The following is a 43,965-nucleotide window of genomic DNA, read 5'->3' as shown; positions in this document are numbered from 1 at the left end:
TTGAGACGTCAGACACCTCGATCAACAGCTCGGGGGCCTCGCTCGTTGCGCTTGTCGGCCCATCACCCGATCGGTGGCGACCTCGAAGAAGCTCACTGACGAGGCGGCTGTGCAACTGGGCCTCCATGTGTCCGAGTGTCTTGCCGTCCCGGAGCTTCAGCAGCCGGAGCGACCCCGCCATCCCCGCGTGATCCTCCCGGGCCGTCGGCATCACCTGGATCTCGACGTGCCTCGACTGCCCGATGTCCAGGAGGTGTTCGAGCTGCTGACGGAGCACCATTCTGCCGCCGAGCGGGCGCCGCAGTGTCACCTCTTCCTGGACAAAGGTGAGCTGGGCCCGGGGGACCCGGTCGAAGACCGCCTTCCGTGCCATGCGGGCGGAGACGTAGCGGTCGACCTCCTCCTCCGTGAACGCCGGGCGGCGCATCGCGTACAACGCCCGTGCGTACTCCGGCGTCTGCAACAGCCCGTGGATGTGATGACCGGCGTAGGCCCCCAGCTCGACCGCCTCGTCCTCCAGTCTGGCCAGGTCCCGCACCTTCTTCGGATACCGGGCCCGCTCCACGTCCACCTTCATGGTGGCGATCTTGCCGCCCGCGCCCAGGACCTCGTCGGCCTTGTCCAGGAAGTCCGGCTTGGGGATGCGCCGCCCGCGCTCGACCGACGAGACCAGGTCCTCGCCGTACCCGATCGCGGCGCCCAGCTCCGGCTGGGTCATCCCGGCCGACTCGCGCCACATCCTGACCTGCCGCCCGACCGTCTTGAGTACGGCCTCGGACTCCTCGTCCTCCATGTCACCCCTTCCCGGGCGCCCCGGGCGGTCACCCTCGGTGTCGAGATCGTCACCGTGCAGAGTAGGGGTGCGCGGCCACGGCGCTCCGGCCGAGCTCCGCGGCGCAGCGCGGCCGTCCGACCCGTGTCATGACGTGAACGTTTCCACACCGTTCCGCCCCTGAATCGACCGCCTGCCTTCGAATAGGGTGCTGGACGTCGTACGTACGGACAGCGGTGTGGGCAGTGCCGAGGGGAGTTCCAGGTGGGCGGGACAGCCGGCGCCGTCTGGGGGCGTGCCGAACAGCAGGACTTCCGCAGCCGGGTGCGCGGGACGCTGCTCGGTGCTGCCGTCGGCGACGCCCTCGGCGCGCCCGTCGCCGGCCTCGGCCTCGACGCGATCCGGGAGGCGCACGGCGCGGAGGGACTGACCGACCTCGCCACCGCCCACGGCCGGCGCGGTGCCGTCACCCACCTCACCCAGCTCACCCTGTTCTCCGTGGACGGGCTGATCCGCGCGCAGGTACGGCGGGACACCGGCGCCTGGCATCCGCCGACCGACCTGCACCGGGCCTACCGGCGCTGGGTCGCCACCCAGCGCGACTGGGGACCCGACCTGCGGCGCAAGGACGACGGCTGGCTGGCCCACGAGGAGTGGCTGTACGTCCGCCGGGGCGCGCCGCGCGCGCTGCTGCTCGGCCTCGGCGACGAGACGATGGGCACCCCCGAGTCGCCCAAGAACCCCGGCGAGCGCGGCCCCGAGGCCGCCGCCCGCTCGGCGCCGTTCGGGCTGCTGGTCGGCTGGGAGCCGCAGCTGGTCGCCCAACTGGCCGTGGAGTGCGCGGCCCAGACCCACGGTCACCCCACCGGCTACCTGGCGGCGGGCGCGTACGCCGTGATCGTGCACGGGCTGGCGCGCGGCGAGAGCCTGGACGCCGCCGTGCAGCGGGCCCTGGCGCTGCTCGCCGCCCGGCCGGGGCACGAGCCCGTCACGGACGCGCTCCAGCACGCCCTCGGCGCGGTGCGCCAGGGGCTGCCGGTCCCGTCCCGGGTGACCGGGCTGATCGGCGCGGGCACCGCGGAGGGCCTGGTCGCCGCCGCGGTGTACTGCGCCCTCGTCGGCGAGGACGTACGGCACGGGCTGCGGCTGGCCGTCAACCACGACGGTCCCTCGGCGGCGGCCGGCGCCCTCACCGGGGGCCTGCTCGGTGCCCTGCACGGCGAGACGGCGCTGCCCCCGGCCTGGCTGGCCGAACTGGAGGGCCGCCCGACCGTCCTGGAGCTGGCCGACGACTTCGCCATGGAGATGACCCAGGGCCCCGCCCTGCACGGCCCGGCGGACTCGTCCCCCGGGTGGCTGACGCGGTACCCCCGGGCGTAGGCCCGCCCGTGCGCGGACCCCGGCGCCAACGGTCAGCTTTCGAGAAGCGGTGGCCCGTGGGCCGCGGCTAGCGTGGCGGCCATGGACATTAGCATTCACACCACCGTGCTTCCGCACGACGACCCGGAGGCGTCCCTCGCCTTCTACCGGGACGTCCTCGGCTTCGAGGTCCGCAAGGACGTCGGGAACGGCAAGATGCGCTGGATCACGGTCGGCCCGGCCGGCCAGCCGGACGTCTCGCTGCTCCTGGCACCGCCCGCCGTGGACCCCGGCATCACCGACACCGAGCGCCGCACCATCGCCGAGATGATGGCCAAGGGCACCTACGGGTGGATCCTCCTGGCCACCGAGGACCTCGACGGCACCTTCGACAAGGTGCGCGCCCAGAACGCCGAGATCGTCCAGGAACCGACCGAGCAGCCGTACGGCATCCGGGACTGCGCCTTCCGGGACCCGGCGGGCAACCAGATCCGCATCCAGGAACTGCGCTGAGCCCGGCCGGTGCCCCCCGTGCGGGCACCGGCCGCTCCCGCCCGGCCGGGACGGATCCCCTAGTCGCCCACGGGGGTGCGTCCCACCGGCTTCTCCACCTCGCCGTCCTTCTGCTCCGGGATCGCGGCCGCCGCACCGGCGGCGCCGCCGTCCCCGTCCGTGTTGACGCGCTCGATGATCGCCAGCCGCTCCGGGGTGTCCTCCGGCTTCAGGCAGCCGACCAGGACGTACAGGACCAGCGAGACCGCCAGCGGGACGGAGACCTGGTACTCCAGCGGTACCCCGCCGTCCACGCTCCAGTTGATCGGGTAGTTGACCAGCCAGAACGCGACCAGGCCCAGACCCCAGCTGGTGAGCGCCGCCGTGGGACCCGAGCGGCGGAAGGGCCGCAGCAGACCGAGCATCATCGGGATCGCGATCGGGCCCATCAGCCCCGCGACCCACTTGATCACCACGGTGATGATGTCCTTGAACGTCGGCGAGTCGACCTGCGTCGCCACCGCCATCGACAGACCGAGGAAGACCACCGTCGTCAGCCGGGCCGCCAGCAGCCCGGACCGCTGCCCCCAGCCGCGCGCCCGCTTCGACAGCACCGGCGCCACGTCACGGGTGAACACGGCCGCGATGGCGTTGGCGTCCGAGGAGCACATGGCCATGGTGTGCGAGAAGAAGCCGACGATGACCAGTCCGAGCAGGCCGTGCGGCAGCAGCTGCTCGGTCATCAGGGCGTAGGAGTCGGACCCGTCCGGCTTCTGCGACTCCACCAGCAGCGGCGACATCCACATCGGGAAGAACAGCACCAGGGGCCAGACCAGCCACAGCACCGCCGACAGCCGCGCCGACCGGGTGGCCTCATGGGCGTTGCGCGTGGCCATGTAGCGCTGGGCCTGGTTGAGCATGCCGCCGTTGTACTCGAAGAGCTTGATGAACAGGAAGGCCAGCAGGAACACCGTCCCGTACGGGCCGACCAGCGGTTTTCCGTGGCCCTGGAGGGCGGGCTCGTCCCAGACGCCGAAGAAGCCGCCGTGGTCGCCGAGCTTCATGACGACGGCCACGAACATCGCGACACCGGCCAGCAGCTGGATGACGAACTGGCCCAGCTCCGTCAGCGCGTCCGCCCACAGGCCGCCGATCGTGCAGTAGACGCCCGTGATGACGCCGGTGATCAGGATGCCCTGGTTGAGGGTGATGCCGGTGAAGACCGACAGCAGCGTGGCGATGGCCGCCCACTTCGCGGCCACGTCCACGATCTTCAGCAGCATGCCGGACCAGGCCAGCGCCTGCTGGGTGGGCAGGTTGTACCGGCTCTTGAGGTACTCCAGCGGCGAGGCCACGTGCAGCCGGGAGCGCAGCCGGTTGATGCGCGGCGCGAACAGCTTGGAGCCGATGGCGATGCCGAGCGCGATGGGGAACGACCACGTCACGAAGGACGTGACGCCGTAGGTGTAGGCGATGCCGGCGTAGCCGGTGAACATCACCGCGCTGTAGCCCGACATGTGGTGCGAGATGCCGGACAGCCACCACGGCATCTTGCCGCCGGCCGTGAAGAAGTCGCTGACGTCGTCGACGCGTTTGTGCGACCAGACACCGATCGCCACCATGACGGCGAAGTAGCCGATGAGCACGGACCAGTCGAGACCGTTCATGTGCCCCCTTCCGGGGTCCGCCTTGTGAACTCCGCTCAGCTGGTTGGCACTTCGCACGAGCGGGGTAGGGGCGTGGCAGGCCGCGAAGTGCCCGCTCATCGTGGGTGCGTCGACGCGGGCACGACAAGGAAGGGGAAGGTCAAGAGGAGGTAAAAAGGTTCGCCTTACTGACCTGCGTTCACGGACATGAACGGCAGCGGGGGCGGCCCGACACGGCCGCCCGGCCCGCTACTTCAACTCGTCCGGGCACGGTGTGCCCCGCTTCAGCCCGTACGGCGCCGACAGCCGGTACGTACCCGCCTCGGGGGCCAGAAGCGTCGTCCAGACGTCGCCGTCGGCGGTCTCCTCGGTCTCCGCCAGACAGCCGTTGACGTTGTCGTACGTCTTCGGCGTGCCCTCCGGGGCGTTCTTGGAGGCCTCGGTCTCCTGGGGCGGCTCGAGCTTGTTGCCCTCGTCGTCGACGAGGCTCAGCCACGGCGAGTACGGCATCCGGACCAGGATGCGGCCGGGCCGCCGCACGTCGATCACCCACTCGTCCTGCTCGGCCCGCTGGACGACCGCGTCGGGCTCCGCCAGCGGCGTCGGATCGGTCACCTGGAACAGCTGCCAGTTGGCGTCGCCCCAGATCTGCTTCAGGTACGGCAGGCCCCGCTGGAGCAGCTCCCGCTCGCGCTTGCCGCCGTCGCCGTCCGGTTCGCCCTTGGGCAGCACCACGTAGTGCACCGCCCAGCGCTTCAGCCAGTCGTGGTAGTTCGCCGAGTTGAGGGTGTCGTCGTAGAAGATCGGGTTGCGCTCCATGTCCGCCTGCCGGGTCCAGCCGCGGGCCAGGTTCACGTACGGCGCGAGCGCCGAGGCCTCCCGGTGGGAGCGCGCCGGCACGGCCTCCACCCGGCCCTGCTCGGCGCCGACCTCCTGCAACTCGTTGACGAGCGGCGCCAGCTCCCGCGCCCAAGAGGCGGCGGGCGTGGTGTGGATGATGTCGTCGGCCGACTTGAAGCCGATCCAGCCCACGAAGCCGACGATCGAGACCACCAGCGCGTACCACCTGCGCGACTTCACCACCGTGAACGGCAGCGCCGCCACCAGCGCCACCCCGGCGAAGAGCATCGGCAGGCGCGTGATGTTGGAGCCGATCTGCGAGCTGATCAGCCAGACCAGCAGCACCGACAGGCCGTAGACCGCCGACGTGATCCGCACCGTCTTCCAGTCGCTCGGCACCAGCCAGTAGATCAGGCCCGCGTACACGATCGGCAGCAGCGCCGAGCCGAACCCCATCGGCTGCGTGCCGGAGAAGGGGAACAGCACCGCCGACAGCGCGACGACCACGCTCGGTGCCACGCCCAGCGCCCAGGCCCCCGGGCGGCGCTTCTGCAGGAACAGGGCCACCGCCACCAGACCCACGAACAGGCCCGAGACCGGCGAGGCCATCGTGGACAGCGCGGCCAGCGGCGCCGCGCACAGCCCCTTGGCCCAGCGCTCGTGCCGCCAGCGGTGGGGCCAGCAGAACACGGCGGCGACCGCGCCCAGCCCGAACATCATGCCGAGCCCGAACGTCACCCGCCCCGACACCGCGTTGCCCAGCAGCGCGAACAGGCCCGCCAGCGACGCCCACAGCGGGTTGCGGACCACCCGGCTGCGGATCAGGACCATCGTCAGCAGTCCGGCCGACACCGTCCCCGCGATCATCATCGTCGTGCGCACGCCGAGCACCGACATCAGGTACGGCGAGATCACGCTGTACGACACCGGGTGCATGCCGCCGTACCAGGCGAGGTTGTACGCCGAGGCCGGGTGCCGGCCGACGAACTCGGCCCACGCGTCCTGCGCCGCGAGGTCGCCGCCGCTGTTCGCGAACGTGAAGAACCATGCTATGTGGAGCACCCCGGCCAGGGCGGTCACGGACAGCACCGGATGGCGCAGCATGCGCTCGCGCAGGGCGAGGAAGGCGGCGTTCACCGCCGAGGGCGCCTTCGGCTCGGCCGGCGGCCGCTGCCCGGCGGGGCGGGGGTCACCGTCGTCCCTGCGGGGCGCGGGTACGCGGGCTCGCGGGCCGGCTCCCGAACCCGGATCGGCGTTGTCGGCGCGTGTCGGCTCCGCAGTGGCCACCTGAAGGCACTCCCCGTGTCCCGTCTTCTCCTTTGGGCCGTGTCCCGTTCCCGCGACCGGCGACTGCCCCGTCTCGTGACGCTAGCACGCGCCCGCGCACCGCTGCCTCCTGCCTTTCGCGGCACCGCCGGGGACGCGAACGCCCCCGCGGCCGGACGGCGGCGGGGGCGCGGGGCGTCACTGCGGCCCGGACGGGCCGTCCGTCAGCCCAGGCGGGTCAGCTTGGCCGACAGGCCCGGCTCGACCAGCTCGTCCCGCAGGGCCACCGGCACCTTCACCGCGCCGCTGGTCCCGCCGTCGCCGACCGTGAGGGTGCCGACCTTGGTCCCGGCAGGCGCCGTGTGCGGCACCTCGTCCGCGTCGAACGTCAGCTTCACGGTCAGTCCGGCCCAGCCGACGGCCTTGACGTCCCGCGTCGCGACGACCGGCGTACGGCCGCCGAGGCCGTCGTCGACGTACCCGACGACGGTCCCCTTCTTCAGGATCGTCGACGACTTCAGGATGTCCTGCGCGGCCCGGATCAGCTGGTCGCTGGAGTCCAGCGCGGCACCGAGGATGGTGTTGTCCGCGCCGCCCGCCGGCTGGCGCACCACGGCACCGACGATGGTCCGCGTCTCGCCGCCGACCTCCTTCTTCGCCGCGAAGACCAGATTGCCGAGGGCGGAGGTGGTGGTGCCGGTCTTGATGCCGACGACGTCGTTGTGGCCGACCAGGTGGTTCCAGTTGGAGTGGTTGACACCCTTGTAGTCGTCGTACGACATCATCGCGGCGACCTCGCGGAAGGCAGGCTCCTTCATCGCCTCCTTGGCCAGCTTCACCTGGTCCACGGCCGTGCTCACCGTCGTGTTGTTCAGCCCCGACGGGTCGGTGTACGTCGTGTTGGCCATGCCGAGGTCCTTCGCCGCGGCGTTCATCTTCTCCACGAACGCCTTCTCGGACCCCGCGTCCCAACGGGCCAGCAGTCGCGCCACGTTGTTCGCGGACGCGATCAGGATGCTCTCCAGGGCCTCGCGCTGGGAGACCGAGTCGCCCTCGGACACGTTGACCGTCGACTCCTGACCGGCCTGCGACTGGTCCTCCGCCGCCTGGTCGATCTTGATCTTCGGACCGTCGGCGCCGCTCTTGAGCGGGTGGTCGCGCAGGATGACGTACGCGGTCATGACCTTGGCCACGCTCGCGATCGGCACCGGCTTCTGGTCGCCGGACGAGCCGAAGCTGCCGATGCCCTGCACGTCGAGCGCGGCCTGCCCGCTGGACGGCCAGGGGATCTCCGGCTTGCCGCCGTCGAAGGTGAAGCTGTCCTGCGCCGTCAGGTCGAGGGTGGGCGCGGGCAGCGGGCGCATCGACTGCACGACCCCGAAGACGATCAGCAGCAGGATGACCAGCGGCGTCCAGATCTTCACCCGGCGCACCGTGGTGCGCAGCGGCGTCTCCGGCGGCGGCGGGGTGTTGGTCAGCTCCGCCAGCAGGTCCAGCGGAGGCTTGGGCGGCAGCGGCTGCTGGGTGGTCCGGTCGGGCCCGACGTGCGGTACGGCGGTGGTGGTGCCGGTACGGGGCGCCCGCGAGGGCGGGGAGGCGTCGCCGGGGGACGTCTGGGCCCGCGGGGCCTCGGGGGCACCCGGGGGCCTGCGGGTCGCCGGGTCGTCCGGATTCCGCAGCGCCACGAACTTGCTGGTCCGCTCGGCGTCGCCCGCCTCGCCCGCCTCGCCCGCCTTGCGGGCCTTGTCGGCCTTCTTGGCCGCCGCGGCGGCATCGCCCAGCTTCAGCATGGTCGTCGGCTGGTCCACGGCGGGCCGCGGCGCCTTGAACACGGCGGTGGGCTGATCGACCGGCTTGCGGCCACCGTCGCCCTCGTCATCGCCGCCCCGGCCCTCCGGGTCCGCTCCCGCGCCCCGCTCCGATCCCGAGGCCCCCGACGCACCGCCCGCACCGGCACCCGCGTCCGCCTCCGGGCGGGAGTCGGCGTCGGAAGCCGGGTCCGAGTCCCGGTCTGCGTCCGGGTCCGCGTCTGCGCGGGAGCCGGACGCCGGGCGCGTGGCGGCGCCGGAGCCGTTGCCTGCATCGTTGCCGGCGGCCGTATCGGCGCCGGGAGCCGAGCCGGAGCCGGAGGCCGCGTCCGCGCCGGTGCCTGCGTCGCTGCCGGCGGCCGTATCGGTGCCGGAGCCCGTGCCCGGGTCGGTGTCCGTGCCGACGGCGCTGCCCTCGCCGGAGGCCGCGTCCGAGTCCGGGGCTGCGTCCGTGTCCGCGGAGGAGTCCGCGTCCGCGCCGGAACCGGACGGCGGGCGCGTGGCGGTGCCTGCGTCGTTGCCGGCGGCCGTATCCGCGTCGGCAGCCGAGCCGGAGCCGACGGTCGTGTCGGTGCCGACGGTCGTGTCGGTGTCGGTGCCGGTGCCGGTGCCGGAGCCCGTGCCCGGGTCTGTGTCCGTGCCGGAGGCCGGAGCGGCTTCGGCACCGGGAGCCGAGTCGGAGCCCGTGTCCGCGTCGGAGTCGGCAGCCGAGCCGGAACCGGAAGCCGTGCCCGTGGCGGGATCGGTGGTCGAGCCCGCGCCCGCGCCCGAGCCCGTGTCCGCGTCGGTGTCGGAGGTCGGGACGCCGGCGGAGTCCGTGTCGGGGCCGGGGGCGGCGTCGTGGGCGGTCTCGGCGGTCTGCGGGCCGTCGGTCTCGGTGTCCGCGGCGGTCTGCTCGCCGTCGGCGCCGTCGCCGTCCCGCGGGTCCTCGAGCCGTGCGTTGGCGGCGGCCCGCTCGTCCGCGGTGGCCACCCAGGCCGCTACGGCGTCCCGCAGCCGGCCGTCGTTGCCCGCGGTGGGCTCCGCGCGGGCGCCCTCGGGCGCCTCCGGAGCCTCGGCCGTCCCGGCGGCGTCCTCGTCCTCGCCGGAGTCCTCCGCCTCCGTCTCGCGGACGGACAACACGCGGGTCGCCGTGTCGACGCCCCCGCGGGACCCGGCACCGGACCCCGCGGAGCGCTTCGCGTCCTCCCGTGCCACCGCCAGCCGCGGATCACGCCGCTCGCTCGCCTCGGTCCTGGCTTCGGGAACCGGACCCGCGCTCCCCGACGTCGGTTCTTCCGACGACTCGCGCTGCTTCGACCTGTCGGGGGACTCGCCCGCCACCGATGCCTCCTCCATGCGCCGCACGTCCTGTGCGCGCTACCGAACCCGTACCGAAACCATTTACCAGTGTCCTGTGTACGGGTGGAACCCACGCGGAAGACGAGAACGACATACCTACTGGTTCCACTACGAAGCGGTCACGCACCCTCGACAGACCAATGTGAGAGGGGTCACCCTGTCTGTCATCCACGCGGGGAGGCATGGATGGGCAGGAGCCGCAGAACACTTCCGGAAGAGCTTCTGCTGCTGGCGTTGGACCCGACCACGGGTACCACCGCACAGCCGCAGTCGCTCGACCTCGGTCTGGCCGGAGCACAGCTGGTGGAGCTGGCGCTGGCCGGACGGATAGCCCCAGACGGGGATCGTATCGCCGTGGTGGCCCCACGGCCGACAGGAGATCCAACACTGGACTGCGCGTTGGAGTTGCTGCGAAGGCGTGGCGCTCCCGTGCGGGCGGTCAACTGGATCGGCGGGCCCCGCCTGGGGCTGCGCCAGACCTACCTCTCGCATCTGGAGCGATGCGGCATGGTGCATGCCGTGGAGGGCCAGATGTGCGGGGTGCTGCCGACGACTCGCTACCAGGCGACGGACACGGCGATCAGCAGGGAGATCAAGGCCCGGCTCGACTCGGCGATCCGCACCGGCGTCCCGCCGGACCCGCGGACCGCGGCGCTCGCCGCGCTGGCCCACGCGGTCGGACTCGGCAAGCACCTCTATCCGGGCAACGAAGGACGCTCGTCGCGGTCCCGGCTGCGGGACCTCATCAGGCACGACCCCATGGGCGGTCTGGTGGCGCACGCGGTGATGGACGTCCAGAACGGCGCTGCGGCACAGCCACGCCGCAGTCCGGCCCCGGTCGGCCGCCAGGCCCCGGGACCGGGGGCCAGGACCGCCCCGGAACCCGCCCGCGGTGTTCCGGCGCAACCGCGCCACGGATCCATGGCGCGAGCGGTGGCCCACTAGCCCGACGGGCGCACCGCACCGCACCGCACCGCACGCAGCACCCGCACGACCGCACCACAGCACCGCCGCACCGCCAGTCCCCAAGCCCGGTCACGGGAGCCGCAGGTCCGCGCGGGGCGGCGGAACCGACCGTGTGTCCGGTCCACCCGGACCGCGGAAAGGTTCCGCCGCCCCGCGCGGCCGCATGTGGGGGTGGCGTTCCGAACTGGCGTGTACGCGGCGCATATCGACCGTTTCCCAGCGGTACGAAGCACCTTGGTGGCAGTCTGCTCAGCAGCAGATACACAAAGTGGCAAGTATGAGTCACGCAGCCGGAGGTGCACGTCCCGTGGCGTCGAGTGTCAATCCCACCGTAAGGCGGCGTCGGCTGGGCCAGGAGCTGCGCCGGCTCCGCGAGATCAAGGGCATGACGGCCGAGGAGGTCGCCGAGCGCCTGCTGGTCTCGCAGTCGAAGATCAGCCGCCTGGAGAACGGCCGGCGCAGCATCAGCCAGCGGGACGTCCGCGACCTGTGCGGGGTGTACGAGGTAGAGGACCAGCGGATCGTCGACTCGCTGATGCAGATGGCGAAGGACTCGCGCCAGCAGGGCTGGTGGCACGCCTTCGGGGACATCCCGTACAGCGTCTACATCGGTCTGGAGACCGACGCGGAGTCGCTGCGGACCTACGAACCCCAGATCATCACCGGCCTGTTGCAGACCCGGCCCTACGCCGAGGCCCTCATCCAGGGCGCGTTGCCCGAGACGTCGGTCGCCGACGTGGAGAAGCGGGTGCAGGTCCGCATACGGCGGCAGGAGCGCATCTCCGCCGAGCACAACCCGCTGCGGCTGTGGGTGGTGCTCGACGAGGCCTGCCTGCGCCGGGTGGTGGGCGGCAGGCAGGTGATGCGGGAGCAGTTGGAGCACGTCGCCGAGATGTCGCAGCTGCCGCACATCACCGTGCAGGTGCTGCCGTACGACGTGGGCGCGCACCCGGGCATCAACGGCCAGTACTCCATCCTGGAGTTCGCCGACACGGCCGACTCCAGCGTGGTGTACATCGAGGGAGTGACCAGCGACCTGTACCTGGAGAAGGCGCCGGACGTGCAGAAGTACACGGTGATGTACGAGCACCTGCGGGCCCAGGCCCTGAACGTGGAGCAGTCGCGGCAGCGCATCGAGGACGTGGCGAAGGAGTACGCGCGCTGAGCCGCTGAAGCCGCTGAAGCCGCTGAAGCCGCTGAAGCCCGGAAACCGGGCGAAGGCGGGATGGTACACCCCGGGTCCGAAGTACTGGAAGACTCGCCTGGAATATGCCATCCGGTCGAGTGAATGGCTGCTCCGCACGGAGAGGCCAGCGAGTAGCGTCGATCACGCCAAAGATCAAACGTCATTGGCGTAAACCACACCCGCGACTCGCCATCGGAGCAGACATGGCAATTCTTCAGGGCGCCCAGGAATCGTGGACCAAGTCCTCCTACTCCGGGGGGAACGGCGCGTGCGTCGAGGTCCGGTCACCGCTCGTGGCGGCGCTCGCCGTCCGCGACTCCAAGGTGACCGGCGGCCCGGTCCTCGCGTTCCCCGCCGACGCGTGGACCGCCTTCGTGACGTCGGTCAAGGAGTAACGCCGCCCCGCACCACCCGCCGTCACCACCGACGGAGCCCTCTCGACCAGTTCGCCGACCTTGCCGAGAGGGCGCCCGTCGGCCCCGGTCGGCTCAGCCCACCGGGAACGCCACCTCGCACACCGGGTCCTCGGGGCCACGGCCCCCAGTCGGCGAAGTACACCTCGCGGCAGGGCCCCGCGACCGTCAGTCCCCGCGCGGCGATCCACTCCTCCACCGCCCCGAAGGCGGCCAGGATCTGGGGGTACGCCGCCTGGGCCTTGGTGACCCGGGTGGAGGCCGGCCGGCCGGCTCCCGCCGCACCCGCGTCCGCCAGGGCCGCCTCGCTCCTCGCTCCTCGCCCGCGACGCTGCCTCGTCGGCGACCGGCCGTTCCACCCGGCGACGCGGACGTTCGGCCCTGCCCCAGGGGGAAGGTCAACCGGCGAGGCGTTCCTCTACGGCCGCCACGACCTCGGGCGCCTCCGGCTCGGTCTGCGGCGAGAAGCGGGCGGCGACCTTGCCGTCCCGCCCGATCAGGAACTTCTCGAAGTTCCAGCGGATGTCCCCGCTGTGTCCCTCGCCGTCCGCGAAGCCGGTCAGCCGGTCGTACAGCGGGTGCCGGTCCTCTCCGTTGACCTCGACCTTCTCGGTCATCGGGAAGGTGACCCCGTACGTCGCCGAGCAGAACTCGGCGATCTCGTCGGCGCTGCCGGGCTCCTGGCCCATGAACTGGTTGCAGGGCACGCCCAGCACGGTGAATCCCTGCTCCGCGTACCGCTCGTGCAGTCGCTCCAGGCCCGAGTACTGCGGGGTCAGCCCGCACTTGGAGGCCACGTTGACCACCAGTACGACCTGGCCGGCGTACTGGGAGAGGTCCGCGGACCCGCCCTGGAGGGCGCCGATCCCGACGTCGAGGGGGAGGCTGTCGTCGTTCCGCGTGTTCGCTGAGGTCGTCATGCACCGGATGCTAAGGGGTGGTGTCGGGTGGATCCTGCCGGGGTCGCGGGGTCCGGCACGCACATCTGCGGCGTTGTCGTCGGTGGCCGGGGCTCCGCCCTGTCGCCCTGCTCCGTCTTGCAGCCGCACGCACCGGACCCCGCCCGGGTCGGCCGCAAGGCGCCGTCGCCCGGAGCCGGCCCGATCCACACGACACCCCCCTAGCCCGGCGCCGTCCCGTTCCCGCCGCCCGCCTCGACGAGCACCTCCCCGGCCGGTGTGCGCGAGTACAGCACCGAGCGGCCCGCGCGCCGCCGCTCCACCAGACCCGCGTCGAGCAGCACCCGCAGATGCCGTCCGACCGACCCGAGGCCCTGCCCGGTCACGCCGACCAGTTGGCTGGTGCTCATGGGGGTGCCGAGCAGCGTCAGCACGCCCGCGCGGGCCGGACCGAGCAGGGCGCCGAGGGCGGCGGGCGCGCGCCGGGCACCGTCGCCGGCGAGGGCACCCGCGCACGGGTAGACCATCGCGTACCGCTCGGGCTCCTCCCACGCCACCCAGCCGTGCCGCTGCGCCGTGATCGGGACGAGGAGCAGCTCCGCCCCGGACAGCTCGCGCGGCGGGTACGGGTTCAGGTTGATCTGGAGCCGGTTGTCGCCCAGCCATCGGGTGCCGGGCCGCAGGGCGTCCAGCACCGTCGCCCAGCCGCCCCGGCTCACCTGCGCGGTCCGCGCGACGACGTCCGCCTCCAGGACCCGGCGGCGCCGGTCCCAGTCCGGCCCCACCGCCTCGGCCCAGACCTCCTCCAACAGCGCGGCGGCCCGCTCCGGCAGGTCGTCGCGGTCCAGGGCGGCCGGGAGCGTCCCGCCCAGGGAGACGGCCAGGTCGGCGCGCGCCACGTCGGGACGGGTCGCCCGGATCCGCGCGACGCCCTCCGCGAAGCTCTGGCCCTCGGCCGGGGTGGGGGTGAGGAAGTCGGCGTTCCACTCCCGGCCGAGGCCCGAGGCGACGAGGAGCGCGGTGACCGGGTCGGCCGCCATGCGGCGCAGATGGGCGGGCCGGTGGGTGGCGAGCCAGGCCCGCTCACCGGGATGCCCGGCCACTCCCGCGTGCAGCATCTTCAGACAGGCCAGGGTCTCGTCGAGCGGCGAGACGACGAAACGGCTGCGCGCGAGGGTGTCGGCGTTGATCTCCCACCAGCCCATACGGTCCCCCGCCCTCCGCACCTTTCGCCTCCGCGCGAAACACTAACGGCCGGTCCCGCGCCCCCCTCACACTCCCCGCATGCCGGACACCCCCCGCACGACCTACACGGACCTCTTCCGCACCCCCGAGTTCAGCCCCCTCTTCCTCTCCTCCTCCGCCAACATCGCCGCCCAGACGGTCAGCGGGCTCGCGCTAGGCACCCTGGTGTTCCGGGCGACGAACTCGCCGCTGCTGTCCGCGGTCAGCATGTTCGGCCCGGCGCTCGCCCAGGTGCTGGGCGCCACGTTCTTCCTCTCCGGCGCCGACCGGCTGCCGCCGCGCGCGACGCTGGCGGGCCTCTCGCTCTCCTTCGCCGCCGCCACCGCGGCCCTCGCGCTGCCCGGCCTGCCGGTGTGGGCGATGCTCGTCATCGTCCTCGTCGAGGGGCTGATCGCCTCGCTCGGCGGCGGGGTCCGCTGGGGCCTGCTGACCGAGATCCTCGCCAAGGACGGTTATCTGACGGGGCGTTCGCTCTTCAACATGATGAGCGGCCTCATGCAGATCGCCGGATACGCGACCGGGGGCGTCCTGGTGACCGTACTGTCGCCGCGCCTGTGCCTGCTGCTCGCGGCCGCCCTGTACGGCACGTCGGCGGCCCTCGCGCTCCGTCTGACCTGCCGCCCGCCCCGGGTCGCGGGCCGCCCCTCCGTCACGGCCACCTGGCGGGCCAACGCCCTGCTCTGGTCGGCCCGTCCGCGCCGCCACGTGTACCTGGCCCTGTGGATCCCCAACGGCCTCGTCGTCGGCTGCGAGTCGCTGTTCGTCTCCTACGACCCGCGCGCCGCGGGCACGCTGTTCGCGTGCGGCGCGCTGGGCATGCTCGCCGGGGACGTGGCGATCGGGCGGCTGCTGCCCGCCCGGCTGCGCCCGCGCCTCGGCATCCCGCTCCTGGCGCTGCTGGCGGCCCCGTACCTGGTCCTCTTCCTGCGCCCGCCGCTGCCGCTGACGGCCGTACTGGTGGCCCTGGCGTCGGTGGGCTTCGGGGCGAGCCTGGTGCAGCAGGAGCGCCTGGTCGCCCTGACCCCCGAGGAACTCTCCGGGCACGCCCTCGGTCTGCACTCCGCGGGGATGCTCACCCTCCAGGGCCTCTCCGCGACGCTGGCCGGCACGGTGGCCCAGTTCACCTCTCCGGCGACGGCCATGTCGGTGATGGCGCTCGCCTCGCTCACGGTGACGCTCACGCTGACGGTGGCGAGCCGGCGGGACGCGCCCGACGGCGGCCTGCTGCCGACGCGGGCGGCGGTTCGGCCGGCCTGAGCGCCGGGCGAGCGGGGCGGCTCCTCCCCGCTCGCCACGGCGACCCGGCGACCCGGCGATGCCGCGCCGCTGGGGCCGCCGGGGAGGGGACCCCGGCGCCGAGCGCCCGGGCCCGACGGTGCTCAGGTGTGGCGGTGCTCAGGCGTGGCGCGCGCCGGCCGAGGCCATGCCGAGCCAGGTGTGCGGGTTGCCCTCCCAGCACCAGCCGAGCTTCGGGGCGCGCTTGCTGATCCACAGTGCCGGCACCCGGCGGTCGCCGCACCGCGAACCGCCCAGTGAGAAGCACTTGTTCTTGACCAGGGTCTCCGGGACGAGGGTCAACAGGGCGACCCCCTCCTCGATGGTGAGGAGCGTGCGGCCCCGCTCGGCGACGGTGGCCATCGCGTCGCCCGGCACGACCCCGCAGAACTCCTCCCCGCGTTCGACGTCGAACAGCAGGTGGACGCCGCCCGCGCCGGGCGGCCGGGTCGGTCCGGTGGCGACGAACCGTTCCAGGGAGCCGGGTTCGAAGGTGCGGTCCACGAACCCGGGCAGCCGGCCGCCGTGCAGCGTGGTCAGCGGCAGGGTCCGCTCGATCGGGGCGAGTTCGCGTCCGACGACGAGGACGAAGGGCACGCGTCCGGTCGCGGCGGGGTCGTACTCCGCGTACGCCGCCGAGTCCGTGCGGGCCACGGCCTCGGCGCGCAGCGGCGCCACCAGCTCGGCGAACCCGTCGGGGGTGCGGCCGGACAGCGCCGGGTACCCGAGCGCGACCAGGGTGCGGACCTGCCGGTCGAACTCGGCGGCGGCGTCGAAGGCGGGGGAGTGCGTCATGCCGGTCAAGCGGGGACTTCCTCTCGTGGGACCTCGTGCGGGATCTCGATCCTGGCCAGCGAGCCGGTTTCCAGGGCGCACCACAGGGCGCCGCCGTGCGCGGCGATGCCGTGCGGCTCGCTGTCGGTACGGGAGAGGGCGTACGAGGTGATGCGGCCCTCGACGGTGATCCGGCCGACCCGGCCACTGCCCCACTCGGTGAACCACAGCGCCCCGTCGGGCCCCGCCGTCACCGCGTGCGGGCGGGCCGCCGGGTCGGGGAGCGGGTGCTCGGTGATGTCGCCGGCCATGGTGATCCGGCCGATCCGCCCGGCCCCGATCTCGGTGAACCACACGGCGCCGTCCGGCCCCGCGGCGATGCCCACGGGCGCGGCGCCCTCCGTGGGCAGCGGGTACGCGGTGCCGTGGCCGTCGGTGGTCAGCCGCCCGAGGGCGTTGCCCTGGTTGAGGGTGCACCACAGGGCGCCGTCCGGCCCGGCCGCGACGGCGGACGGGAAGGCGCCGGGCGCCGCGTACTCGGTGACCTCGCCGTCCGTGGTGATACGGCCGACGCGGTCGGCCGCGGAGAGCGTGAACCACATGGCCCCGTCCGGTCCGACGGTGATCCCGAACGGTCCGCCCTCGGGCGTGAGCGGCGCGAAGGAGGAGTAGTCGCCGTCCGGGGTGATCCGGCCGATGCGGTGCGTGCGGTACTCGGTGAACCACAGGGCGCCGTCGGGCCCGCACGCGATGACGGTCGGCCCCTCGCCGACCGGATGGACGGTGACCCGCCCGTCGTCCGGGTCCCTGCGGGCGACGGCGCCCCGGTGGACGAGGGTGAACCACAGGGCGCCGTCCGGTCCCTCGGCGAGCGCGTAGGGACCGGCGTCCGCGTCGCTCACGGGGAACTCGCGCACGGAGTCGGAGCCGTACCTTTCGCTGAATTCATTCATTGAGCGTAATTTTACTCAGAGGCTACTGACCGTCAATATAAAAATACCATCGGGGTAAGATTCGCTCATGGACCCGAACGACGCACCGGTGCTGGGCCTGCGCGAGACCAAGAAGCGCGAGACGCGGCAGCTGATCTCCGACCACGCCACCAGGCTCTTCATCGAGCACGGCTTCGAGCACACGACGATCGCCGAGATCGCCGACGCCGCCCGGGTCGCCAAGAAGACGGTGACGAACTACTTCCCGCACAAGGAAGACCTGGCCCTGGACCACCAGGACGAGTTCGTCGCCGCCCTGGCCGCCATCGTGACCTCGCGCGGACCGGGCGAGACCCCCCTGACGGCCCTGCGCCACGCCTTCCTGGCGGCCGTGGCGGCCCACGACCCCGTCGCGGGCTTCGCCGGACGGCCCTTCGCCCGCATGATCGCCGACAGCCCCACCCTCACCTCGTGCCTGCGCGGCCTCCACGACCGGCGGGAGGAGGCGCTGACCGCGGCCCTGGCCGAGTCGACGGACACCCCGCCCGACGACATCACCCCCCGCACGGCCGCGACCCTGCTGGGCGGCGTCCACCGCGTCCTGTTCACCCGCATCCAGGAGCTGACCCTGGCGGGGCGCACCCAAGCGCAGGTCGCCGAGGTGCTGGCACGGGAGGCACCCCGCGCCTTCGACCTGCTGACCCCGGCGCTCGCGGAGTACGGGCGCCGCGGTCCGGACCGTCCGCAGGCGGTCACCGGGGACGCGAGTTGAGGCGGGCGGCCTGGCGCGTGAGGTGGTCGCGTTCGGCGAGGTCGGGCGCCTTGTGGGCCGCCTCGGCGTACAGCCGCGCCGCCGTGTCCAGGTCGCCGTCGCGCTCGTGCAGGTACGCCGCCACCGCGGTGTGACGGGGCAGCGTGTCGTCCAGCGCGGCGAGCGCCGCCAGCCCGGCGCGCGGCCCGTCGGCCTCCCCGACGGCGACCGCGCGGTTGAGCCGGACGACGGGGCTGTCGGTCAGGCGCGCGAGCTCGTCGTACCACTCCACGATCTGCACCCAGTCGGTCTCCCCGGCGGTGGGCGCGTCGGCGTGCAGGGCGGCGACGGCGGCCTGCGCCTGGAACTCGCCCAACCGGTCCCGGGCGAGCGCCGCCTGCAGAATCCTCACCCCCTCGGCGATGGACGCGGTGTCCCACCGGCCGCGGTCCTGCTCGGCCAGCGGCACCAGTCTGCCGTCGGGTGCGGTACGGGCGGCGCGCCGCGCGTGGTGGAGCAGCATCAGCGCCAGCAGCCCCGCCACCTCCGGGTGGTCGACCGAGGCCGCGAGCTGCCGGGTGAGCCGGATGGCCTCGGCGGCGAGGTCGACGTCGCTGGAATAGCCCTCGTTGAAGACGAGGTAGAGGACGCGCAGCACGGTGGCGACGTCCCCGGGCCGGTCGAACCGGACGCCGGAGACGGTGCGCTTCGCCCGGCTGATCCGCTGCGCCATGGTCGCCTCGGGCACCAGGTAGGCCCGTGCGATCTGCCGGGTGGTCAGCCCGCCGACGGCGCGCAGCGTGAGCGCCACGGCCGAGGACGGCGTCAGCGAGGGGTGCGCGCACAGGAAGTAGAGCTGGAGCGTGTCGTCCACGTCGGGCGCCGGACCGGGCGCCGGCTCCTCCTCGACGCGGTCCTCGCGCCGACGGCGGGCGGTGTCGGCGCGCGCCGCGTCGAGGAACCGCCGCCAGGCCACGGTGACCAGCCACCCCTTCGGGTCCCGCGGCGGATCGTCCGGCCACCCGCGGACCGCCTCCACCAGCGCGTCCTGGACCGCGTCCTCGGCCGCCGCGAAGTCGGCTCCGCGACGGACGAGGGCGGTCAGCACGCCGGGCGTGAGGCTCCTGATCAGGGCCTCGTCCATCGGCGGCGTCACTCCGTGACGGTCGGGTGCACGCCCATGAACGGCCGCAGCTCCAGCCACTCGTGGATCGGCTTCCCGCCCGCGCCCGGGGCGGCGGACAGCTCCCCGGCCAGCTCGACGGCGCGCTCGTAGCTGTCGACGTCGATCACCATCCAGCCGGCGATGAGGTCCTTGGTCTCGGCGAACGGCCCGTCGGTGACCGGCGGTCTGCCCTCACCGTCGTACCTGACCCACGTCCCCTCGGGGGCGAGCGCCTGCCCGTCGACGAACTCACCCGTCTTCTCGAGCCGGTCCGCGAAGTCCTGCATGAACTGCATGTGGGCGGAGATCTCCTCCGGCGTCCACTGGTCCATCGGCGCTGCGTTGACCGGCTCGGGGGCGCCTCGGTAGTGCTTGAGCAGCAGGTACTTGGCCATGATGCGTCTCCTAGGTGCTGGTGCGGCCCATTGTGGCCTCGTTCACCCCTGGGACGGAGCCGGACGCGGGTTCTCGACACCGCGGGAGGGCCGGACGGAAACTCTTTCCGGAATTCCTCCTCAGCCCTCTTCCGGGGCCGCCGCCGACACCTCTCTCAGCAGCCCTTCCGCGCCTCCCGCCTCGCAGCGCTCATGCAAGACCGCATCGCGTGCCGCGTGCCGCGTGCCGCGTGCCGCGTGCTGCGTGCCGCGTGCCGCGTGCCGCGTGCTGCGTGCCGCACGTCTCCCGCTTCCCACCTTCCGCCTCACCGAAAGGCACTCCTGTGGCCACCGTCGTCGCCGCTCCGCCCGCCAGCGCCCCCGTCACCCTCCGGAAGCTGTACTTCCTCCGCTTCGCGTTCGCCGCCGTATGGGCCGCCCTGCTCTTCGCCACCGCCGACGCGCTGGGCCCGCTGAGCACGACCCTGCTGCTGGTCTACCCGCTGTTCGACGTGGTGGCCGCGGTCGTCGACGTCCGGTCGGCGCGGGCGGACGGCGGCCCGGTCGCGCCCCTGTACGCCAACATCGCGATCAGCTCCCTGACGGTCCTCGCCCTCGCCCTCGCCGCGACCTCCGGAATCCCGGCCGTCCTGCGCGTCTGGGGCGCCTGGGCCGTCACCGCCGGGATCGTCCAGCTCGTCGCGGGCGCCGTACGCCGTCACCTGGGCGGGCAGTGGCCGATGATCGTCAGCGGCGCCGTCTCGACACTCGCCGGCATCTCGTTCGTCACGCAGGCCGGCGCCGACGACCCGTCGCTGGGCAGCCTCGCGGGCTACGCCTTCCTCGGCGGCGTCTTCTTCCTGGTCTCCGCCCTCCGCCTGACCCGCGGGGCACGCCGCCCGGTCTGAGGGGCGGACGGAGTGGTCGGAACGGGGTTGTCCGGCACACGGTCGCCCCGGGAAGATCATCCTTCGTGCGCCTCAACGAACTCAACGTCCACGAACGCCGGTTGTGGGACGCCTTCCCGCAAGGCCGCCGGGTCGACGTATCCACCGAGCCCGCCCATCCGGCCCCACCTGCACAACCGGCCCCACCGGCCGGCTTGGCCGCACCAGCTCCCTCGGCCCCGGTGGTCCGAGCCGACGCCGTCGCGGCACTGCTGCTGGGCGCCCACGCCGAGCCCGCGCCCGGTGACCGCCCCGCGCTGCGTCTGACCGGGGCGCACATCACGGGCCGCCTGGACCTCGGCTTCACGGAGGTCGCGGTACCGGTCCTCCTGGCCGACTGCCGCTTCGACGAAGCACCGCTGTTGCAGGGCGCGAGGACCCGCCAGTTGGTCATGACGGACTGCACCCTGCCCGGACTGGTGGCCGACACGGCGCAGATCGACGGACGCCTGGTCGTCTCCCGCTGCCGTTTGACGGGCCCCCTGGTCCTCAACCGCACGCAGATCCACGGGGACCTGGACCTGCGCGACACGGTGATCGGCTTCCCCGGGGGCGAGGCCGTATCAGCCATCCACGCCCGGGTGGCCGGCGACGCCCTGTGCACGAACCTGGCCGTCGAGGGGACGTTCCGCCTCTCCGGCGCGTCCATAGAGGGCGAGTTCGATCTGGAGAGCGCCGCACTCCGCGCCCCCGGCGCGAACGCCCTGGACGCCTACCACGTGCGTATCGCACAGGACTTCACCTTCCACCCCGGGTTCAGCGCCGAGGGCCGGATCATCCTCTCCGGCGCCACCGTCGCGGCGGCCATCGGCTTCTGCGGGGCCCGGTTGAGCAACCCGGGGGACATCGCCCTGGAAGCGGTGGACGTCACGGTCGGCCGCAACTTCGACCTGGGCCTCGGCCTCACGGTCGACGGCGCGGTGAAACTCGACGGCACGCGCGTCGGCACGGAACTGAGCCTCCGCGACGCCGCACTGACCCACCAGGACGGCACCGCCCTGTCCCTACGGTCGACCCAGGCCCGCGAAACGGACCTCCGCACCCGTCGGCCGATCGACGGCGTGGTGGACGCGCGCAACGCCCGACTGGGCACGCTGCACGACGCCCAGGACACCTGGCCCACCGACCTCCGTCTGGCCGACGCGACGTACGACACCCTGGCGTTCCCGCTCCCCGCCGCGGAGCGCGTCCGCTGGATCCGCCGCACCACCGGCGACTACCTCCCCCAGCCGTACGAGCAACTGGCGGCCACCTACCGGCGTCTCGGCCACGAGGACGAGGCCCGCACGGTCCTCCTGGCCAAGCAGAGAGCCCGCCGGGCCACCCTCCCCGCGCACACCCGCCTCTGGGGCCACGTCCAGGACGCCGCCGTGGGCTACGGCTACCGGCCCCTCCGCGCCGGCCTGTGGCTCCTGGCCCTCCTGGCCTGCGGGGCCCTGTACTTCGCCCTGCACACCCCCGCCCCCCTCGATCCCGGCAAAGCCCCACCCTTCAACGCCGTCTTCTACACCCTCGACCTCCTCGTCCCGATCATCACCTTCGGCCAGGACAACGCCTTCGCCCCACGCGGCACCGGCCAGTGGCTGTCCTACGCCCTGATCGCCGCCGGCTGGATCCTGGCCACGACGGTCACCGCGGGGATATCCCGGGCGGTCAGCCGCCAGTGACCGCGCCCCGTGCCCTGCCGAGGGCAGGCCCCCGAGCCACCCCGGCCGCCGGCCGCCCGTTGACGACGGCCCCGGGGACGGCCTCGGGCACGGCCCCGGGCACGGCCTCGGGCACGGCCCCGGGCACGCCCCCGGGAGACGTCACCCGCCCACGCTCCCGGCCGTGATCTGCCGGCCGCGGACGGCGTCGACCACGATCGGGACGCCGTCGGGGACCTCCCCCTCCAGTTCGTTCAGCAGGCCCTTGATCGGCGGCAGTTCGCCGGGCCCGCGCACGTGGATGTACAGGGTCCTGGACTGCGCGTCGACGCTGGTGACCTCCGCGCCGGGACTGTGCGCCAGCCACCGCTCGGCGGCGCTCTTGGCCCTGAGGGTCCAGGTGTTGAGCAGCACGGTGGCGACCGTATGGGCGCCCAGGGGAAGCAGGACGGCCGTGAAGAGCAGCCCGAGCATGACGTGGGCGCGGCGGGGCCCGCGGTGGACGGGCCGGGCGGCGGCCCCCGCGTAGGCGAGGACGGTGAAGACGACCATGCCGGCGAAGACGAGGGCGAAGAGGTTGGACCGGAAGAGCACCAGGGCACCCAGCGCCGGCCACCACGCCGCCTGGCCGGCACAGACGCCGGTGACCACGAGGGGCGGCACGAGCGAGATCGCGATCGCCACCCCCGGCAGTACGGCGGCGACGTCCTTGCGGGCCAGCGCCACGGCACCGGCGAAGCCCGTGGCCAGGGCGGAGACCAGGTCGAGCAGCCCCGGGGAGGTCCGGCCGGAGATCTGGCCGTTGGTCAGCAGGTCGTAGGACTGCGGCACCACCAGCGAGGCCACCGCCCCGATCAGCATCACCAGCAGGCACCCCAGGCCCACGAAGGCGGCGGCGGTGCTGCGGCGGCGCTGTACGGCACCGAGGGCGATGCCCATGATCGGGGTGGAGAGCGGGGCGATGATCATCGCTCCGACGACCGTGGCCGTGGAGTCCGTCAGGATCCCGCACGCCGCGATGACGGCGGCCAACGTGAGCATGGTCCAGAAGGCCGACTGCTTCGACCGGCTCTCCCCGTACGAGAGGTCGAGGTCCTGCCGCAGGTCGTCCAGAGAGCGACGTTGCCGGTCCGGCAGGACCAGGGCACGGAGAGGGCCGGGCATGCCCTCAGTATCGTGAGGGGGCCCGCCGGCACCCGGCAGGAACACGACCCGGCGTCACGACGCCGCCCGGCAGCGGCAGCGGCAGCGGCAGCGGCAGCGGCACGGCGAGGCGGGCGCGAGGGGCGCCGTGATCGCCGCTCCCGCCCGTCGCCCGTCGCCCGTCGCCCGTCGCCCGTCGCCCGCTGGGCGCTCCGCCCGACGCGTGAACCAGCCTGTCGGCCGTCCCGCGACTCGGTCCTATCGCCGACGTTCCCCGGACAGGTCGTACGCGTTGCCGCCGCGCCCCGACACGCACAGGGCCCAGATGATGAAGCCCGAGATGGTGATCATGACGACGGACCACACGGGGTAGTACGGCAGGGAGAGGAAGTTGGCGATGATCACCAGCCCGGCGATGGCCACGCCGGTGACCCGCGCCCACAGCGACGCCTTGAGCAGCCCGACGCTGACGACCATGGCGACTGCGCCCAGCGCGAGGTGGACCCAGCCCCAGCCGGTGAGGTCGAACTGGAAGACGTAGTTGGGTGTGGTGACGAAGACGTCGTCCTCGGCGATGGCCATGATGCCCCGGAAGAGGGTGAGCAGGCCGGCGAGGAAGAGCATCACGGCGGCGAAGGCGGTCAGACCGGTCGCCCATTCCTGCCTTGCCGGGTGGGCCGGGCGGGTGTGTGTCGCGGTCATCTCGGACCTCGTTTCGTGGGATGAGGGGGTGCGGGGTGTGTCAGCGGTCGGAGCCGCCGGTGCCCGGGCGTTCGGCCGGGCCGTGACCGGACAGGACCAGCTCCTTCGCCCTGCGGAACTCGTCGTCCGTGATGGCGCCCCGGTCCCGGATCTCGGAGAGCCGGGCCAGCTCGTCGACGCTGCCGGACCCGCCGGCCGCGGTCTTCCTGATGTAGGCGTTGAACTCCTCCTGCTGTGCCCGGGCCCGGTTCGTCTCCCGGCGCCCCATGTTCTTGCCCCGGGCGATCACGTAGACGAACACGCCCAGGAACGGCAGGACGACGCAGAACACCAGCCAGCCGGTCTTCCCCCAGCCGCTCAGCCCGTCGTCGTGGAAGATGTCGGCGACGATGCGGAAGAGCAGGATGAACCACATGATCCACAGGAAGAGGATCAGCATGGTCCAGAAGGCACCCAGCAGCGGGTAGTCGTACGCCAGATAGGTCTGTGCGCTCATGTCCTTCCTCCGTTCCGGGCGTGGGCCCGGCCGTCCTTCCCCACTGATTTCAGGGTGGTCACGGGCTCACCGGGTGGCATCACCCGGCACGGGTGATTACGTTCCGACGTCGGGGCGGTGGGGTGGGGTTCGGGAACGATCCGCTTGTCGGTGCCGCCGCCCGGGTGCCGCCGCCCGGGTGCCGCCGCCCGGGTGCCGGCGAGCGCGGTGCCGGCGAGTGCGGTGCCGGCGGGCGCGATACCGGTCGGGCCGGCCCGAAAGCGCCGGGAACCGCGGCCGTGCCGCCCCTCGGTGCCGGTCCCGAGGACGAACCGGAGGCAGGACCATGACGCTACCCAGTGCCTTCCCCACCCCCCTGCCGCCGGCGGAGCGGGCGGCGTACGGAAGGAAGGCCCGCAAACGGGCCCCACGTTCCTGCCACGGCTGGTACGAGACGGGGCAACGGCGGGGCGACCCGATCGACCTGCTGGAATGCCAGTCCGGTGAGCGCGTTCCGGCCCTGGTGCCGATCCGCTACGGTCGCATGCTGGAATCTCCGTTCCGCTTCTACCGCGGCGCGGCGGCGCTCATGGCGGCGGACCTGGCGCCGCTGCCCGGCAGCGGACTCCAGGTGCAGCTGTGCGGGGACGCCCACCCGCTGAACTTCCGGCTCCTGGCCTCACCGGAGCGCCGGCTGGTCTTCGACATCAACGACTTCGACGAAACCCTGCCCGGCCCCTTCGAGTGGGACGTCAAACGCCTGGCGGCCGGCTTCGTGATCGCGGCCCGGGCGAACGGCTTCGCGCCCAAGGAGCAGAGCCGCACCGTGCGGACCTGCGTGCGGGCCTACCGGGAGCGCATGCGGGAGTTCGCCGGCATGCCGACCCTGGACATCTGGTACGCCCAGGACGACGCGGACCACGTACGGCAACTCCTGGCGACCCGGGCCGCGGGAGAAGCCGAGCACCGGCTCAGGGACGCGGCCGCGAAAGCCCGCACGCGCACCCACCTGAGGGCGTTCGCGAAACTCACCCGCGTCACGGCCGCCGGCCGGCGCATCACCCCCGACCCGCCGCTGATCACCCCGCTGGACGACCTGCTCACCGACCCGTCCGAGGCAGGCCGGCAGGAGGAACTGCGGTCCGTCGTGAAGGGCTACGCGCGGACGCTGGCACCCGAGAGGCGCCACCTGCTGCGCCACTACCGTCTCGTGGACATGGCCAGGAAGGTGGTCGGCGTCGGCAGCGTCGGCACCCGCTGCTGGGTACTGCTCCTGCTCGGCAGGGACGACGACGACCCCCTGCTGCTCCAGGCCAAGGAAGCCTCGGAGTCCGTACTGGCCCCCCACACGGGCGGCGAACGCCACGACAACCAGGGCCGCCGGGTCGTGACCGGCCAACGCCTGATCCAGACCACCAGCGACATCTTCCTCGGCTGGACCCACGTCACCGGACTCGACGGAAAGGGCCGGGACTTCTACGTGCGCCAGCTGTGGGACTGGAAGGGCATCGCGCGGCCGGAGACCATGGGGCCCGACCTGCTCTCCCTCTTCGCCCGGCTGTGCGGCGCCTGCCTGGCGCGGGCCCACGCCCGCTCGGGCGACCCCATCGCGCTCGCCGCCTATCTGGGCGGCAGCGACCGCTTCGACCGCGCGCTCACCGAGTTCGCCCACGCCTACGCCGATCAGAACGAACGCGACCACGAAGCTCTGAGGGCGGCCTGCCGGTCCGGTCGGATCACGGCCGCCCAGCCATGAGGCGCCCTCGGTCGTGAGGCGCCCTCGGTCGTGAGGCGGGCCCGGTCGTGAGGCGCCCTCGGTCGTGAGGCGGGCCCGGTCGTGAGGCGGGCCCGGTCGTGAGGCGGGCCCGGTCGTGAGGCGGGCCGGGCCGTGAGGCGGGCCGGGCCGTGAGGCGGGCCGGGCCGTGAGGCAGGCCCGGGAGCGACGCGCGAGCCGTCGGCACGGTCCGGGCGGCGGGCGGCGTCACTCCGGAACCTGCCGCATCTCCAGGACGCGCAGGCCCAGGGACTGGCAGCGAGTGAGCAGTCCGTACAGGTGGGCCTCGTCGATCACCGTTCCGAACAGGACGGTCTGGCCGGACATCATGACGTGTTCCAGCTCCGGGAACGCGTTGGCCAGCGTCTCCGACAGGTGTCCCTCGACTCGGATCTCGTAGCGCACGAGCGGTCCTTCCACCGGACGGGCTCGGGACACCGCCCGGGGCTGCGGGCCCGGGGCTGCGGGGCGGACGGTGCCCTCTGTGACGATCGTGCGCCCGGTCACCCCGCGGCGGCCTCACCCGGTAGAGGTGACTCCGGCCGCGGATCCCGACGCCCTCTCACAGCTGCCCGAGTTCGCGCGCGCGGTGCACCGCGTCGCTGCGCCGGTTCACCGCCAGTTTCCGGTACGCGCTCTTGAGATGGGTCTTGACCGTGTTGACCGACACGTACAGGTCGGCAGCGATCTCCTCGGTGGTCATCAGGCGCGCCAGCCGCCGCAGGACGTCCCGCTCGCGTGCGCTCAGCTCCACCGGCACCAGGGGACCCTGATCGGGTACGGCCCGAGCCGGCCGGCCCGGCCCCCGTGGCCGACCGGGCAGGAGCCAGCCCTCGGCGAGTTCGTGCAGTGAGGCCGTGGCCAGCAGCGGTTTGATCCAGTCTCCCGTCCGGAGGAAGGGGCGGCGCAGACGCTCGCGCCGGGCGTCGAGAAGAGCACGTGCGACGAGTCTGCGGGCGGTGGCGGCGTCTCCCGACTCCTGAGCCGTCCGAGCCCGCGCCAGCGCCGCCCCCACGCTCACCGCGGGACCCGTGCGTCCCTCGGCTCGAACGGTGCCGAGCAGTTCGGCCGCCGCACGGGGCCGCCCCGCGGCGACCTGGATCGCCGCCGCTTCCACGGCGCACACCGGCTGATCGCCCGGGACCCCGTCGAGAAGCCGCACGGCTTCGTCGGGTCGTGCGTCGGCGAGGCAGGCGGCGGAACGGACCACTGCCGCGTGACTCTCCGCCCAGGGCGAGGTCACGGCCGCGGACACGAACGCCCCCGCTGCCTCGGCGGCGGCATGCGTCTCACCGTCGTCGAGGAGCAGGCGTGAGAGGGCAAGGGCCCGCCCCGCCGTCGGCACCGGATCGTGCTCGCGCGCCGGGAGCAGGGCCGTCTCGTCGAGCAGGACCCGGGCCCGGTCCAGCTCCTGGCGGTCCACGGCCACCGCGGCCAGCACCAGCCGGCCGAGGCCCGCACCGGGAGGCCCGGGCAGACCCGCCCGCTCCGCCTCGCACACGGCGGCCAGAGCCCTGCGCTCCGCCTGGCCGAGCCAGCCGCTCAGGTAGTCGATCAGGGCCAGGTGCCCCATCGACTCCGCGCGGGGCAGGACGGTGGCGGACCCGCCGCGGGCCTCGGCCGCACGGGCCAGCACGGCACGCGCGTCGTCGAAGCGCCCCTCCCACAGAAGAGCCGAACCCACATGTGTCATCAGCAGACAGGTCAGTTCCGGATGCTCCTCCAGCAGGTGGTCCGGCAGGTCCCGGCGCAGTTCCTCGGCCGTCGCGGCGGCCTGCTCGGCCCTCGGCGGACATCCGGTGAGCCGGGCGGCGAGCGCCTCCAGCAGCGTGCAGCTCAGCCGGGCCGCCGCCAGCCCCGGGGAGTCCTCGGCGTCGGACAGCTGATCCTGAGCCCGCCGCAGCCGGTCCAGACCGTGGCGGAGATCCCGACGGGCCAGCGCCCCGGCCGCCCGCACGAGCTCGCTCGCCGGGCTTGAGGCCTCGGGTCCCATGCCGGTGAAGAGCTGGGCCAGCCCTTCCGAACGCAGGCCCGTGAAGAGCTGGCCGATCGCGAGGTCGTCCACGAGCGCGCCGGCGGCCAGATCGAAGTCGCCGCCCGCGGCACCATGGGCGAGTGTCTCCGGGAGGAAGCCGGAACGGCGCAGCCAACGCGCGGCCCACAGGTGCAGCTCCGGTTCCACACCGGGCAGGCGTTCGCGCAGGTGGGCCCGGAGTATCTCCCGGAAGAGCGGGTGCAGCCGGTACCAGGAGTGCCCCAGTCGCTCGATGAACGCGTTGTCCCGGTGCAGCCCGGCCAGGAGGGACCCGGCGTCGGTCCGCAGCGTGAGGGCGTCGGCCAGGTCCGGGCAGAAGCGGTCCAGCACGCTGACGCGCAGCAGCAGGTCCTGTTCCGCCTCCGTCCTCCCCTTCAGGACCTCCCCCAGCAGGAAGTCCGCGACCGTACTGTGGTCCGCCTCGAACCTCTTCAAGTACTGCTCGGGGTCGGTGCTCTCCCGGGCTGCCAGGGCGGACAGCCGCAACCCGGCGGCCCAGCCCCGGGTGCGGTCCACCAGGGCCGCCGTCGCGGGCTCGGGCAGGCGCAGCCCGTGCAGTCGCAGCAGCTCACCGGCTTCCTCCGGGGTGAAGGACAGCTCGGCGCCGCGGATCTCGGTCAGCTCGTCGGCGGCCCGGTAGCGGTGCAGGGGGAGCAGCGGCTCGGTCCGGGTCACCAGCACGAGACGCAGTCCCTGCCCGGCATGGTGCAGGACGAACTCCACCTGCTCGTGGACCTCGGCGCGGACCATCCGGTCCCACTCGTCGAGCACCAGCACCACGGGACGGTCGCGGGCGTTCAGTTCGGCGGCGAGCGAGGACAGCAGCCCGCGCCCCACGCCGCCCGAGTCCGCGGGAGCCCCGGCGGCGCCGCCCGCCCGTGCCTCGCACACGCGCAGGGACTCGAAGACGTAGGCCCAGAAGACCCCGGGACGCTGATCCCCGGCCTCGACGGTGAGCCAGGCGACCGGTAGCCGCAGCCCTGCGGCCCAGTCGGCCGCCAGCAACGTCTTCCCGGCCCCGGCCGCACCGTTGACCACGGTCAGCGGTGTGCGCAGAGCCTCGTTCAGATGCACGACGAGCCGCTGCCGCCGCAAGAAGGTGGCGGGCCGTGCGGGAAGGGCGAACCGCGTGCGCAGATACGGATCGCCCACCGGGTCGGTACCCGCGGCGGCCGATGTCCGGGCCCCGCCCTCTGCCGTACCCATGCCCTCACCCCCGCGGACCCGGACCGTCGCGGAAGGCACACGGGGAGTAGGCGTCTCCGCAGCCGCCGGAGCCCCTCGGGCCACGTCGGACCCCGCCGAACCACGGCGGAGGACAGCTCAGGGAGGGGCGGCCGACGGAAACGGCAGTGCCCGAGCAGGCGATCCAGCGGCTCATCGTGACGGCCCCTTCCGCCGACGGCGACGGCACCACCGCGGTAGCGGGCCGAAGGATGTCCCGTGGCCCAGCTCGCGGCAAGCGTCGTCCCGAAGCTGCTCCCAGTATCGCCTCCGCCGACCGACCAGGCACGCGGACAGAGCCGCGCCCCGGCCCCGCCCGGCAAGACCGACACCGGCGGCTCCGCCAAGAAGCCCGCGACACCGAAGGAAGCCGCCGACGCCTTCAACGAAGCCGAGCAAACCGAAACAGCCGAAGACGGCGCTGCCAGCTTCCGCCACCGGCCTCTTCCTCTGTGCCCCCGGCAGGCTTCGAGTCTGCGACACCTGCTTCGCCCCGGGTGCCGTCGTCGCCTGACCTGGCGGCCGTCCTCCAGGGCGCTGTCGTATGCCGCCGTCCGGCCTCGCCGATGTCAGCGTCGAATGTCAGCGAAACAGCTCCGGAACTGGGCAGACCTCCAGCGCCCCCTCTGGCCGATCCGCCCATCGCCACCAGCTGTGCCGATCGGCGCACCGCCAGAGAGACTGGCAGGCCCTCCGGCCGTCGTCGGCACGCTTGGACAGCACGAGACCGCCGGACTTCAGGGGCTGGCTGCACTCGGGGCAGGGCTGGGCGTCGTCGGCCATACGCGAACCCTAGGCCGGGCTAGCGGTTGATCGGAACGCACAGACGACCTCGCAGTGAGCACGCTGCTTCCCGCATTTCCGTACTGATGGGTAGCCGATCTTCGAGTAGAGGTTGGCGGAGCGGCCTTGGGCCGGAACTGCTTTGGGACGAGTGATCCTGGCCCCGCAAGCTGATGGCGAGTCGGGTGTCGGCGCATCCTGAAGATCGGCTGCCCTCGCGTGCCTGCGACCGTCCTGTTGATGTCAGTCGGGGATGTCAGAAGGGGCCTACCTCCGGAGATCCGGAGGTAGGCCCCTTCTGGAGTGGTGCCCCCGGCAGGATTCGAACCTGCGACACCCGCTTTAGGAGAGCGGTGCTCTATCCCCTGAGCTACGAAGGCGTGCCGTCGCTGAGCGGCGGTGCCAACAGGTTAGCGGATCGGGGGGCGGGGTGGAGGCGGTGGTGGGGGTCGGCCTTGGGGTGGGGGTCATGTCAGGGGGACGTGGACGAAGCGGCCCGCCACCGCGAGGTCCGCCTCGATGTGGGTCGCCGTCCGGGACAGCTCCGGGAGGATGTCCGTCCGGCAGGCCGTTGGTGTGCGGCGGGCGGCGTGCATGGCGATGTTCAGGGCCGCCACCACCCTTCCCGTGCGGTCGCGTACCGGGACCGCGATGGAGCGCAGGCCGGCCTCCAGTTCCTCGTCGACCAGGGCGTAACCCCGCGTCCGGGCCTCGGGGAGGGCCAGCAGGACGTGACCCGGTGCCGTCGCCCGGGCCGGGAGGCGGGCGCCGACCGTGACGCGGGCGCTCAGGACACGGGTCGTGGACGCCCGGGCCGTGTACTGGATCTCCTCGCCCGACTCCGACAGGACGGCCAGGGACGTCGACTCGTGGACGCGGTCGGCCAGGGCGGTCAGGTGGGGCTGGGCGATCTCTGGGAGCGTGGTGCGGGAGAGGGGTGGGAAGCCGAGGGACAGGACCCGGGGGGTGAGGGTGAAGGTGTGCTCGGGGGCCGGGGCCAGCAGGCCCGCGTGGCCGAGAGTGATGAGGGCCCGGCGGGCGGTCGCGCGGGCCAGGCCCGTCGCCTGCGCGACCTGGGTCAGGGTCAGCGTGGAGCAGCCCTCGCCGAAGGCGGTCAGTACGGTCAGGCCGCGGGCGAGGGACTCCACGAACTCCCGGCCCAGTTCCTGTTTCGACGCGCCCGTCCAGGTGGCGAGGCCCGCCCGGGGTGGTCCCGGCTCCGGCGGCGGGGCGGTGCGCAGGTCGTCCTCCATGGACGCGACCGCCGCGCGCAGGCGGGGGAGCAGGGTCGTCCGTAGATCTGGTGCCGTGTGGCGGCTGGTGTGGCTCACCACGCTCGCCACGCAGGCCACCCGGCCGGTACCCGGGTCCCGTACCGGGACCGAGAGCGCCACCAGGCCCGGTTCGATCAGCTGGTCGTCCAGTGCGTGGCCGTCGGTGGCCGCCTTCGCCGCGCGCAGGCGGAAGTCCTCGTCGGTGGTGGGGTGTTCACGGGGCGGGACCGCAGGGAACGAGTGGTCCTTTGGGTCCGCGGTGCGGCGCTCCAGCCAGTGGTGCCAGTCGGGCTCGGTCCACTCCGCGGCGAAGAGGGGGCCCGGGGCCGTGCGTTCGGCCGGGAGCAGGTCGCCGATGCGGAAACTCAGGGACATGGCGCGGCGGCGGGTGGCCTGGTGGATGAAGCGGATGCCGTCCCGGTCGCCGACCGCCAGCGACACCGACTCGTCCAGTTCGTCGGCCAGGGCGTCGGCGCGGGCGGAGAGCAGGGCGGGGAGGCGGAGGGCGGCCAGGTAGGCGTTGCCCAGTTCCATCAGGCGGGGGGCCAGGGTCACGTCGCGGCCGTCCAGGCGGACGTATCCCATGCGGGCGAGGGTCGCGGTGAGGCGGTCGACCGTGGAGCGGGCCAGGCCGGTGGTCCGCTCCAGGGCGCTGAGGCTGAGGGTGCCGTCGTTCGCCTCGGTCAGGCGGCGGAGTACGGCGATGCCGCGCAGGAGCGGCGTGACCGCCTCGGCCGGCGTGACCGTCTCGGCCGGTGCGACCGTCTCGGCCGGTGCGACGGCCTCGGCCGGTGAGACCGTCTCGGCCGTGGTGCTCGTGTCCGGCACGGCGGCAGTCGCGTCTCGGGCACCATTGGCCCCGTCACGCGGCGCGTCGTGAGTGGTATGGGCGGGCATCGGCTCTCCGGTACGGCGATCACGGCAGGGCGCCTACGGTAGCCCTGTCGCCGGGCACCCCCACTACCCCGAGCACCCCGAGCAGTACCCCCAGGATCCCGAGCACCCCGAGCAGTACCCCCAGGATCCCGAGCACCCCGAGCAGTACCCCCTGTGCCTCGAGCCCGCTCGCCACCGCGCCCGTCACCTTCGGGTGACGCGTACCCGGACGGCTCCCGTCCCGTCCTTCTCCGGCTCCGACACCTTGATCGTGACGCCCTTGCGCGGGTCCCGGAAGGTCTCGCCGGGGGTGAAGGTGGCGTCCGAGAGTTCGGCGTGGACGTTGGGGCTGCGGGTGCAGCCGCCGCTGTCGCGCCGGGAGTCGTAGACCCGTACCGGGCCCATGCCGGTGTCGACGTCCGCGTCGACCTTGTAGATCAGTACGCCGGGCCGGCACACCGTCTCGTCGTTGCCCCCGCGGGTGCGCAGCTCGACCGCGTAGCCGGAGGTGCCGCTCAGCGGGAGGACCACCAGCTTGTCGCCGCCCTTGCGGGCCAGCGGCGTCAGCGTGTACTCCGTCGTCCCCGGCGCGGACGCGCAGTGCACCTGGGACGGGTCGAGCCAGCCCAGTTTCCACTTGTGCCAGCCGAGGAGGTCGTTGTTGGCGCCCCAGTCCTCGCTCATGATGTCCCAGTGGCCGACGGCCCCTCCGCCCTCCTGGGTGTAGAGGTCCGGGAGGCCGAAGACGTGGCCGTTCTCGTGGGGCAGTACGCGGTAGCCGGTCTTGTCGTAGGAGCCGGAGCCGTCGTCCTGGCGGGAGTAGACGAAGGAGGCGTTGGCCACCGGGACGCCGTCGGCGACCGGGGCCTCCTGGTTCCCGGCGAAGGTCACGGACAGGACCGTGTCCAGGGCGGTGGGGCCCGCGTTCGGGGTGACCAGGACGTTCAGGAGGTCGTACGCGCGGAAGTCGACCTTCGGGTCGGCCACCGCGACCAGGTCCTGGACCAGTTTGCGGTAGCCGGGTTCGAAGGGGGCGCCGCGTTCTATGCCGTACTCCGCGAAGGACTTGGGCATCCGGAGCCAGTCCCGGACCGGGGTTTCGGGGTGGTAGTCGAGGCGGCCGTAGCTGCTGGTGCGGAACCAGTCCTCGGTCTGCGGGAAGAACTCCGCGTACCGGTCGAGCGCCTTGCCCTCGCCGGGAGCGTCCGAGAAGTCGATCATCAGGGTGAGGGCGCGGACGGTGCCGGTCGAGCGGGCGTAGCCGGTGGAGGTCGGCACGCCCTCGGACATCTGGATCTCGGAGCCACCGCTGATCATGCAGGGGCCGTGCGCGGAGGAGCGGGAGAGGGCGGCGGGGCCGGGGCCCGAGGTCGAGGTGCCGGGCGCGAGCCGGCCGGTGCCCGCCGAGGTGCTGAGCGCGAGGGTCAGGACGGCGACGGTCCCGGCCGCGGCGAGTCTGCGCGGGCGTATGCGGCGGCTCGGCGGCTGCGCCTGCGGCGGCGGCTGCATGCGGACCTCCCCGGCCACGGCAGCCGCCCGGCACCGGCTGCACCCTTGCGCTCACCCTGTGCCGAGGGGTGGGCGGGCGCGCGCTGGAGGGGCCGATCGTGGGTTTCTCGCCGGTAGCCGCCGACCGGGGGACGGGACGGAACACGCGGTGTGACCCAGGTCACCGGAAAGTTCTTCGGGGGCGGGAAATAACCGGGGATGGTTTCCCCGTTTAGACCTGTGTCCGAGCGAAACGGGGATTCCCTCCCCGGATCGTGAACCCAGTCGTCACACCCGTGACAGACACCGACACGTCAAGGAGTACGCCGTGCAGACCGCGATCTCCGATCAGCGCAAGGTGGCCCGGCCCCGCGCCGATGCTCTGCGCAATCGGGAGCGGATCGTCACCGCCGCCCGGGAGATGTTCGTCGAGAACGGCCCGGACGTGCCGCTCGACGACGTCGCACGCCGGGCCGGGGTCGGCAACGCCACGGTGTACCGCAACTTCCCCGACCGTGACGCCCTCGTCCGCGAGGTCGTCTGCTCGGTCATGGACCGTACGGCTCGGGCGGCCGAGTCGGCGCTCGCGGAGACCGGTGACGCGTTCGAGGCGCTGGAGCGCTTCGTGCACGCCTCCGCCGACGAGCGGATCAGCGCGCTGTGTCCCATGATGGCCAGCACGTTCGACCAGCACCACCCCGATCTGGTGGCGGCGCGCGGACGGGTGGAGAGCCTCGTCGCCGAGGTCATGGACCGGGCGAAGGCGGCCGGTCAGCTCCGCGACGACGTGGGCGTGGGTGATCTGATGATCGCCGCGGCCCAGCTCAGCCGGCCCCCGGCCGGTACGGGGTGCATGAGCGCCGACCGGTTCGTCCATCGCCATCTGCAGCTGTTCCTGGACGGGCTGCGGGCACCGGCCCGCTCCGTCCTCCCGGGGGCGGCCGTCACCTTGGAGGACCTGCGCCGGTCCTGCGACCAGTGATCCAGTCCGACCAGTGATCCAGTCCGACCAGTGATCCAGCCCGACCAGTGATCCAGCCAGTTCCACCAGTTCCACCAGTTCCGCCATCTCCACCGGTCTCACCAGATCCGCCGGTTGAGCCGGTTCCATCGGTGCCGCCGGTGCCGCCGGTGCTGCCGGTTCCGCCGATTCCACGAGTTCCGTTTCCGTCACCGATGCCGAGCTGTCCGCACCGCCGCTGACAGCGGGGGGTCGGCGCGGCTTCGGTCGTCCCTTTTCTCTCGTCTTCTCGTCTTTTTCCGTCACGAAGTCCGAAGTGGGTATCCCCATGTCTCAAACAGCCGTCAAGGCCTCCGGCGTCAGCGACGCCCCGGACGCCGGTCGCTGGAAAGCGCTGGTCTTCATCGCGCTCGCCCAGCTGATGGTGGTCCTCGACGCCACCATCGTGAACATCGCCCTTCCCTCCGCCCAGCAGGACCTCGGCATCTCCGACGGCAACCGGCAGTGGGTCGTCACGGCCTACGCCCTCGCCTTCGGCGGTCTGCTGCTGTTCGGCGGCCGGATAGCCGACCTGTGGGGCCGCAAGCGCACCTTCGTCACCGGCCTGACCGGCTTCGCCGTCGCCTCCGCGCTCGGCGGCGCGGCCACCAACGAGGCGATGATGTTCGGCTCCCGCGCCCTCCAGGGCGTCTTCGGTGCCCTGCTCGCGCCCGCCGCGCTCTCGCTGCTCGCCGTGATGTTCACGGACGCCAAGGAGCGCGCCAAGGCCTTCGGCATCTACGGTGCGATCGCCGGTGGCGGTGGCGCCGTGGGTCTGATCCTCGGCGGGTTCCTCACCGAGTACCTGAACTGGCGCTGGACGTTCTTCGTCAACATCCCGTTCGCCATCGTGGCCGCGATCGGCGCCTACTTCGTCATCCGTGAGCCCAAGGGCGGCCGCAACCGCTCGCCGCTCGACATCCCCGGCGTGATCCTGTCCACCCTCGGTCTGGTTGCGCTCGTCTACGGCTTCACCCGCGCCGAGTCCAACGGCTGGAGCGACGCCCTGACGGTCGGCATGTTCGTCGCCTCGGCCGTGCTGCTGCTGGCCTTCGTGGTCGTCGAGTCCCGGGTCAAGGCCCCGCTGCTGCCGCTGCGCGTGATCACCGAGCGCAACCGGGGCGGGATCTACCTCTCGCTCGGCCTGGCCGTCATCGCGATGTTCGGTCTGTTCCTCTTCCTGACCTACTACCTGCAGATCGTGAAGGGCTACACGCCGGTGAAGACCGGCTTCGCCTTCCTGCCGATGATCGCGGGCATGATCACGGGCTCCACCCAGATCGGCACGCGCCTGATGACGCGGGTCGCGCCCCGGCTGCTGATGGGCCCGGGCTTCCTGGTCGCCGCCGTCGGCATGCTGTTCCTCACCCAGCTGGAGGTCGACACCTCCTACGCGGCCGTGCTGCTGCCCGGCATGCTCCTGCTCGGTCTCGGCATGGGTACGGCGTTCATGCCGGCCATGTCCCTGGCCACCATGGGCGTGGAGCCGCGGGACGCGGGTGTCGCCTCCGCGATGGTCAACACCTCGCAGCAGGTGGGCGGTGCGATCGGTACGGCGCTGCTGAACACGATCGCAGCCTCGGCCACCACGTCCTACATCGCCGACCACATCGGGGGCGCGTCCTCCCGCTCCCAGCAGCAGCTGGTCCAGTTGCAGGGCCAGGTGCAGGGCTACACCAGCGCCATCTGGTTCGCCGTCGGCATCCTGGTCGTGGCCGCCGCGATCGCCCTGACCTTCGTCAACGCCGGGCGGCCGGGCAGCGGCAAGGCCGTCTCCGGTTCGGGCGCGGGCGAGGCGGCCGAGGACGAGCTGCCGGTGCCGGTCATCGCGCACTGACACCGCGGTCACCGCGACCGATACCCGCTCGGACCCCTGTTCCACCCGTGCGTAGGGGGAGGGGACGCCCCGTACGCACGGTTCCCCCGGACCTGCCCCGGCCGCGCGCTCAGCGCAGCCAGGGCAGGTCCGCACCCGCTTCGCTCGGCTGAAGTCCCTCGGCGACGATCCGCATGATCTCGCCGAGGGACTTCTGCTGTTCGGGGGTGAGCCGGTCGAAGACCGCCTGGCGTACGGCGTTCACGTGGCCCGGGGCGGTGCGGTGCAGCACCTCGTACCCCTCGTCGGTGAGGATGGCGAACTGGCCGCGCTTGTCGGAGGGGCAGTCCTCGCGGCGGACCCAGCCGTTCTTCTCCAGGCGGGCCACCGCGTGCGAGAGCCGGGAGCGGGTGATCTTCGCGTACTTGGCCAGCTCGGTCATCCGCAGCCGCCGGCGCGGTGACTCGGCCAGCTTGACCAGCAGGCCGTAGTAGACGTGCGGCATGCCCGCGTCGCGCTGGAGCTGCCGGTCGAGGTGGTCCTCGAGAAGGGTCGCCGCCTCGATGTAGGAGCGCCAGACGAGCTGCTCCTCGGCGGTGAGCCAACGGGGTTCGTCGTTCATGCGTCCACTGTACGAGACGGTTCCTTGAAAGTTAAACAAACTGGGAGTAGATTGATGGCTGGTAGAGATTGAGAGTTCAAGTATGGGAGCAGCCATCATGACCACCGCCCCGCAGGAGCGCATGCCCGCCCTCTACCTGAGTCACGGCGCCCCGCCGCTGGCCGACGACCCCGTCTGGCCCGGCGAGCTGGCCGCGTGGGCCGCGGACCTGCCCCGCCCCACGGCGATCCTCGTCGTCTCCGCCCACTGGGAGGAGGCCCCGCTCGCCCTCGGCGCCACCCGGACCGTCCCCCTCGTCTACGACTTCTGGGGCTTCCCGGAGCACTACTACCAGGTCCGTTACGAGGCGCCCGGCGCCCCCGCGCTCGCCGAGTCCGTACGCAAGCTGCTGCGCGCCCCCGGTACGCCCGTGCAGGACGTCCCCGACCGCGGCCTGGACCACGGCGCCTACGTCCCGCTGGTCGAGATGTACCCGGGCGCCGACATCCCGGTCCTCCAGGTCTCCATGCCGACCCTCGACCCGGCGCGGCTCATGGAGATCGGCCGCAGGCTCGCGCCGCTGCGCGACGAGGGCGTGCTGATCATCGGCTCCGGGTTCTTCACCCACAACCTGGCCGCGCTGCGTCAGGGCGGCATCCCCTCCTGGTCCGCGGAGTTCGACGACTGGGGGCGGCGGGCGCTGGAGGGCGGGGACGTGGACGGGCTGCTCGACTTCGCCCACAAGTCCCCGGCGGGACAACTCGCCCACCCGCGCACCGAGCACTTCGCCCCGCTGTTCGTGACCATGGGCGCGGCGGACGCGGCCGGTGAGCTGGACTCGCGGCAGTCGGTGATCGACGGGTTCTGGATGGGGCTGGCCAAGCGGTCGGTGCAGTTCGGCTGACGCGGGCGGGGGCGGCCTGCGCGGGCGGGGGCGGCCTGCGCGGGCGTCGGCGGTGCGGGGGCGGGTGCGGGCGGTGCGGGGCCGAGCCCGAGGTCGGCCGGTGGGCTACAGGGGCTTCTCGTATCAGGCCAGGTCCCAGTACCGCCCGAACTTGCGGCCCACCTCGCGGTAGGTGCCCACGTGGCGGAATGCCGCCGGCCCCGGGGCGACGTAGACGGTGGTCTCCACCGAGGTCGCGTAGGCGGGTTTCGCGCGGTAGGGGCTGGGTGTGGCGTACTCCAGGATCTCCTGTGAGTCCGCGACCGCGGCAACCCTCAGCCGATGCGGGCCGTCTTCAGGGTGCGGCAACCCTCAGCCGGTGCGGGCCGTCTTCCGGGTGGGAGAGCAGCCAAGGGCGGCGCTCTTGCGGGGTGAACGGCTCGGTGTCGAACGTGATGGGCGTCTCATACACGTAGTGGTTGTAGAGGGCGGTGAGGGCCGTGAGATCGGCTTCGACTCCCGGCCTGACCTGGACCTCCGCAGTTCCCGACGGCATCGCCCCTCCTCGCGTGGCGGCACAGGGTACTGCATGATCAGAAAAATCGAGGGGCGGGTTGGGAATTCTGTCCGGATTCCAGTCGTTGTTTCCATCGGATGCAGGGCACCCGAGGAGAGTCCCGAGAGGGGCTGGAGGCAACGGAGACAACCCCGCAAGGCGCCCGAGCGTCCACCGGACCACCCGCTGAACCACCATCGCAAGGGAGCACGCATGGCAACCCGTGCCGTCGCCCGTCGTAAGTCCGCCACCGGCGAGACCTCCGGCTCGGCAACCAGCGTCCGCGCGAACGGCGGCGAGCTCGCCGACCGCGATCTGGTCGGCATGTACCTCGACGAGATCGCCCGGACACCGCTGCTCGACGCCGCCAAGGAGGTCGAGCTGTCCCAGACCATCGAGGCGGGTGTGTTCGCGCGGCAGGTCCTCGAAGGGTACGAGGAGACCGGGGCGGACGCCACCCGTGAGGAGCTGCAGGCCCTGATCGACGAGGGCGAGCGGGCGAAGGACGTCTTCATCCGCTCCAACCTCCGCCTGGTCGTAGCGGTCGCCCGCCGCTACCCGCGCAGCGGCCTCCCGCTCCTCGACCTGATCCAGGAGGGGAACGCCGGTCTGGTCCGCGCGGTCGAGAAGTTCGACTACCGCAAGGGCTTCAAGTTCTCGACGTACGCGACCTGGTGGATCCGTCAGGCCATCACCCGCTCCATCGCCGACCAGTCGCGCACCATCCGGCTGCCCGTCCACCTGGTGGAGGAGCTGGGCCGGATCCGGCGCGTGCAGCGCGAGTTCAACCGGGAGCACGGCCGCGAGCCGGAGCCCGCCGAGATCGCGGCCGAGCTGGGCTCGACGCCGGAGCGCGTGACCGACGTGCTCGACTGGGCCCGCGACCCGGTCTCGCTGAACATGTCGGTGGACGACGAGGGCGAGACCCAGTTCGGCGACCTGCTGGAGGACACCTCGGCCGTGTCGCCCGAGCAGTCGGTGCTGACCCTGCTGCGCAGCGAGGAGCTGGACGACCTCATCGGCCGCCTCGACCCGCGCACGGCCTCCATCATCAAGATGCGGTACGGCATCGACGACGGCCGCGAGCGCACCCTCACCGAGGTCGGCAAGGAGCACGGCCTCACCCGCGAGCGCATCCGCCAGATCGAGAAGCACGCGCTGCTGGAGCTGAAGAAGCTGGCTCGCGACACCGGCTTCGAGGCAGCGGCGTAGCGTGGCCGCGACGGCGGCCGGCCGTGCGGCCCGGCCGCCGCGTGACGCGGGGGCGTGACGTGGCGGATGGGGCGTACGCCGGTGGTCGGACCCCGCGCGAACATGGCTGTACAACGCTGCTTCAACTCACGGGGGCCGGGAACAACACGTTCGGGCTCTCGGACCGGGCGGCCGGGCGACGGCTCGGCGCCGCCGCATCGCGGCACGACCGCGGCACACTGGACCACGTCCCGACGCACTCCCCCCGGCGCCGGGACTTCCCGAGCCGGGCTCGGCACCCCTCCCCCCCGGGTGCCGAGCCCGGCTTCCTTCGGGTGCGGCAGAGCGGGGAGGCGGGGCACCCCGGACCTGAACCCCGGGGTGGCCCGCCGGATGGCAGATTCTGCCACAGCGGCATAGCCTGCCGAAGTGAGTAGCACCGTTCCAGAAGTTCCCGACCACGGGCCGGGACCGCTCCGGCCGGCCGGGCCGGTCTCCCTGACCGAGCGTCGCAAGGCCGAGACCCGGATGGAGATCGCCAGGGCGGCGGCCCGCCTCTTCGCCGGACAGGGACTGCGGGCCACCCGGGCCGAGGACATCGCCCGGGCGGCGGGCGTCGCCCCGCGCACCTTCTACCGCTATTTCGCCGCCAAGGAGGAAGCGGTCGCCCCGCTCTACGCCCTCGGAGCCGAGCGCTGGGTACGGGCGGTGCGGGAGGCTCCGGCCGAGCTGACCCCGCCCGCCGCGCTGGAACACGCGGTGCGGCACACGCTGACTCCCGGTGCCGGTGTGTCGGCGTCCTCCTGGGAGGGGGCCCGGACCCTCATCCACCTGGCCGAGAGCAGTCCGGCACTGCGCAAGGTGTGGGCGGAGGTCTGCCACTCCACGGAGCGGTGCCTGGTGGAGGCGCTGGCCGCGCGGATGTCCGGGGGCGACGACCACGTTGCCGCCCGGCTGGCCGCGTCCCCCCGGCTGCACTTCGCCGCCGCGGTGGCGGGCGCGGCCGTACGCGTCGCGGCGGAGCACTGGGCGTCGTCGTCCTCCCAGGAGGCCCGCGGCCCTCTGGAGCAGGCGCTACTGAACCTGGCGGTACTGCGGGGGTTCACCTGGGGGGACGGCGCCTCGGAACAGGGGTGAGCCCGGGTGGGGCGCTGTCGGTGAGTGGGGGCGCTGTCGGCGAGTGAGCCCCTCGGCGCTTGGCGTGGCGGTCTTGCCCGCGCCGTCGGGCGGAGGGCCTCCGGCGCCGGTCCCGGAGCCCGGTGCGGCCCCCGCCGTCAGTCGGTGGCTGCCGCTCGTCCCAGTCGGGCGCCCAGCTCCCGTACGCACTCCACCAGTTCCGCCGGTTCGTGGACCCGGAACTCCAGGCCGGTCGTCGCCAGGCGGGCCGCGATCCACTCCACCGAGCCCGACACGGTCGCCCGCACCACGCACGACGAGTCGCCGTCCACCGCCTCCGGCGTGCCCAGCCAGTGCGGCACCAGCGGCGCGACGGTCTCGACCGGTGCGAGGAAGACGACCGCGATCTCGTAGGAGTCGTTGCGGCGCTGCATCGAGTGCCGCAGGTATTCGGCCGCGTCCCCGGTCGGCAGCTCCCGCGGAGCGAACCGCGCCCCCGTGGCGAAGGGCTCGCTCACCCGGTCGACCCGGAAGGTCCGCCAGTCGTCCCGGTCGAGGTCGTAGGCGACCAGGTACCAGCGCCGGCCCGTCGACACCAGCCGGTACGGCTCCGTCACGCGCCGCGTCTCGCTGCCGTCCGCCGCGCGGTAGGCGAACCGCAGCCGCTCGTGCCCGGCCACCGTCGAGGCCATCACGGTCAGGGTCTCGGGCGCGATACTCGGCCCGTCCCCGCTGGTCAGCGGCGTGGTCGCGGACTGGAGTGTGGCGACCCGGTGCCGCAGCCGGGACGGCAGCACCTGCTCCAGCTTGGCCAGCGCCCGTACCGACGCCTCGTCCAGGCCCGCGACCGCGTGGCCCGCGCCGGCCCGCAGCCCGACCGCGATGGCCACCGCCTCCTCGTCGTCGAGGACGAGGGGCGGCATCGCCTTGCCCGCCACCAGCCGGTAGCCGCCGTCGGCGCCCATCGTCGCCTGGACCGGATAGCCCAGTTCGCGCAGGCGGTCGATGTCCCGCCGGACCGTGCGCCGGGAGACCCCGAGCCGGTCGGCCAGCTCGCCGCCGGGCCATTCGCGGGGCGTCTGGAGGAGCGAGAGGAGCGTCAGCAGCCGGGCTGGGGTGTCCGTCGTCATGCGTTCGAGGATGCCGCACATCTAGGACACGATCCGACCTACTGGCCCCCTAAGTTCCTCCCATGACCTTCAAGCAGACCCCGGACCCGGCTCCCGTCCCGCCCGCCGCGGGCGACCGACGTCGCTGGTTCGCCCTGGCGATCGTGATGACCGCGGCGTTCATGGACCTCGTGGACGTCACCATCGTCAACATCGCCATCCCCTCGATCCAGCAGGACGAGGGCGCCTCCTTCAGCCAGATCCAGTGGATCACCGCCGGTTACGCCCTCGCCTTCGCGGCCGGTCTGATCACCGGCGGACGGCTCGGCGACATCCACGGCCGCAAGCGGGTCTTCCTCGTCGGCATCGGCGGCTTCACCCTGGCCTCGGCGCTGTGCGGCCTCGCCGCCAACCCCGAGATGCTGGTCGCCTCCCGCATCCTCCAGGGCGGCATGGCAGCGCTGATGGTGCCGCAGGTGCTGTCGATCGTGCACGCCACCTTCCCGGCGCACGAACGCGGCAAGGTCTTCGGGCTGTTCGGCGCGATCGTCGGACTCGGGGCCGTCTCCGGCCCGCTGCTGGGCGCCCTGCTCACCGAGTGGAACCTCTTCGGGCTCGCCTGGCGGCCCATCTTCCTCATCAACCTGCCGGTCGGCATCGCGGGCCTCGTCCTCGGCAGCCGCTTCATCACGGAGTCGAAGGCGCCGCGCGCCCTGAAGCTGGACCTGGTCGGGGTCGCGCTGGTCACCCTCGGCCTGCTGATGCTGATCTACCCGCTCACCCGGGGCGAGGAGCTGGGCTGGCCGCTGTGGGGCCACCTCTCGATGGCCGGCTCGGTCGTGGTCCTCGCGATACTGGTGGCCTACGAGCGGCGCAAGAGCGCGCGGGACGGTTCGCCGCTGGTGGAGCTGTCGCTGTTCAGGGTGAAGAGCTTCGCGGCCGGGATCGCCGTGCAGACCGTCTTCGGAGTCGGACTCGGCGTCTTCTTCCTGGTGTGGACGCTGTACATGCAGGTGGGCCTCGGCTGGAGCCCGCTGCGGAGCGGACTGACCGGCGTGCCGTTCTCCATCGCCGTCTCCACGGCCGCCGGGGTGTCGGTGCAGAAGCTGGTCCCGCGTTTCGGGCGCAAGGTGCTCCAGGCGGGCGCGCTGGTGATGGCTGCCGGGGTGCTCCTCTACATCTGGGAGTCCGGGCGGTACGGGCTCGCCATCACGTCCTGGCAGATGGCGCTTCCGCTGGTCGTGATGGGGCTCGGCATGGGCCTGATCGTCGCGCCGCTGACCGACGCGGTGCTCTCCCAGGTGCCGCGCGAGCACGCCGGGGCGGCCTCGGGGCTCATCAACACCGTGCAGCAGATGGGCAACGCGCTCGGACTCGGGCTGGTCTCCGTGGTCTTCTTCGGCACGATGAGCGACCGCCTCACCCCCGCCGGGATCGGCCCCGCCTACGTGGACGCCTTCCAGAACGCGCTGGGGTGGGTGGCCGCGGTGATGGCCGTCATCTTCCTGCTGATGTTCGCGCTGCCCAGGCGGCCGGCCCAGCACGTGGAGGGGGGCGGCGCGCAGGACCCGGCGGGGGAGAGGGAGCCCGCGCTGGTCTGAGACCGCGACCGCGGCGTGCGGAAGCACGAAGGGGCGGCCCGGCACGAAGGTGCCGGAGCCGCCCTTCGGCACGCCGCCCTTCGGCACGCCGCCCTTCGGCACGCCGCCCTTCGGAGAACCGGTCCCCCGTTATCTTTTTCGCGGTCCTGCAAGAGGGCCGTTGGCCTCCGGGCCCGGCATGACTGTTGCCCCCTGTCGAACGGATGACCTGGGGGGTGGTG

The 43,965-nt window shown here is 72.8% G+C and carries 35 protein-coding genes, 1 tRNA gene and 2 pseudogenes; 16 read left to right on the top strand and 22 right to left on the bottom strand.

Going from position 1 to position 43,965, the window contains the following annotated elements:
* Positions 1 to 793, bottom strand: a 793-nt coding sequence (locus IE94_RS0131310) for a helix-turn-helix domain-containing protein (protein ID WP_078606632.1), incomplete at its 3' end; no start/stop codon positions are given.
* A 243-nt stretch (positions 794 to 1,036) separates the two neighbouring features.
* On the opposite strand from IE94_RS0131310, the gene IE94_RS0131305 reads away from it, so the two are divergent.
* Together IE94_RS0131305 and IE94_RS0131300 are read left to right on the top strand one after the other, a co-directional pair.
* On the top strand, positions 1,037 to 2,152 hold the full coding sequence (locus IE94_RS0131305) for an ADP-ribosylglycohydrolase family protein (protein ID WP_030191049.1): 1,116 nt from the start codon (positions 1,037 to 1,039) through the stop codon (positions 2,150 to 2,152).
* A gap of 81 nt (positions 2,153 to 2,233) precedes the next feature.
* A complete protein-coding gene (locus IE94_RS0131300) occupies positions 2,234 to 2,644 on the top strand; it encodes a VOC family protein (protein ID WP_030191047.1) in 411 nt (136 codons plus the stop codon).
* Positions 2,645 to 2,703: 59 nt separating this feature from the next.
* On the opposite strand, the gene IE94_RS0131295 is transcribed toward IE94_RS0131300, so the two are convergent.
* The 3 genes from IE94_RS0131295 to IE94_RS0131285 form a co-directional block, all read right to left on the bottom strand.
* Positions 2,704 to 4,290: a sodium:solute symporter family protein gene (locus IE94_RS0131295; RefSeq protein ID WP_030191044.1), complete on the bottom strand. Its 1,587-nt coding sequence runs from the start codon at positions 4,288 to 4,290 to the stop codon at positions 2,704 to 2,706.
* Between the two features lie 228 nt (positions 4,291 to 4,518).
* The gene (locus IE94_RS0131290; RefSeq protein ID WP_030191042.1) at positions 4,519 to 6,396 is read right to left on the bottom strand and encodes an MFS transporter; all 1,878 of its coding nucleotides are present in this window, start codon (positions 6,394 to 6,396) and stop codon (positions 4,519 to 4,521) included.
* Between the two features lie 203 nt (positions 6,397 to 6,599).
* Positions 6,600 to 9,521: a D-alanyl-D-alanine carboxypeptidase gene (locus IE94_RS0131285; protein WP_245235350.1), complete on the bottom strand. Its 2,922-nt coding sequence runs from the start codon at positions 9,519 to 9,521 to the stop codon at positions 6,600 to 6,602.
* A gap of 189 nt (positions 9,522 to 9,710) precedes the next feature.
* Here IE94_RS0131285 and IE94_RS0131280 point away from each other — a divergent pair, with 189 nt between their 5' ends.
* The 3 genes from IE94_RS0131280 to IE94_RS0131270 all read left to right on the top strand — a co-directional run bounded on the left by IE94_RS0131280 (position 9,711) and on the right by IE94_RS0131270 (position 12,071).
* On the top strand, positions 9,711 to 10,469 hold the full coding sequence (locus tag IE94_RS0131280; RefSeq protein ID WP_030191035.1) for a GOLPH3/VPS74 family protein: 759 nt from the start codon (positions 9,711 to 9,713) through the stop codon (positions 10,467 to 10,469).
* 328 nt (positions 10,470 to 10,797) lie between these two features.
* Entirely contained in the window at positions 10,798 to 11,655 is an 858-nt protein-coding gene (locus IE94_RS0131275; protein WP_030191032.1) for a helix-turn-helix domain-containing protein, read from the top strand.
* A gap of 224 nt (positions 11,656 to 11,879) precedes the next feature.
* Positions 11,880 to 12,071: a DUF397 domain-containing protein gene (locus tag IE94_RS0131270; RefSeq protein WP_003974539.1), complete on the top strand. Its 192-nt coding sequence runs from the start codon at positions 11,880 to 11,882 to the stop codon at positions 12,069 to 12,071.
* Positions 12,072 to 12,164: 93 nt separating this feature from the next.
* On the opposite strand, the pseudogene IE94_RS41930 reads toward IE94_RS0131270, so the two are convergent.
* The 3 genes and pseudogenes from IE94_RS41930 to IE94_RS0131260 all read right to left on the bottom strand — a co-directional run.
* Positions 12,165 to 12,439, bottom strand: a pseudogene (locus tag IE94_RS41930) (GyrI-like domain-containing protein); the annotation flags it as partial.
* 48 nt (positions 12,440 to 12,487) lie between these two features.
* The gene (locus IE94_RS0131265) at positions 12,488 to 13,009 is read right to left on the bottom strand and encodes a glutathione peroxidase (protein ID WP_030191030.1); all 522 of its coding nucleotides are present in this window, start codon (positions 13,007 to 13,009) and stop codon (positions 12,488 to 12,490) included.
* A 200-nt stretch (positions 13,010 to 13,209) separates the two neighbouring features.
* Positions 13,210 to 14,193 carry an ArsR/SmtB family transcription factor gene (locus tag IE94_RS0131260; protein WP_030191028.1) on the bottom strand — a complete coding sequence of 328 codons (984 nt, stop codon included), beginning with the start codon at positions 14,191 to 14,193 and terminating at the stop codon, positions 13,210 to 13,212.
* Positions 14,194 to 14,272: 79 nt separating this feature from the next.
* On the opposite strand from IE94_RS0131260, the gene IE94_RS0131255 reads away from it, so the two are divergent.
* The gene (locus IE94_RS0131255) at positions 14,273 to 15,490 is read left to right on the top strand and encodes an MFS transporter (protein ID WP_030191025.1); all 1,218 of its coding nucleotides are present in this window, start codon (positions 14,273 to 14,275) and stop codon (positions 15,488 to 15,490) included.
* Between the two features lie 138 nt (positions 15,491 to 15,628).
* Here the strand turns inward: IE94_RS0131255 and IE94_RS0131250 are convergent, their stop codons facing one another.
* The gene (locus IE94_RS0131250; protein WP_030191023.1) at positions 15,629 to 16,312 is read right to left on the bottom strand and encodes a DUF5701 family protein; all 684 of its coding nucleotides are present in this window, start codon (positions 16,310 to 16,312) and stop codon (positions 15,629 to 15,631) included.
* A complete protein-coding gene (locus tag IE94_RS0131245) occupies positions 16,309 to 17,235 on the bottom strand; it encodes a Vgb family protein (RefSeq protein ID WP_030191021.1) in 927 nt (308 codons plus the stop codon). Before IE94_RS0131245 ends, IE94_RS0131250 begins: the two co-directional genes overlap by 4 nt.
* A 67-nt stretch (positions 17,236 to 17,302) precedes the next feature.
* On the opposite strand from IE94_RS0131245, the gene IE94_RS0131240 reads away from it, so the two are divergent.
* A complete protein-coding gene (locus tag IE94_RS0131240) occupies positions 17,303 to 17,986 on the top strand; it encodes a TetR/AcrR family transcriptional regulator (protein ID WP_051777781.1) in 684 nt (227 codons plus the stop codon).
* Here the strand turns inward: IE94_RS0131240 and IE94_RS0131235 are convergent.
* Complete coding sequence (locus tag IE94_RS0131235; RefSeq protein ID WP_030191017.1) at positions 17,967 to 19,109, bottom strand: RNA polymerase sigma factor; 1,143 nt, start codon at positions 19,107 to 19,109, stop codon at positions 17,967 to 17,969. The two genes, IE94_RS0131240 and IE94_RS0131235, sit on opposite strands and share 20 nt — an antisense overlap.
* Before the next feature lie 8 nt (positions 19,110 to 19,117).
* Complete coding sequence (locus IE94_RS0131230) at positions 19,118 to 19,525, bottom strand: YciI family protein (protein WP_030191015.1); 408 nt, start codon at positions 19,523 to 19,525, stop codon at positions 19,118 to 19,120.
* Positions 19,526 to 19,848: 323 nt separating this feature from the next.
* On the opposite strand from IE94_RS0131230, the gene IE94_RS0131225 reads away from it, so the two are divergent.
* The gene (locus IE94_RS0131225) at positions 19,849 to 20,412 is read left to right on the top strand and encodes a hypothetical protein (RefSeq protein ID WP_030191013.1); all 564 of its coding nucleotides are present in this window, start codon (positions 19,849 to 19,851) and stop codon (positions 20,410 to 20,412) included.
* Positions 20,413 to 20,477: 65 nt separating this feature from the next.
* Positions 20,478 to 22,118, top strand: a complete 1,641-nt coding sequence (locus IE94_RS0131220) for a hypothetical protein (protein ID WP_030191012.1) — start codon at positions 20,478 to 20,480, stop codon at positions 22,116 to 22,118.
* A 141-nt stretch (positions 22,119 to 22,259) separates the two neighbouring features.
* On the opposite strand, the gene IE94_RS0131215 is transcribed toward IE94_RS0131220, so the two are convergent.
* The 3 genes from IE94_RS0131215 to IE94_RS0131205 form a co-directional block, all read right to left on the bottom strand.
* The gene (locus tag IE94_RS0131215; RefSeq protein ID WP_030191010.1) at positions 22,260 to 23,261 is read right to left on the bottom strand and encodes a DUF389 domain-containing protein; all 1,002 of its coding nucleotides are present in this window, start codon (positions 23,259 to 23,261) and stop codon (positions 22,260 to 22,262) included.
* Between the two features lie 237 nt (positions 23,262 to 23,498).
* Positions 23,499 to 23,942 carry a DUF7144 family membrane protein gene (locus IE94_RS0131210; protein WP_030191008.1) on the bottom strand — a complete coding sequence of 148 codons (444 nt, stop codon included), beginning with the start codon at positions 23,940 to 23,942 and terminating at the stop codon, positions 23,499 to 23,501.
* Between the two features lie 40 nt (positions 23,943 to 23,982).
* Complete coding sequence (locus IE94_RS0131205; RefSeq protein WP_030190995.1) at positions 23,983 to 24,438, bottom strand: SHOCT domain-containing protein; 456 nt, start codon at positions 24,436 to 24,438, stop codon at positions 23,983 to 23,985.
* 325 nt (positions 24,439 to 24,763) lie between these two features.
* Between IE94_RS0131205 and IE94_RS0131200 the strand changes: the two genes are divergently transcribed.
* Positions 24,764 to 26,173 carry a DUF2252 domain-containing protein gene (locus tag IE94_RS0131200; protein WP_030190993.1) on the top strand — a complete coding sequence of 470 codons (1,410 nt, stop codon included), beginning with the start codon at positions 24,764 to 24,766 and terminating at the stop codon, positions 26,171 to 26,173.
* Positions 26,174 to 26,398: 225 nt separating this feature from the next.
* Here IE94_RS0131200 and IE94_RS0131195 read toward each other — a convergent pair whose 3' ends face one another.
* From IE94_RS0131195 to IE94_RS0131170, 5 genes are all read right to left on the bottom strand, one after another.
* Positions 26,399 to 26,596: a hypothetical protein gene (locus tag IE94_RS0131195; RefSeq protein WP_030190990.1), complete on the bottom strand. Its 198-nt coding sequence runs from the start codon at positions 26,594 to 26,596 to the stop codon at positions 26,399 to 26,401.
* Between the two features lie 157 nt (positions 26,597 to 26,753).
* Positions 26,754 to 29,432 (bottom strand): winged helix-turn-helix domain-containing protein, encoded by a 2,679-nt coding sequence (locus IE94_RS0131190; protein WP_030190988.1) that lies wholly within the window; start codon positions 29,430 to 29,432, stop codon positions 26,754 to 26,756.
* Positions 29,433 to 30,537: 1,105 nt separating this feature from the next.
* Positions 30,538 to 30,613: transfer RNA gene (locus tag IE94_RS0131185), tRNA-Arg, on the bottom strand.
* Positions 30,614 to 30,700: 87 nt separating this feature from the next.
* Complete coding sequence (locus IE94_RS0131180; protein ID WP_078606631.1) at positions 30,701 to 32,404, bottom strand: IclR family transcriptional regulator domain-containing protein; 1,704 nt, start codon at positions 32,402 to 32,404, stop codon at positions 30,701 to 30,703.
* Between the two features lie 183 nt (positions 32,405 to 32,587).
* Complete coding sequence (locus tag IE94_RS0131170; RefSeq protein ID WP_030190983.1) at positions 32,588 to 33,892, bottom strand: M6 family metalloprotease domain-containing protein; 1,305 nt, start codon at positions 33,890 to 33,892, stop codon at positions 32,588 to 32,590.
* 307 nt (positions 33,893 to 34,199) lie between these two features.
* On the opposite strand from IE94_RS0131170, the gene IE94_RS0131165 reads away from it, so the two are divergent.
* The gene (locus IE94_RS0131165) at positions 34,200 to 34,853 is read left to right on the top strand and encodes a TetR/AcrR family transcriptional regulator (protein WP_030190982.1); all 654 of its coding nucleotides are present in this window, start codon (positions 34,200 to 34,202) and stop codon (positions 34,851 to 34,853) included.
* Positions 34,854 to 35,160: 307 nt separating this feature from the next.
* On the top strand, positions 35,161 to 36,708 hold the full coding sequence (locus tag IE94_RS0131160; RefSeq protein ID WP_030190981.1) for an MFS transporter: 1,548 nt from the start codon (positions 35,161 to 35,163) through the stop codon (positions 36,706 to 36,708).
* A 109-nt stretch (positions 36,709 to 36,817) separates the two neighbouring features.
* Here IE94_RS0131160 and IE94_RS0131155 read toward each other — a convergent pair whose 3' ends face one another.
* Entirely contained in the window at positions 36,818 to 37,309 is a 492-nt protein-coding gene (locus tag IE94_RS0131155) for a MarR family winged helix-turn-helix transcriptional regulator (protein ID WP_030190979.1), read from the bottom strand.
* A gap of 97 nt (positions 37,310 to 37,406) precedes the next feature.
* Here IE94_RS0131155 and IE94_RS0131150 point away from each other — a divergent pair, with 97 nt between their 5' ends.
* Positions 37,407 to 38,192: a dioxygenase family protein gene (locus IE94_RS0131150; protein WP_078606629.1), complete on the top strand. Its 786-nt coding sequence runs from the start codon at positions 37,407 to 37,409 to the stop codon at positions 38,190 to 38,192.
* A gap of 123 nt (positions 38,193 to 38,315) precedes the next feature.
* On the opposite strand, the pseudogene IE94_RS36275 reads toward IE94_RS0131150, so the two are convergent.
* Positions 38,316 to 38,727 (bottom strand): annotated as a pseudogene (locus IE94_RS36275) (N-acetyltransferase family protein).
* A 213-nt stretch (positions 38,728 to 38,940) separates the two neighbouring features.
* On the opposite strand from IE94_RS36275, the gene IE94_RS0131140 reads away from it, so the two are divergent.
* Entirely contained in the window at positions 38,941 to 39,939 is a 999-nt protein-coding gene (locus tag IE94_RS0131140) for a sigma-70 family RNA polymerase sigma factor (RefSeq protein WP_030190975.1), read from the top strand.
* Between the two features lie 408 nt (positions 39,940 to 40,347).
* Positions 40,348 to 41,055, top strand: a complete 708-nt coding sequence (locus IE94_RS0131135; protein WP_030190973.1) for a TetR/AcrR family transcriptional regulator — start codon at positions 40,348 to 40,350, stop codon at positions 41,053 to 41,055.
* A gap of 137 nt (positions 41,056 to 41,192) precedes the next feature.
* Here the strand turns inward: IE94_RS0131135 and IE94_RS0131130 are convergent, their stop codons facing one another.
* Positions 41,193 to 42,164 (bottom strand): helix-turn-helix transcriptional regulator, encoded by a 972-nt coding sequence (locus IE94_RS0131130; RefSeq protein ID WP_030190972.1) that lies wholly within the window; start codon positions 42,162 to 42,164, stop codon positions 41,193 to 41,195.
* Positions 42,165 to 42,226: 62 nt separating this feature from the next.
* Between IE94_RS0131130 and IE94_RS0131125 the strand changes: the two genes are divergently transcribed.
* Positions 42,227 to 43,744, top strand: a complete 1,518-nt coding sequence (locus IE94_RS0131125; RefSeq protein ID WP_030190970.1) for an MFS transporter — start codon at positions 42,227 to 42,229, stop codon at positions 43,742 to 43,744.
* Positions 43,745 to 43,965 lie beyond the last annotated feature (221 nt).

This window comes from Streptomyces violaceorubidus, assembly GCF_000717995.1.
Taxonomy (GTDB): Bacteria; Actinomycetota; Actinomycetes; order Streptomycetales; family Streptomycetaceae; genus Streptomyces; species Streptomyces violaceorubidus.
The sequence above is the reverse complement of the archived record's forward strand: the minus strand, read 5'-3'. Positions and strand labels throughout refer to the sequence as shown.

Excerpts from the sequence above, each read along its gene's own strand:
- IE94_RS0131300 (WP_030191047.1), top strand. The coding sequence starts at position 2,234 with ATGGACATTAGCATTCACACCACCGTGCTTCCGCACGACGACCCGGAG.
- IE94_RS0131295 (WP_030191044.1), bottom strand. The coding sequence starts at position 4,290 with ATGAACGGTCTCGACTGGTCCGTGCTCATCGGCTACTTCGCCGTCATG.
- IE94_RS0131285 (WP_245235350.1), bottom strand. The coding sequence starts at position 9,521 with ATGGAGGAGGCATCGGTGGCGGGCGAGTCCCCCGACAGGTCGAAGCAG.
- IE94_RS0131280 (WP_030191035.1), top strand. The coding sequence starts at position 9,711 with ATGGGCAGGAGCCGCAGAACACTTCCGGAAGAGCTTCTGCTGCTGGCG.
- IE94_RS0131270 (WP_003974539.1), top strand. The coding sequence starts at position 11,880 with ATGGCAATTCTTCAGGGCGCCCAGGAATCGTGGACCAAGTCCTCCTAC.
- IE94_RS0131265 (WP_030191030.1), bottom strand. The coding sequence starts at position 13,009 with ATGACGACCTCAGCGAACACGCGGAACGACGACAGCCTCCCCCTCGAC.
- IE94_RS0131260 (WP_030191028.1), bottom strand. The coding sequence starts at position 14,193 with ATGGGCTGGTGGGAGATCAACGCCGACACCCTCGCGCGCAGCCGTTTC.
- IE94_RS0131255 (WP_030191025.1), top strand. The coding sequence starts at position 14,273 with ATGCCGGACACCCCCCGCACGACCTACACGGACCTCTTCCGCACCCCC.
- IE94_RS0131245 (WP_030191021.1), bottom strand. The coding sequence starts at position 17,235 with ATGAATGAATTCAGCGAAAGGTACGGCTCCGACTCCGTGCGCGAGTTC.
- IE94_RS0131240 (WP_051777781.1), top strand. The coding sequence starts at position 17,303 with ATGGACCCGAACGACGCACCGGTGCTGGGCCTGCGCGAGACCAAGAAG.
- IE94_RS0131235 (WP_030191017.1), bottom strand. The coding sequence starts at position 19,109 with ATGGACGAGGCCCTGATCAGGAGCCTCACGCCCGGCGTGCTGACCGCC.
- IE94_RS0131230 (WP_030191015.1), bottom strand. The coding sequence starts at position 19,525 with ATGGCCAAGTACCTGCTGCTCAAGCACTACCGAGGCGCCCCCGAGCCG.
- IE94_RS0131215 (WP_030191010.1), bottom strand. The coding sequence starts at position 23,261 with ATGCCCGGCCCTCTCCGTGCCCTGGTCCTGCCGGACCGGCAACGTCGC.
- IE94_RS0131210 (WP_030191008.1), bottom strand. The coding sequence starts at position 23,942 with ATGACCGCGACACACACCCGCCCGGCCCACCCGGCAAGGCAGGAATGG.
- IE94_RS0131205 (WP_030190995.1), bottom strand. The coding sequence starts at position 24,438 with ATGAGCGCACAGACCTATCTGGCGTACGACTACCCGCTGCTGGGTGCC.
- IE94_RS0131200 (WP_030190993.1), top strand. The coding sequence starts at position 24,764 with ATGACGCTACCCAGTGCCTTCCCCACCCCCCTGCCGCCGGCGGAGCGG.
- IE94_RS0131190 (WP_030190988.1), bottom strand. The coding sequence starts at position 29,432 with ATGGGTACGGCAGAGGGCGGGGCCCGGACATCGGCCGCCGCGGGTACC.
- IE94_RS0131180 (WP_078606631.1), bottom strand. The coding sequence starts at position 32,404 with ATGCCCGCCCATACCACTCACGACGCGCCGCGTGACGGGGCCAATGGT.
- IE94_RS0131170 (WP_030190983.1), bottom strand. The coding sequence starts at position 33,892 with ATGCAGCCGCCGCCGCAGGCGCAGCCGCCGAGCCGCCGCATACGCCCG.
- IE94_RS0131160 (WP_030190981.1), top strand. The coding sequence starts at position 35,161 with ATGTCTCAAACAGCCGTCAAGGCCTCCGGCGTCAGCGACGCCCCGGAC.
- IE94_RS0131155 (WP_030190979.1), bottom strand. The coding sequence starts at position 37,309 with ATGAACGACGAACCCCGTTGGCTCACCGCCGAGGAGCAGCTCGTCTGG.
- IE94_RS0131150 (WP_078606629.1), top strand. The coding sequence starts at position 37,407 with ATGACCACCGCCCCGCAGGAGCGCATGCCCGCCCTCTACCTGAGTCAC.
- IE94_RS0131140 (WP_030190975.1), top strand. The coding sequence starts at position 38,941 with ATGGCAACCCGTGCCGTCGCCCGTCGTAAGTCCGCCACCGGCGAGACC.
- IE94_RS0131130 (WP_030190972.1), bottom strand. The coding sequence starts at position 42,164 with ATGACGACGGACACCCCAGCCCGGCTGCTGACGCTCCTCTCGCTCCTC.
- IE94_RS0131125 (WP_030190970.1), top strand. The coding sequence starts at position 42,227 with ATGACCTTCAAGCAGACCCCGGACCCGGCTCCCGTCCCGCCCGCCGCG.